The following is a 57,671-nucleotide window of genomic DNA, read 5'->3' as shown; positions in this document are numbered from 1 at the left end:
GAAGAAGAGCTCCGGCCACGCATGGGCGTCTCGGGAATCGACCTCGTACTCGGGCAGCGGGCCCTGGCCCGCGACGGACACGGAGGCGCCGGTGGAGCGGCCCGGGGCGTAGCCCACGGCGATTCTGCTGGGAATGCCCTCCAGCCTGGCCATCACGGCCATGGCCGAGGCGAAATGAATGCAGTAGCCGCTCTTCTGGGTCAGGAAGTCCGCCAGGACGGACAGGCCGTTGCCGTCGTAGCCGCCCTGCACGGGGGACTGCAGGGAATACGTGAACTGGAGTGAACGCAGGTACGTCTGGATGGCCATGGCGCGCGCATACGGCGTGGCGGCTCCGGCCGTCACAGTATCGGCCGTGGTGCGCACGATCTCCGGAACGTTCGAGGGCTGCCGGAGGAACAGATCGGGGATCCCGCCGGCCGGCTGTGAGGCCTCTGCCAGCAGCCCGGCGGTGAGTTGCGGGCTGACGGAGGTGACAACGTACTGCTGGTCGCGGGAATTTGTGTCGACCCCCTTGATGCTGAGCGTGGCCGGATCCCAGGCCCAGCGCCCTGTGAGCCCGCTGACCGACTCCGGCGCGTAGGGTGCGGGGAGGTAGGGACTCGTGAACTGCCCGGTGTTGACGGCGGTGACCACGCGAAGCTCCGTTGCGGCGCTCTCAAGCCCGGAGTCGATCCTGCCGGTACCCAGCCGCCGGGTGGACTCCCGGTCATCCGGTGCCCAGGTGTCGCCGTCGAAGTTATCCACTGTGACCGAGCGCAGGTATGGCGTCGTCGGCGCGTTCGTGGCAAACGTGATCCGGCCCTCGCCCGAGGGGCTGCGCAGGCTGCTGCCGAGGCTGATCATCGGATTCAGGCCGGTTGCGTTGCCGAACGGGTTCAGCCGCGAGCCCTGCGGAAACGTGCCCTGGTCGAAACCCGGGATGACCGGCTGCAGCAGCAACGTCAGGGTCAGCGCCATCCCGGCCGTGACCGCGCCGCGCCGGATTTGTCCCGGGTCCCGGGCGGTATCGGCGCCGGTGCGGGCATCCGGCGTGAACCAATGGCTGCAGCCCAGGATCAGCAGATAGCCGACGGCGGCCCCGAGGAACCCGAGCACGCCCACGCTCTGCGGCTTGACCATGGCCGGCACCACGAGGATGGCCAGGATCCCGAGTCCGCTCGTGGCCGGCAACGCCAGAGGGAACGCGAGGGCATCCACGAGGATCACCAGCAGCCCGAGCACGGCGCAGATGAGCATGACGATTCCGGCGTTGGGAGCCACCGGCGTGCTCTCGGCGAGCACGGTTTCGCCAGCCCGGCGGAGGAACCTTCCCAGGTAGTCCATGGTCTCGGCGGACGGGATGAACCCGGCAATGCTGTGCTGCCTGAAGAAGGTGAAGGTCAGGACCAGGATGAGCGCCGCCAGCCCGCCGGCGGCCACGAACCACGTCCGCGCTCGCAGTGACCGCAGTATCGCCATGCTGAAGGCGACGGCAAGGACGGTGGTGATCACCGGGGAGTACCAGGCCCACCCGCGCAGGACGCCGTTGAAGCCGAGGGCGGCACCCGCGACGGCCACCGCGACCGCGGTCCCCATCACCCAGGGCTGGGCGCCGGGTCCGGCCCTGCGGGACGCCGTGCCGGGGGACAGGACCGTCGGTTCTTCTGCGCCCGAGGGGCCGGCGTCGGATCCGGTGCGGCGCTGCGGTGCGAGGGTCATGGCCTGCCCCCTGCGCCGCGGCGGACGTCGGCGGCAGCGGCCATGGCCGGGTCCGTCTGGTCGAAGGCCGCCCATGCGTCGGGCAACGAACTCCGGGCCGATACCGCCACGGCCCGCCATCCGCCCAGCCGCAGCGCCTCCAGTGCCCCGGACACTTCGCCGGAGTCGTCTGCCTGGTCCGTGACCAGCAGCGCGAAGGCGTTCGCGCCGAACGCCGCCGCCGGGGACAGCGCCCGGGCCTCGGCGGGCGTCAGGCTGCCCAGGACGGCCAGGATCGGACCCCGCAGCCGGTGGGCGGAGAGCTTGTCCAGCAGGGCGTCACCGAAGGCCTGCGGCACGGACCCTGAGGCTTGCCCGGAGCGGGCTGCCTCCTGCCCGCGGACGGCGTTGGAACCCGCGGCGGCCCCCGCCGGGCCGGGGATGCCGCCGGGCTGCGGGCGGGGGCCGTGGGCGCGGTTGCGGTGCAGGTGGGTGTAGTGCGGGCCGGAGAGTTGGATGGCGGCCAGGCTTTCCGCGATGGACTGCAGTCCGGATGCTCCCGTGTACTCCTCGGCCTCGGGATCGGGAGCGGACGGCGACTGCCGGAAGGCGGGCGCGCCCGCGCTGTCCAGGAACCGCAGGGAGTAATTGCGGTCGGCAAGGTGCGCGCCGATCGACATTGCCGCTGTGACGGCCCATTCGAAGGCGTCGCAGGTCAGCAGCTCACGGCTGGACCCGTCGCTGCCTCCGGCGTGGCCGGAGTGGGGGCGGCCGGCCGCAGAAAAGCCGCCGTGACCCAACACTCCGTGCGGGTAGGCCGAGAGGCACTGGTCCAGGATGATGGTCGCCTCGGGGGTCGTGACGGATTCCTCCTGCCGCACCATGAGGGCCCCGTGGCGGGCGGTCGCAGCCCAGTGCACCCGGCGCATCGGATCCCCGTGACGGTATTCGCGGGTCATGACGTCGTCGTCGCTAGGATTGGCCCGGACCCGGGTGGCCGTAACACCGTCGTGTCCGCGGGCACCGGCGAGCCCCGTCGCGGGAAGCTCGACGGCGGCGGGCGTCACGGTGAGGAGGTCGCCGTCGTCGATTGCGTGGCGGTGGAAGGACAGGCCGAAGGGGTCGCTGAACTCTGCCGTGACGGGCCCGATCCGGAATTGGCCCCGCTTGGCCGAGCGAAGGTGGTATTCATAGCGGCTCGTGCCCCCGGCCGCCGTGCGGGCGGGGAAGCGGAAGGCTGGAGACTCGCCAAACCGGGCCGGCAGGTGTTCCTCCATGATCGCGTGGCCCGTTCCCGCCCCGCTCCGTGCCACGGCCAGCCGCACCGTGGCACGCGCGGACGTCTCGACCTGAGACGGACTGAACTCGCGGTAGACGCGAAACCTCGGCTTCAACACTCGGGTTCCGGCCAGCGACAGGAGCGGCAGGATCAGCAGCAGCACGGCCAGGGCCAGCAAATCCCGGCGCCCCATGATCTGCGCGGCCAGCAGGAAGATCGCACCCGCGCCGAGCAGGCCCCAGCCGCGGGTGCTGAAGATATGTCCCGGGAACCGATCCCTCCACGCCATGGCGGAACCGTTGCCTAGCGCGGATTCGGCTGTTGGGGCGGCGGCGCGGCCGCCATGGCCGAGGCCCTGTTCCGGCCGGGGCGTCCGGTTCCGGTGGCTGCCGCCGTCACCTCCGGGGTGACAGGGATTTTGCCGATGATGGCACGGATGACGCTTTGCGGCGTCTCGCCCGTGCTGGCGGCCTTGCGGTCGAGGATGATCCGGTGGGCGAGCACGGCCTCGGCGACGCTGATGATGTCGTCCGGCAGGACGAAGTCCCGGCCATCGAGTGCGGCCGTGGCCTTCGCCGCGCGCAGGAGCTGCAACATGGACCGGGGGCTGGCGCCAAGCCGGAGCAGACCGCTTTCACGCGTGGCCCGTCCCAGGGCCACCGTGTACTCCTTGATGGACCGGGACACGTAGACCTGCTGCACGGTGGCAATCATGGCGGCCACTTCCGCGGCGGTGACCACGGCCGTCACGTGGGCCAGCGGGGAGGACGCCTGATGGGTTTCCAGCATCTCCATCTCGGACTCCCGGTCCGGGTAGCCCATCGAGATCCGGGCCATGAAACGGTCCCGCTGCGCTTCGGGAAGCGGGTAGGTGCCCTCCATCTCAATGGGGTTCTGCGTCGCCACCACCATGAATGGCTCATCCAGGCGGTAGGACGTGCCGTCCACCGTGACCTGGTGCTCCTCCATGCACTCCAGCAGGGCGGACTGGGTTTTGGCGGAGGCGCGGTTGATTTCGTCCCCGATGACGATGTTCGCGAACACCGCGCCGTGCCGGAATTCGAAGGACCGGGTCGCCTGGTTGTAGATGGATACGCCCGTCACGTCGGACGGAAGCAGGTCCGGGGTGAACTGGATACGGCTGACGGAACAGTCGATGCTGCGGGCCAGGGTCTTGGCCAGGAGGGTCTTGCCGACTCCGGGGACGTCTTCCAGGAGCAGGTGGCCCTGGGCCAGGAGCACCGTGAGCGCCAGCTTTGCCGCTTCGGCCTTGCCGTCGATCACCGTATTGATGGCAGAGAGGATCCGGGTGCTGGCGGAGTGGAAGGCGCCGGCGTCCATGGCTGGGGGCGCCTGCGGCGAGGAGCGGTGTCCGGCTGGCGCTGCGTCAACGGCGTCGGCATCCACGGCGGGGCGGCCCGGGAAGCTCCGTCCGTCGGGGAGAGCGTCCTCTAGGGAAGTGCGCTGGTAATCCATCGGCAGCCTTTCAGCCCTGGTGGGTCCCGGAACGGACCGGCAACGGCCGCCGGGCCCCGCAGTGGGGTTCGCCTGTTTCCTTACGGTGAAATAACAGAGTACTTACAGACTACTAACACAACTGCCGGGCCTGACAGAGAGTTCCGGGTAATTCCGGGCGCCCGTTAGGGTGGAAGAATGCTCAATCTCCACACTCCCGTCCAGTTCCGGTCGCCCGGAAATGACGGCGCCGGACGCAGCGGCTATCCGCCTGCACCGGAACCGCTGCCCGTCCCGGTGATGGACAACCACACCCATCTGGACTTTCCCGACGCAGAGCTGTCGGTGAGCATCACGGACGCCCTCGACGCCGCGGCTGCCGTGGGCGTCCAGGGGGCGGTGCAGGTGGGGTGCGACCTCGAATCGTCACGGTTCACGGTCAAGGCCGTCGAGCTCGATGCGCGGCTCCTGGGCGCAGTCGCGCTCCACCCCAACGATGCGCCCGACTACGCCCGCCGCGGCGAACTGGACAGCGCCCTGGCCGAAATCGAGGCCCTGGCCGCCCACCCGCGGGTCCGGGCGATCGGTGAGACAGGGCTGGACTTCTTCCGGACCGAGGGGGAGGGCCTGGCCCACCAGCGCTATTCGTTCCGCCGCCACATCGACATCGCCAAACGGCTCGGACTGACGCTGCAGATCCACGACCGCGACGCCCACGACGACGTCGTCCAGGTGCTGCGCGAAGAAGGAGCGCCGGAGCGTGTGGTATTCCATTGTTTCTCCGGCGACGAGGAGCTCGCCAGGACGTGCAACGCGGAGGGCTGGTACATGTCCTTTGCCGGGACCGTGACCTTCAAGAACGCGTCCAACCTGCGGGCCGCCCTGGCCATCGCGGAGCCGACCCGGATCCTGGTCGAGACGGACGCGCCGTTCCTCACGCCGCACCCGCACCGCGGGCGCCCGAATGCGAGTTACATGGTTCCGTACACGGTTCGGGCGATGGCCGATGTGACTGGATCGGAGCTTTCCGGACTGTGCGCGCAGATCGCCGAAAATTCCGTGCGGGCATACGGATCCTGGGCCTAAAACGGTCACTTTCGGCCTCCGCCAAAGCATACTGGGTATGCACAAATTCTTGGCTGCTTTATAACGCTACGGTTACAGTGGTCAACTATTAGCCGGGGTCGGGGAAGGCCTACGGATAATTTCACTGAAGCAGGGCGTGCATCGTGGCAAACAAACCACATGTGCGCTCTCGTTTTGGGTGAGGCAGTGCACGCATCTTCCGTGACGCTCCGGACCCTGTCCGGAGCCGCCCCTGGCGCGCTCACGGCGGGTGGTCGCGTGCATTTATCCCCGTGCCCGGAAGGTCCAAGAGATTCGGGCAATCGTGGTCAAGTTCTTCACATCGGACGGCAAGATCAGCTTCGTCAAAGTTGGCTCCCAGCTCGTAGTTCTGGTGGCACTGGTGCTGGGCCTCGTGGCCTTCGTAGGCAACAACAAGACGATCACACTCAACGTGGACGGCAAGGTCAGCTCCGTCCAGACCTTCGGCGGAACCGTCGCCGAGGTCGTCAAGAGTGCCAAGGTTGAACTGGAGCCAGCCGACCGGGTGTCGCCTTCGGCGGACGCCCACGTGCAGGACGGATCAGTCATCAACGTCAACCTCGCCAAGGCCGTCAAGGTCAGCCTCGACGGCGCCGAACGGACCATCAACACCACATCACCCACCGTCGAGGGGCTCGTGACCGAACTCGGCGTGGCCAGCGCCTCTCAGGTGTCTGTGCCCAAGGACGCCCAGCTGGCTGTCTCCGGTTCCTTCGTTGCCATCTCGACGCCGAAGACAGTGAGCATCGTCGCGGACGGCAAGGCGGCCAAGACCACCACGACAGAGGCCACCGTGGCCAAGGTGCTCGAAGACGCCGGGCTGTCGCTCGGAGCCAGCGACCGCGTCTCCCAGCCCGGGAACGCGCCGGTGGTCAACGACATGGTCATCAAGGTCTCCCGCGTCGATGTCAGCAAGACGGCCAACACCACCGAGCCTGTCGCATTCGAAACACTCACCACCGAAAGCGCCGACATGTTCAAGGGTGACAAGACCGTCACCCAGGCCGGCGTCGCCGGTACCACCACCAAGAGCTTCAAGCTGGTCCTCGTAGACGGCCGCGAAGCCGCCCGGACCCTGGTCTCCGAGACCGTGAGTGCTCAGCCGGTCACTGAGAAGGTCACTGTGGGCACCAAGGAAAAGCCCCAGCCCGCAGCCAACACCGGTGCCGGCGCGCCCGCGATGATGAACCAGGGCATGTGGGACAAGATCGCGCAGTGCGAGTCCGGCGGCAACTGGTCCATCAACAGCGGCAACGGCTACTACGGCGGCCTGCAGTTCGACGTCCGGACCTGGCTCGGCGCCGGCGGCGGCGCCTACGCCCCCAACGCCGCTGCGGCCACCAAGGCCCAGCAGATCGACATCGCCAACCGCGTCTACGCGCAGCGCGGCCTTGGCCCCTGGGGCTGCGGCTGGGCCGCGTCCAGCTAAGACGCCCAGCTGGCATTCCCTGCCAGCACGCCCAGTCGGCTCGTGACTGCCCGCTGATGACCGCCCGCTCCCGCGGCGGCTGACCACGGCCGCGGTGAGACGCACAGGCCGGGTCCGGATCCCTCCGGGCCCGGCCTGTGGCGTACCGGCGCCGGGATAGGATACCTAGGTGACTGAACCGAGCCCCTCCGCCCCCGAAAGCCTGCCGTCAGCGGCGCCCGCACCGCTGATGGGCGCCACCGATATCCGCCGGCTGGCTGAGGAAATCGGCGTCCGGCCCACGAAGACCCTGGGCCAGAACTTTGTCATCGACGGCAATACCATCCGGCGCATCGTGGCCGCCGCGGACATCCGGGCCGATGAGACGGTCCTCGAAGTGGGGCCCGGTCTCGGGTCGCTGACCCTTGGCCTGCTGGACGCCGCCCGGACCGTGGTCGCCGTCGAAATCGATCCGGTCCTGGCCGGGCGGCTGCCAGCCACGGTGAACCAGTGGCGGCCGAACGCCGTCGGAAATTTCCACCTCGTCCTGGCCGATGCCATGAGGGTCACGGAACTGCCCGCGGAACCGACCGCGCTCGTGGCGAATCTTCCCTACAACGTCGCCGTTCCCGTGGTCCTGCACCTCCTGCAGCACTTCCCGAGCCTGCAGCACGGCCTCGTCATGGTCCAGGACGAGGTCGCCGACCGCCTCGCGGCGGGGCCCGGTTCCAAAACCTACGGCGTGCCCTCAGTCAAGGCCGCCTGGTACAGCAGCATGCGCAAGGCCGGCGTGATCGGCATGAACGTCTTCTGGCCGGCTCCCAAGATCCATTCCGGACTGGTTTCTTTCACGCGCCGCGAGCCCCCCGTCACGACTGCCACGAGGGAACAGGTCTTCGCCGTGATCGACGCCGCCTTCGCGCAGCGGCGCAAGACGCTTCGGGCGGCACTGGCCGGCTGGGCCGGCAGCGCCGCCGAGGCCGAACGATGCCTGCGGGCCGCCGGCGTCGACCCCTCCGCCCGCGGTGAAGTGATCGATATTGCTGCGTTCGCGAGGATCGCCGAAGCCCACGCGCAGCCGGAGTCCTGAGTTCCCGCTGAGTTCCTTTGGCGTCCTTTGTGAGTCGCTTGTGAGTCTCAGGGGAGCCGTCCGGGAGCCGTCCCGTGCTTGGAGCCGGGGCCGGGATGCCATAGCGTGGAGCCATGAACGCAGTGAGAGGGCGCTTTGCCGCGAGGACTGTCCGGGTCAAGGCTCCAGGCAAGGTCAATGTCTCACTGGACGTCGGACCCCTGCGGCCGGACGGCTACCATTCGGTGGCCAGCGTCTACCTGGCCGTCTCGCTCTACGAGGAAGTGGCCGCCACCAGCACCGATACCGGCGGGATCACCGTCAGCATCAGCGATGCGAGCACCCTGGACCTGGATGGCGTGGACATCCCGCTGGATCATCGCAACCTGGCCTACAAGGCGGCGGCGATTATGGCCGACGTCTCGGAGCACGCCACCGGGGTCCATCTGGAGATCACCAAACGCGTGCCCGTGGCCGGCGGCATGGGCGGCGGGTCCGCCGACGCCGCAGCCACCCTGCTGGCCTGCGACGCGTTGTGGAACAGCGGGCTGTCCCGCGATGAGCTGGCCCACCTGGCCGCCGAACTCGGCGCCGACGTCCCGTTCTCGCTTCTGGGCGGCACCGCCGTCGGGTTGGGACTGGGCGACGACCTCTCACCAGCCCTCGTCAAGGCCCAGACCGACTGGGTCCTGGTCGCGGCCGACTTCGGACTGTCCACCCCGGAGGTCTACCGGACCCTGGACCGGCTCCGCGCGGCGGAGGGCGTCACGGTGGAGGAGCCGGTCGCCGTCGACCCCGGCGTCCTCACGGCCCTGCGCAGCGGCGACGCCGACGCCCTGAGCCGCGTCCTGGTCAACGACCTCCAGCGCGCCTCGATCGAACTGGCTCCGGGCCTGCGCGACACGTTGGGGCGCGGCGAGGCATGCGGCGCGATCGCGGGAATCGTCTCGGGCTCCGGACCCACCGTCGCCTTCCTCGCGCACAGCCCCGCGGCCGCGGCCGGGCTCGCCGAAGACCTGCGCCACCATGGCCTGGATGCGATGGCGGTCCACGGCCCGGTGCACGGCGCCCGCATCATCTCCGATACGCTCCTTTAGGAGCTTTTGACGCACCGCATCTCATGACTTCACAGCAACACTTCACCGATACACCTAAGAAAGCAGTTCCCAGTGGCACACCTGCTCGGCGGCGAGAACCTCACGGTCTCGTATGCAACCCGCACCGTCCTCGACGGCGTAACCCTAGGCCTGGAAGAGGGCGACCGGATCGGCATGGTGGGCCGCAACGGCGACGGCAAGTCGACGCTCATGCGCCTGCTGGCCATGCGCGCCACCCCGGATTCGGGCCGGGTGACCAAGCGCAGTGAAGTCAATATCGGCTACCTGGACCAGAGCGACGTCCTCGACGGCGACCTCACCGTCGGTGCGGCCATTGTCGGCGACAAGGCGGACTATGAGTGGGCCCGCAATCCGCAGATCCGCGAGGTAATGGGCGGACTCGTGTCCGACGTCGACTGGCACGCCAACGTGCATGCTCTCTCCGGCGGCCAGAAGCGGCGGGTGGCCCTGGCCAAGTTGCTGATTGAGGACCACGACGTCATCATGCTCGACGAGCCCACCAACCATCTCGACGTCGAAGGCGTCGCCTGGTTGTCCCGGCACCTGAAGACCCGCTGGCGCCCCAACCAGGGCGCCTTCCTCGTGGTCACCCACGACCGCTGGTTCCTCGACGAAGTCTGCAACAAGACCTGGGAAATCCACGACGGCATCATGGATCCGTTCGAGGGCGGCTACGCCGCGTACGTCCTGGCCCGGGCCGAACGCGACCGCTCCGCCTCCGTCATGGAAGGCAAACGCCAGCAGCTGGTCAAGAAGGAACTCGCCTGGCTGCGCCGCGGCGCCCCGGCCCGCACCGCCAAGCCCAAGTTCCGGATCGAGGCCGCCAACGCCCTGATCGCCGACGTCCCCGAACCGCGCGACTCGATGGCGCTGAGCAAGATGGCCACCGCCCGGCTCGGCAAGGACGTCCTGGACCTGGAAAACGTGTCCCTCGACTTCCTCGGCGGCGAACCCGGGCAGAAGCTCTTCGACAACATCACCCTGCGCCTCGCCCCCGGCGAACGGCTGGGCCTGGTGGGCGTCAACGGCGCCGGCAAGACCACACTGCTTAAACTGCTCAATGGCGAGATTCAGCCCACCTCCGGCAAGGTCAAGCGCGGCAAGACCGTGGTCACCGCCGTCCTGACCCAGGAGGTCAAGGAGCTCGACGACGTCGCCGACCTGCGCGTCATCGAAGTGATCGAGCGGGAGAAGCGCTCCTTCAACGTCGGCGGCAAGGAATTCACCGCAGGCCAGCTCGTGGAGCAGCTCGGCTTCACCAACCAGAAGCAGTGGACCCCGGTCAAGGACCTCTCCGGTGGCGAACGCCGGCGTCTGCAGCTGCTGCGGCTCCTCGTGGGCGAACCCAACGTGCTCATGCTTGACGAGCCCACCAACGACCTCGACACCGACACCCTGGCCGCTGTCGAAGACGTCCTGGACGGCTGGCCCGGCACCCTTGTGGTGGTCAGCCACGACCGCTACCTGCTCGAACGCGTCACGGACCACCAGATGGCGCTCCTGGGCGACGGCAAGATCCGCGCCCTGCCGCGCGGCGTGGACCAGTACCTCGAGCTGCGCGAGTCGGCGCTGGCCGGCTCCACGATCACCGGCGGCGGGAACCCGGTCACGGCCGCCGGCGGGGGCTCCGGGACGGGCTCCGGTTCCGCGCCGGCTGCCGGCGGCGCCTCTGAGGCGGAGAAGCGCGATGCCCGCAAGGCCAAGAACCGGATCGACCGGCAGCTGGGCAAGCTCAAGCAGCAGGAAGACAAGATCCACGCCCAAATGACGGCCGGGGCCGGGGACGCCAGCAAGTTCGATGAGCTCGCCGGGCTCAACAAGAAACTCCAGGAGCTCGCCGGCGAACGCGAAGCCCTCGAACACGAATGGCTCGAAGCCCTCGAAGTGCTGGGGGAGTAGTCTCCTGACGGCCCGGGGGAGATGCCCAGTGTGTTGGTGCTCAGCGGGTTCCGGCACGGCTGGACATGCCCTTCGGCGCAGGCCAGGAATGGACATGTTCCCCGGTGTGCCCGGAACCCTCAGGACATGCCCCTTGATGTCAGCCAGGGCTGGGCATGTTCCCCGGTGTGCCCGGAACCCTCAGGACATGCCCCTTGATGTCAGCCAGGGCTGGGCATGTTCCCCGGTGTGCCCGGAACCCTCAGGACATGCCCCTTGATGTCAGCCAGGGCTGGGCATGTTCCCCGGTGTGCCCGGAACCCTCAGGACATGCCCCTTGGTGTAAGCAAGGAATGGACATATTGGCCTCATGCCCACTCCTCGGGGCAGGGGGAGGACATGTCCCATGGAGCAGTCGACGGCATCGGCGCATTTTCGGTGAAGTGCTGAGTTGTTTCGCAGCCGGCTTGAATTGGCCATGTCGCTAAATCCTGGCCACGCGGCTGGATAGGTTCTTTGTGAGGGCCAAGTCTGGTGCGAAGGCCAAGGCTGGTCATGTTCCCCAGTTTGCTCGGAACCCTCAGGACATGCCCCTTGATCCAGGCTAAGGCTGGACATGTTCCCTCGTGTGCTCGGAACCCTCAGGACATGCCCCTTGGTCCAGGCTAAGGCTGGACATGTTCCCTCGTGTGCTCGGAACCCTGAGGACATGCTCCTTGGTGCAGGCCAAGGATGGGCATGCCGGTGTTATGCCCATTTCTCAGGGCCAGGGCCAGGGCCAGGGCTGGGCATGTCCCGTGGCGGCCAGCGACCACGGGCGATCCCCGGACCTCAATCAAACGCCGGACCTCACTCCACCCCGCCCCTCACTCCTGGCTTCGGAGCTCCGGGTCCTTCTGCAGCCCGGTGAGCCCGTTCCAGGCCAGGTTTACCAGGTGGGCGGCAACTTCGCGTTTGTCCGGGGTGCGGCTGTCCTGCCACCACTGTCCGGTCATCGCGACCATTCCCACGAGCATCTGCGCATACATGGCCCCGTCCGCCGGGCTGAAACCGCGGCGGGCGAGTTCGTCCTCGAGGATGTGCTCCACGCGGGCCGTTACATGCGAGAGCAGGGTGGAGAAGGCGCCCTCCGGCTGGGACGGCGGGGCGTCGCGCATGAGGATGCGGAAGCCGTCCGTCCGGTCCTCGATGTAGGTCAGCAGGGCCAGGGCCGCCCGCTCCACAAGGACGCGTGGCTTGGCGTCCTCGGACAGGGCATCGTTGATCGAGGTCAGGAGGATGTGGAACTCGCCGTCCACCACCTGGGTGTAGAGGCCTTCCTTGGAGCCGAAGTGCTCATAGATCACCGGTTTGGAGACGCCCGCGGTGGCAGCGATTTCCTCGATGGTGGTGCCGTCCAGGCCGCGGAGCGCGAAAAGGCCCCGGCCGATGCCAATCAGCTGCGTGCGGCGCTGCGGGCCCGTCATACGGGGCCGGGGAACGTAGCCTGGCGCACGGACAGGCCTGCCGCTACCGCCGTCCGCCCCGCCGGATGGGCCTGCGCTCTTGCTCACAGCACCATCATGCCCTACCGCGAGCCCGTACCAGCCCACAGCCCACCGGACCATGCCGGCCCCGCCCCCGCCGAGCCACAGGCCCACTAGCCATGCCGCCCCCCGCCCCCGCCGAGCCACAGCCCCACCACGGCCCCACCTCCCACGCCGCACCGGCAGCACCGCCCGTGCTTCGGACCCTGAGTCGCACGAGCATCAACCTTCGTGGCAGAATTGGTTCTCGTGCCGCAGGTCAAGCCCGGGCACGGTCCGCTCTGGTGTAATGGCAGCACCCCGGCCTTTGGAGCCGTGGAGTATAGGTTCGAGTCCTATGGGCGGAACTGGCGAGACACACTGCGCAACCAAGCAAGGAGAGCCAACACGTGAGCCCCGAGAACACCGGCCCAGCCGCCGTGATCGTCCTAGCTGCAGGGGCCGGTACCCGGATGAAATCCCGTACGCCGAAGATTCTCCATGAGATCGGCGGCCGCTCGCTGGTGGGCCACGCCCTCAACGCCGCCCGCAGTGTCCACCCCCGCGACTTGGCCCTCGTGGTCCGGCATGAACGCGACCTCGTGGCCGCCCACGTCGCAGCCCTCGATCCGGACGCCCTGATCGTGGACCAGGATGACGTCCCCGGCACAGGCCGTGCGGTCGAGGCCGCACTGGAAGCCCTCGATGCCCTTCACCCCCAGGGACCGCTCAGCGGAACCGTGGTTGTGACCTACGGCGACGTTCCGCTGCTCACCGGCGGCCTGCTCGCCGAACTCGTCGCCACCCACGAATCCGAGGGCAATGCCGTCACGGTCCTCACTGCCGTCCTCGATGACGCGACCGGCTACGGACGGATCCTCCGCGCAGCGGACGGAACCGTCACGGGCATCCGCGAGCACAAGGACGCCACCGAGGCCGAACGCGGAATCCGCGAAATCAACTCCGGCATCTACGCCTTTGACGCCGCAGTGCTGCGCGACGCGCTGGTCCACGTCACCACCGACAACGCCCAGGGCGAGAAGTACCTCACCGACGTCCTGGCCCTGGCCCGAGCCGCAGGCGGCCGCGTCGCCGCCGTCGTCACCGAAGACCGCTGGCAGGTCGAAGGCGCCAACGACCGCGTCCAGCTCTCCGCTCTCGGCGCCGAACACAACCGCCGCACCGTCGAGGGCTGGATGCGCGCCGGCGTGACGGTCGTCGATCCCGCCACCACCTGGATCGACTCCACGGTGACGCTCGACGAGGACGTCCGCCTCCTGCCCAACACCCAGCTGCACGGTGCCACCACGGTGGCGCGCGACGCCGTCGTCGGCCCCGACACGACCCTCACCGATGTCATGGTGGGGGAGGGTGCCACGGTGATCCGCACCCACGGCTCCGGGTCCACGATCGGTGCACGCGCCAGCGTCGGCCCCTTCACCTACCTGCGCCCCGGCACCGTCCTGGGCGAAACCGGCAAAATCGGCGCGTTCTATGAGACCAAGAACGTCACGATCGGCCGCGGCTCGAAGCTCTCGCACCTCGGCTACGCCGGAGACGCGGAAATCGGCGAGGACACCAACATCGGCTGCGGCAACATCACCGCCAACTACGACGGCGAGAAGAAGCACCGCACGGTGATCGGCTCCGGCGTCCGGACCGGCTCCAACACGGTCTTCGTCGCTCCGGTCCGGGTGGGCGACGGCGCCTACAGCGGCGCTGGCGCGATCATCCGCCAGGACGTCCCGGCCGGCGCCCTTGCCCTCTCCATCGCCAGGCAGCGGAACTCGGAGGGCTGGGTTGCGGCCAACCGCCCCGGGTCCGTTTCCGCCGCACTGGCCCAGTCCGCCGCCGCGGTTGAAACAGCCGCCGCGGGCGCCGCCCCAACTTCCTCCACTACTCCGGCACCGACAGAAGAGGGCTAGCAATCATGAGCGAAATTACGGCACACGGCGAGAAGAAGCTGGTGCTGGCCGCGGGGCGCGCGCACCCTGAGCTGGCGAAAGAGATCGCCAAGGAGCTGGGCACCGAGCTGCTGCCGCTGGACGCCTATGACTTCGCCAACGGCGAGATCTACGTGCGCGCCGGCGAAAGCGTCCGCGGCACCGACGCCTTCGTGATCCAGGCCCACCCTGCCCCGCTGAACAACTGGCTCATGGAACAGCTGATCATGATCGATTCGCTCAAGCGGGCCTCCGCCAAGCGCATCACGGTCGTGTCCCCGTTCTACCCCTATGCCCGGCAGGACAAGAAGGGCCGCGGCCGCGAGCCCATCTCGGCACGCCTCGTTGCCGATCTGTACAAGACCGCCGGCGCCGACCGCATCATGAGCGTGGACCTGCACACCTCGCAGATCCAGGGCTTCTTCGACGGCCCTGTGGACCACCTCATGGCCATTCCGCTCCTGGCCGACTACATCCGCACCCGCGTCGGCTCGGACAAGGTTACGGTCGTTTCCCCGGACACCGGCCGTGTCCGCGTTGCCGAGCAGTGGGCCGAGCGCCTCGGCGGCGCGCCGCTGGCCTTCGTGCACAAGAGCCGCGACCTCACCGTGCCCAACCAGGCCGTCTCCAAGACCGTCGTGGGCCAGATCGAAGGCCGCACCTGTGTCCTGATCGATGACATGATTGACACCGGCGGAACCATCTCCGGCGCCGTCCAGGTGCTCAAGAACGCCGGCGCCAAGGATGTCATCATCGCCGCGACCCACGCCGTGTTCTCCGACCCGGCAGCCCGCCGGCTGTCCGAGTCCGGCGCCCGCGAGGTGGTGGTCACCAACACGCTGCCGATCACCGCGGACAAGCGCTTCCCGCAGCTGACAGTGCTGTCCATCGCGCCGCTGATCGCGCGCGCCATCCGTGAAGTGTTCGACGACGGCTCGGTCACCAGCCTGTTCGACGGCCAGGCCTAGGCCGGCCGGCGGCGGGCCCGGTTTCAGAAACCGGGCTTGCCGCTGGTAGCCTTGTACCGAAACCTTGGCGAGGGAGAGCGCCGGTCAACCGTATACACGGGGAGCCGGAGTGCTGGTCTCCGTTATCGACTGGGTCTGAATCTCCTTCTGAAGGTCAGCTGCACGGCAGCCCGGCGTTGAAGGTCGCAAACAGACCTCCGCCCTTGCTGAACACCGTTTAGTCCCACAGCTTGAAATCCCACGAGGAGATATCCATGTCTGAGCAGAAGCTCGCAGCAGAAGTACGCACCGAATTCGGCAAGGGCTTCGCCCGCCGTGCCCGCATGGCCAACCTGATCCCGGCCGTCATCTACGGCCACGGCGCAGAGCCGATCCACATCACCCTGCCGGCCAAGGCCACCACCCTGGCCGTCCGCAAGGCTAACGCCCTGCTGACCCTGGACATCGACGGCGAGCAGCACCTGGCCCTGGTCAAAGACATCCAGCGCAACCCGATCAAGCAGATCATCGAGCACCTCGACCTGCTGACCGTCCGCACCGGCGAAAAGGTCACCGTCGACGTCCCCGTCCACCTGACCGGCGAGCTGGCTCCGGGCAACGTGTACAACCAGGAAATGACCACCGTGTCCCTCGAGGCCGAGGCAACCCACCTGCCGACCGCCATCGAGGTCAGCATTGAGGGCCGCAGCGCCGGCGAGCACATCCACGCTTCCGACCTCGTTCTGCCGAAGGGCTCCGTCCTGCTGGCCGACGTCGAGGCTCTCGTCGTTCACATCTCCGAGGCCACCGAGGTCTCCGAGGAAGAGGCTTCGGCCGACACCACCGAAGGATCCTCGGTCGCCGCCGAGTAATTCCGGCGATTTCTCCGGCGGCCGGGTCCCTGAGGGGCCCGGCCGCCGTCGTGTCTGATGCCGTCGTATTCCGCGCCGGAGCCGGCACTCCCGCGTGACCCGTCCCACCCTGACCTGGCCCACCGAAGGACTGATCCATGACCGACACCTGGCTGATTGTAGGCCTTGGCAACCCCGGACCCGAGTACAGCCACAACCGCCACAACGTCGGCCAGATGGTCCTGGACGAACTCGCCTCGCGCGCCGGCGGCGGCTTCAAGTCCCACAAGGCCCGTGCCCAGGTCCTCGAAGGGCGCCTTGGCCTTGGCGGCCCCCGGATCGTGCTGGCCAAGCCGCTGTCATATATGAACGTCTCCGGCGGTCCGGTCTCGGCCCTGGCACAGTTCTACGGGATCGACCCCGCCCACGTCATTGCCGTCCATGACGAGATCGACATTCCCTTCGATACCGTGAAGCTGAAGCTCGGTGGCGGCGAAGGCGGCCACAACGGACTGCGGGACATCTCGAAGGCCCTGGCCACCAAGGACTACCTGCGCGTGCGGGTGGGCGTCGGGCGTCCGCCGGGCCGGATGGACACCGCGGACTTCGTCCTGCGTGACTTTTCCGCCCCGGAGAAGAAGGACCTGCCCTTCCTCATCGACACTGCGGCCGACGCCGTCGAAGTCCTGGTCAAGGACGGCCTGCCCGCCGCCCAGCAAAAATTCCACCCGGCCAAGGCCCCATAAATCAGGCTTAAACACGCACCAGGCCGGCCCTGTAGCAGGGGGCAGGCGGGCCGCGAGTATCCGAATAGTGGGTTTCCTTCCCAAGATTTCGGCATTCCAGCTATGATCTGTCTACTCTCATGTCGGGGGATAGGGATACGCTACTTCTAAGTGGGCAGTCTGGGGTTGCTGTCTACAAAGCGGTACGAAGGAAACTACATGTCGAGGGATTCGCTGGGCTGGGGGAATGTTTCCACTACATTGGCACCCGCCGAAGAAGAACATGCCGCCGGTCCGGTCGCGAGGCACGGATGGTCCGGTTTGGCGCGGAACGCCGACGCCGAGCGCGTCCGGACGGAACTGCTTGCGCAGGACCGGATGGGCGTTGTCATCACCGGCGACCGCGGCGTAGGCAAGACCCTCGTCGGCAGGACTGCCCTCGCGGGGTTCGGCCCCGAGGTGTACACCATCCAGCTCCGCAGCACAGGGCCGGGGTCGGCAACGCCGTACGGCTGCCTCGCCTTCACCCTGGCTCGGCTCCCGCAGAGCTCCCTTGGCTCGCCGACCGCCATCCTGCACGGCATTACGTCCCTGATCCGCGACGACGCCGCCGGCCGCCAGTGCGTGATCCTGCTGGACAACGCCGGAGCCCTCGACGAACTCAGTACCGGGGTCCTGCTGAACCTGCTGCAGACCCGCACCGCCCGGCTGATCGCCACGGCCCAGCGCACCACGGACCTACCGCCTGACTTCTACTGGCTCATCACCTCGGGCCAGCTTGCCGAGGTCCGGCTCGCCAACCTGACCGAGCTCGAAACGTTGGAGGTCCTGCAGTCAGCCCTGGGCCACCGGGTCTCGACGGCCCTGGCAAGCCAGCTGCACCAGTTAGTCGGCGGCAGCCCCACGCTCCTGCAGGCCGTCGTGTCTGAACAGATCGAACGCGGAAACCTTGTCCTGTCCGGATCGGTCTGGACCCTGGTCGATGAGGTCGTGCTCGACGGCCGGACGGCGCTGGAAGACATTGTCCGGGCCAGATACGCCAGGGAAACACCCGAAGCGCGGGAGGTCATCGACGTCCTCTCCTGCGCCCGGACGCTTCCCCTGTCACGGCTCGCCCGGATGTACAGCCCCGGTGTCATCGCCGACATGGAAGAGGCCGGCCAGATCGTCGTGGACCGCGCGGACCGGCACCTCGTCACCCTGGGCGACCGCTACCTCGGCGACATCGTCCGGAACTGGCTCAGCGTGGAGCGCCGACTGGAGCTACGGGACAAGGTCCCCGGACACCAGGAAGAGGAACTCGACGAACTCACCGTCGAGGACCTGCTCGCCTACGCGGCTTGGACCCACGACTGCCACGCCCAGCTCGCACCCGCCCACGCGCTGGCGGCCGCCAGAGCCGCCGTCAAGCTCTTTGACCCGAAGTTTGCCCTCAAATGCGCCGGGAGCCTCTCTCCCTCGGACCCTGAATGGGCCGAGGGGCAGCTCCAGAAATCGGCGGCCTACCTCCAGCTCGGGCTGCCCCTTCAGGCCATGTCAGCGCTGGACGATGTCTCTGAGCGGCAGGTCAACGACCTCGAGGCCGAGACCTTCGCCGAATTCATTGCGGCGAAAGCCGACTGCATGGCCTGGCTGGAAGACCGTTCCGGCAAGGTCCCCGAACTTCTGCGGCAGGCCCGGGTCCGGCTTCAGGACTTGAGCCTGGACGAGCCAGCCGCCAGCCCCGCCGCACTCTCGCGGGCCGTGCTGCGCCTGGATCTGTGCGAGTTCAACTACTTCTCGTTCATCGGGGATTTCGAGCCCATAATGGCCCGCCTCACGGCCGCGGCCACCACAGACGTCCCGGGCGCGGACCCCGTGCACCGGCTCCGCTCGGCCATCATCCTGATGGAAGCCTTGTCCATGACGGGCCGGGAACTCGACGCCAAGAAACTCGTGCGGGAAATCGGCGGGCAGCTGGGCGAGTGGTCCAACGTGCCGCGCATCCGCGAAAACTTCGCCTGGCGCTCCTACAACGTCCTGCTCCTGTCCGGCCTGTGGCGCCAGGCCATCGACATGCTCAAGGACGCGAGCGGCCGGGCCGGGCACGGGCTCCATTCCGGGAGCGCCGCCACTGACCTTGCGGTCGGTCTCGCGTACGTCTATGCCGGCCGTGGCTACATGGCGTTAGACCCGCTGTTGGCCGCAATCGCCCAGCTTGAGGTCCGGGCGAGCCTGCAGTCCCTGCGCCAGGCCTACGCCGCCACCGCCTTCGCGTACGCCCAGACCGGAAACGCGGTCCAGGCCACCATCTACCTGGACCGCGCCCGCTCGGCTGACGGACCGGCCCGCTTCGCCGTCAGCAGCTCGACGGAGTTCTGCATGGACATGGCCTCGCGGTGGCTCGGCGACCCGGAGGCCAAGGACCGGCTGGTCCGGTCCGCAGAGGCGCATTTCCGGAAAGGCCGCTACACCCTCGCCGGCATCTGCATGCTTGGGGCCACCGTCAACGGAACCGTCAAGGATTATCTCTACATGGAGGAAATCGCCGGGCTGAGGCAGGGTCCGCTGGCCGAACTGTCCCGCACGGTCGCCGTCGGTAGTCGGAAGAAGGATGCCGCAATCATGCTCCAAGCCGCCGAGCAGGCCGCGGCCCTGGAGTTGGACGCCGTCCAGGCCAGGTGCGCGGCGCTCGCGTTCGATTTCGCCAAGGGCGCCGGATTGACCGCCAGCGCCAACACCGCCTACAGCATGCTTGAGAGCCTCTCGGAGTCCGTACCGGCGCTGCCGATCATGCCCCGGAACAAAGGCCCGCTGCTCACGGAACGGGAGCGGCAGATCGCCACCCTTGCCGGGAACGGGGTTTCGAACAAGGACATCGCCCTTGAAGTGGGCATTTCCGTCAGAACAGTGGAGGGCCACCTGTACCAGGTGTTCACGAAGCTCGGCGTTTCTTCGCGAAGTGATCTGCTTGGACTCATCTAGGGGCACGGCGGGAGCCCCCGGCACCGAGGCGTCCCGCGCCTTGACTGGGAGGTCGGATGATTTGATGTCGGCCGTGGAGTCCCTTCAGGGCGGAAGCCATGTGGCGGTATTCGTTCTCGGCGAAAGCGGGATGGGCAAGTCCAGGCTCATCGAAGCTGTGGTCGCCGAGCTGGGCCCGGACGTGACGCCGGTGCGGATCCACGGCAGTGCGTCGCTGACGAAGGTGCCCTACGGTGTCCTCGGCCCCTTCATCGTCGAACTCCCGGTCCAGGATGCGACATCGCAGCTGGCCGTGCTGAGGACGCTGTGGTCGCACCTGGAAGAAGAGAAGCGCGCCACCCAGAAGCCCCTGCTGCTCATCGTCGACGACGCCCACGACCTCGATGAGGCGACGGCGGGAATCCTGGCCGAGCTGGCCGCGGCAGGCTGGGCGAAACTGCTGGTGGGCGCGGCCGCCCGGCCCGGACTTCCGGAGCCGCTCCTGCAGCTGTGGTTTGAAGGCATCGCCGAGCGGCATGACCTGCGGCCCCTCACCCTGGCTCAGACCACAGAAATGCTGGAGGGCGAGCTCGGCTCGCAGGTGCTGCCCAACGTCGCCGAGATCCTCTGGGAGGCCTCCGGCGGCAACCCGATGCTCCTCAACGGGCTCCTCGACGACGCCAAAAAGGACGGTACACTGCTGCGCCGCAACGGTGTCTGGTTGTTCACCCGGCACCTGAACAGCCACGGGGACCGGCTGACCGATGTCGTGCGCCGCCAGCTGCTGCTGCGCTCGCCGGAAGAGCGGCAGGCACTGAACCTGGTGGCCCTGGCCGAACCCGTGTCCCGTGAACTGATCGAGTCCGTGGCCGGGGAAGAGGCCGTGGGGTCGCTGATCGACAGCGAACTGATCCGTGTCACGGGCTCCGCCGGCGGCGAGCTGCGGCTGTGGCACACCGTGTACGGGGACACCCTGCGAAACCTGATCTCGCCCGCCAGGAGCCTCCAGCTGCGCCAGAGCCTGCTGCGCCGCATGGACAGCGAGCCGACGTCGGCCGAAGGACTGTTGCGCCACGTGAGCTGGTCGATCGAATGCGGCGCGGAGGTCGAGGACCGCCAGCTCCTGAGGGCCGCCGTCCTGGCCAGCCGGCTCTACGAGGACGATCTCGCCCGCAAGGCGGCCGCCCTCGTCAAAGACCCGGACCTGCAGATGGCCGCCCGCGCCGTGATAGCGCGGACCCGCTACAACGCCTCCGACTACGTTGCTGCCTGGGAAATCCTCGACGCCGATTTCGGCCAGGGCGGCAACCTCACCAGCCTGCTGACCGGATCCCTCCTGTGGGCCGCGGTGATGTGCGCACTGGGCTACGCGCCGGCCGAGATCATGCAACGGGCACAGGCGCTGCAGCCTGCCGGTGAACACCTGGCCGAGGCCCAGCCGGAGAACGCCGAAGCCATTCGCGCCGCCATAACGGAGCGCCTGGACACCATGGAAGCCATGGTCCTGGCACTGGCAGGCGAGTACCCGCAGACCTCTGCCGCAGCGGACGCGGCCGCCACCCGGCCGGCGGCCAACAACCTCGAGGCGGCGTTCCGGCTCTCCCTTGACGCGGAGCGGCTCCTGGCCACCGGCAAAGGACTGAGCGCCTTTGCCGTGATGTCGCAGGCAGTCGAGGCCGCCGGAGCCGACCACGATGAGCTGTACTTCCTCACGGATTTCCTGGTGGTCCGGTCGGCCGCCGCCGCGATCCAGGCCGGGGACTGGCAGGCCGCGGAAAACCTCCTGGCCGCCTTTGTCGCCGGGTCAGGGCCAAGCTTGATTTCCTTCGGCGGGGGAGTCCACGCGGCCCACGGCATCATCCTCCTGTACCAGGGCAAGGCCGCACAGGCGCTGAACACCCTCAGCGCCGCGCTCGAAGCGCTGCGGCTCACCGATCCCCAGCAGCTGTTCGCCCTCACTGCGGCCATGGCTTTCGCGGCGGCCGCCGAAGTCGGTGCCCAGACGAAAGCGGAGCTTTTCCTCGCCGACTTCGAGGCCGCCCCGTCGGCGTTGCCGCGGTACATGCACTCCCTGGCCATGATGGCCGTGGTCTATGGAAAAGCCCGGCTCGGGAACTACCCCGGCGCCATCGCCGAACTGAAGCGCCTCGGCCGCCCGCACCCGGAGATGAATACGGCCGGCCTCGAACTCGAGGCCCTGGCCCTTTGCCTGGCCTTAGGGGACACCGACTCGGCGCCCCGGCTGCTGGAACTGCAGGCCGGGCTCGAGGGCCCCCGGCCGGCCGCGATCTGCGCCTATGCCGCAGCCATCAGCACGGACAACGCCGCGGACCACCTGGAGGCCGCGAAAACCTGTGAGGCTGCGGAACTGTGGACCTTCGCTGCCCTTGCCTACGACGCGGCGGCGCACGCCTACCGGGCCGCGGGCGATACCCTCAGGGAGCGCATGGCGAACTCGCAGCGGAAGCGGTGCCTGGACCGGGCCGACGACCTTCCCGGTGAGGAAACGGCCAAGAACGACGACTCGCTGGGCATCCTCACCCGCCGGGAGCGCGACATTGTGGCGCTCGCAGTGCGCGGTCTGACTGACCGCCAGATCGCCGCCGAACTCCAGGTTTCTGTCCGGACGGTTGAGGGCCACCTCTACCGCAGCTACGCCAAGCTCAACGTCAAGGGCCGCGAACAGCTACCCGGAATTGGCGGTCGCTAAGCCCGGAGGCAGCCGCTTGTCCGGGACTCCGGGAGACTACGCTCAGGGACACGTGAGGCGGGCTTCCGACTACTTGGTTTGGACCCGGCAGCCTTGCGGCCGCAACTGAGTACAGCTACGTAGAGCCGGCCGAATACTCGCTGCGTAATCGAGTACTACTTACGCATACCGAAAATACGCGTAGTCAATACGGTGGAGGTATCACCGCTCAAAACTTTGATTGCGAAGGTCTCTCATATGTTCCAGCAAGACGCCGGCTTGCCAGCGGGCAGCGGCCAGACAGAAGCAATGTTTCCGGCGCAACGAAACGGCCACGGCCGGAACAAAGACAGACCCTTCACCCGCCAACAGCTCGTTGCCGACGTCGTTCAAACCCTGACGTCGGGTTCCGGGTGCGGCATAGTCCTCGTGGGCGACCACGGGGCCGGCAAATCCTTCATCGCCCAGCGCGCCATTGAGCAGCTCGGCGACGAGTACCTGGTGGTCCAGGTCAGGGGCAGCTCGATCTCCTCCAAACTTCCCTACGGTGCCCTGAGCGTCCTCCTGAACGACCTCGACGCCTCCCACCTCGAGCACCCCCTGATGGTGCTACGCGGGCTGACCCAGTTGCTGCACAACAAGTCCGAGGGGCGGCAAATCGTCCTTTTCGTGGACAACGCCCATGACCTCGACGAGCTCTCGAGCATGATGGTGGCCCAGCTGAGCGCAGGTGCCCATGTCACGCTGCTGGCGGCGTGCGTGGACATGCCTCACGTCGGCGGCGACATCATGGGCCTGTGGAAGGATGACCTGCTCCGGCGGGTGGACCTTGGCCCGTTTGACTTCGCCGAGACGGCCGCAACACTGCACCACGAATACGGCGGCCGGTTCTCCTTGACGGCCGCCCGGGCGCTCTGGAGCGCGAGCGGGGGCAACGCCCTGTTTCTCCACTCCCTGGCCCGCGAACAGATCAAGCTGGGCACAGTGGTCCGCCAGGACGGCGTATGGTTCCTGGGCAACGGCCCGATCGCCTTGACGGGCGAGATCCGGGACGTCGTGAAGGCCCGCCTGAACCGGCTCGGCACCGGCCAGCGCGACGTCTTCGAACTGCTGGCCCTTGCCGGGGCGGTCCCGCTGCAGACCCTCATGCTCATCGCCAACCCCCAGGATATGGACGCGCTCCAGGAGCGGACCCTGATCCGGGTGACCCATGACCATCCGCCGATGGTCAGCGTCGCCAACCCGGTGACGGCCGGAATCGTCGCGAGCGTTGTCCCGCCCGGACGCAGCGCCGAACTCCGCCGCCGGCTCACCGCCGTGCTCCAGGAGTCCGACGCCCTGGACGCCGGCGGCTCCACCGGCGTCGCCTGGGCGCTGGACTGCGGGGAGCAGGTGAGCCCGGAGGTCGCCCTGGCGGCGGCCCGCGCAGCCAACAGCGCGTCCGACCCCGCAGCCGCCCTGCGGTTCGTCCAGGAGATCGACGGCGGCGAGCCCGCCGTCCCGCTGGCCATCGAATCGGTGACTGCCCACATCTCGGTAAACAACGATGAGTCCGCACACCGGGTTCTGGAGTCGCTGGACAAAGAAGCCCGCGCGGAGCTTCCGCTGGCCGAATGGACGGCCCTGCAGCTGCTGCGGGCAGAGCTGGAAAAACGCAGCACTGCCCCGGGAACCGATCCCCGGGCACGGCTGCGGGAACTCGCGGAGCGGCTGGCTGCCGAGCCCCCGGAGCGGGGCTCCACCGTCAGCGCGGCGAGGGAGCAGCTGCGCCTGGCCGAGGCCGAGCTCGCCGCGTTCCAGGGACGCTATGCCGATGTCCTTGCCACGACCGACAGCATGGACACAGCGGACCTGGGCAGCGAGCCGCGGCTTGTGACCGCCAGCGTGCGCTGCGAGGCCCTGGCTGTCAGCGGCAACGTCGTGCAGGCGATGGTCCTGGGCAAGCAAATCCTGGCGGCCACCGCGAACGTGCGGCTCACGGACCGCGCGGTCCGTGAGATCCGCGGCAGGTTCCTGCTCCTGCTGCTGCTCTCGGCCAAGTTCAGGGAGGCATCCGCCTACCTCGAGGAGACGTATGGCGGCGGAGAGCCCCAGACCCGGCTCGGGGGGATGTTCGAGATCGGGCAGGGCGTCATTGACCTGCACTTGGGACATCTCGACGATGCCCTGTCCAGGCTTCAGGCGGGCAGGTGGCAGCTCCTGGCCCAGGACTCCGACGCCTTGGCGGGCCTGGCTACCGCGGTCTGTGCCTATGCCGCCGCCCTGCAGGGCGAGGAGGAAACGGCTGCCGTCCTGCTGGGCGACCTCGCCCAGCCCGGGACACCACCGGCGTGGCTGGTTGGTCGGCTCACCCGTTACTTCGAACTCTCGGCCCAGGCCGAGCTTGGGCAGAGGGCCATGTCCATCCGCGCCCTCACGGCCGAGGCAGACAGCGACACGGAATCCTCGGCCCTGGCCCCGGCGCTCCTGTTCCTGTCCGCGGCCGCCCGGCTGGGGGACCGCCAGATGGGCCAGAAGCTGGACAGCCTGAGCAGCCGGGTGACCGGACAATTCGCGGCCCTGTGCTCGCGGCTGGCCGAAGGCATGAGGGAGTCTGACAGTGAACAGTTACTGGGGGCGTCCAGGGACGCTGACGCATCCGGCAACGCGGTCTTCGCCAGGGACGCGGCCCGGAAAGCCGTCAGCTGCGCCAACGATGCCGGCAACCGGATCGCGCTGCGGATCGCCCAGCGGGCGCAGCAGTCGCTCGATGACAAATTCGGCAGTCCCAAGAACGGTCTGCATTCGCTCACCACCTCGACCCTGACGGCGAGGGAATGCGAAGTTGCGGTCCGCGCCGCTGCCGGCACGTCTAACCGCAAGATCGCGGAACAGATGCACGTATCGGTCCGCACGGTCGAGGGACACCTCTACCAGGTGTATTCGAAGCTGCATGTCGCCAGCCGATCGGAACTCAAAGATGTCATCTCAACTCCGGCAGACAGCTCCCGGCTCGGCTGACGCTGGCACGCTCCGGGCAGCTGCCCGGACGGCTGACGCCGGCACGCTCCGGGCAGCTTTCCCGGACAAGCAGAGGACGGCAGGAAGAACCGGCGATGGAAAGCCTGACTGAGACCGCCCCGCTGATCGAGCGATCGGCGCTGGTCAAGGACCTGGTGCGTTGCCTGCGCGACGACACCAGGTCAGGTGCGCTCGTGGTCGGCGGGGCAGGGACGGGCAAGACCGCCGTCGTTAAGGCCGTCATCCGCGAACTCGGTCCCCGCAGCCACATCATCCGGCTGACGGCCACCCCGGCTATGGCCGCCGTTCCCTTTGGCGCCCTGGCGCCGTACCTGTCCCGGCTTCCCGACCGTGAACTCGACTCCTATGCCGCTGTCGTGGAGGCGATGGCGGGCAGCCTGAAGTCGGAAGCGGAACGCCCTCTGTTCGTCGTCGACGACGCGCATTGCCTCGACCACGGGACTGTCCGTCAGCTGGCGCAGGCCGCGGCCACCGGCGCCGCAGGTATCCTGGTGGCATGCCGGCCCGGGCCGATGATCCCGGAAGAATTCCTGTCCTTGTGGGACGACGGAATCATTGCCAAATTCGATCTTGCCCCGCTCAGCCGGACCGGAACACACCAGCTGTGCGAACAGGTCCTGCGGGCCGACGTCTCCCCGTGGGTCAGCGCGCTGTTTCATGATGCGGCAGACGGGAACCCCCTCATGCTGATGTCCTTGATTCAGCATGCCCGTAGCAGCGGCGCACTGGGTTTCCGGCACGGCGTATGGTTCCTCCTGGCCAACCCGGACATGGCCCAGGTGCCCGCCGCCGATGTCGTTGACCGGCAGCTGCGCTCCATGACGCCGGAGGAGAAGACCGCAGCGACGATCGTTGCCCTGGCCGGACCGCTGTCCCTGGCCCAGATCCTGCGGATCAGCGGTCCGAAAGCCGTCGATGCGCTGGACACGGCAGGAATCATTGCTGTCTCAGCCGGGCACGACCGGCTGGTACGGCCCGCGAGCCCGATTGTCGGCGAGATCATCCGCCACCGGGTCCCGGCCGGCCGCAGTTCAGCCCTGCGCTCAAGCGTGCTGTCGTTTCCCTCGGCGCGGGCCGCCGTGCCGGGAGCGGCCCTGAACCGGTTGCGGTGGTCCCTGGACTGCGGCGTGGAGATCCCTCCTGTCCAGCTGCTGCACGCCGCCGTCGCCGCGAACACGGCCCTGGATCCCGTGACTGCCGCCCGGGCTGCCGGGGCCATCCGGGACGTCCGGTTCCTCTCCGAAGCACGCATCCAGCTGGCGTATTCGAACTTCATCCTCGGGCACCCGGAGGCCGCCGTGGCATCCCTGGAGTCCGCCCAGCCGCTACGCGCCGGACGGTCGTCCTATCTGGCGGCCCTGCTCGCGGCCCGGATCGGGTCCGCAACGCCGGCCCGGAGACTGCGCGCCGATGCGGGAAACCCGCCCCCGGGCTCTGTTCTGGCCCTTGAACCGCCGTTCTCTGTGGAACCGCCGTCCGTGGATTCCCTGGCGCTGCCGGCCGTGCCGTCGACGCAGCCTTCGATACTCGATCCGGAGGAACAGCTCCGGGACGGGGCCGCCGCCGCGGGACTGGCCGCGGAACTGATGAGCCGCACGTGGGACAGCCGCTTCCTGGGAGCCGGAACCGGGTTGCGCGAACTCATTGAATCGGCCGGCACCAATCCCGAAATCCGTGTCCCGGCAGTTTCCCGCCTCGCCGAACTCCTAACGGCTCAGGGGCGCCTGCGGACAGGGCTTCGCCTGGACGGCGAGGCATGGAACGGCGCCCGCAGCGCAAGCGTGGCGCTGCCCCTGGTGTATGAGGACCTTGTAGTACGCCACTGCCTGAACCTGATCCGGGCAGGGGACTGGGACGGACTGGGACAGGTCCTGGACGATTACGCGGCCCGCGAGCCCGGACGGCTGCTCTACAGCGGCGGCATGCTCCACCTCATGCGGGGGTATTCGAGGCTTCGCCAGGGCAGGATGCGCGAAAGTCTCGCCGAAGTGCGGCTGGGCGTGGAAGAACTCACCATAGCCGACCCCCTCAACCTCCTGCCCTTCGCCCATGCCGTCGCAGCCTACGCGGCTGCTGCCGTCGAACGCCACCGTGAGGCCGGCCAGCATTCGCTGGCCTACCGGCTGTCGGATTACCGGGAGCCGACAACCCTTCGCCTGCTGGCGGAGGCGTACTGCCTGGCGGCGGACCCCGGAGACGGGCCTGACGGGAACAGTGCCCGGGCTCTGGCCCAGCTGGCGGATGAGGCGCTGCGCGAGGGTCTGCGGGGCGTTGAAACCGATATCAGGCGTCTCGCGTTCCGCAGCGGCGACACCTCGGGAGCCGAAGCCCTCGCGCTCAGCAGCAGCGCGGTGGACGGCCCGGAGGCGCGCCTGCTGGAGTCCTATGCGCGAGCGGTTTCGGCCTGCGACGCTGCCGACCTCATTGGCATCAGCGACGACGCACTCAACGGCGGGCACGGGCTACTGGCCCTTGAAGCCGCCCAGCAGGCGGAGCGGATCCTGGCTGACGATCCGGACCGGTGGAGGCTTACCGCAGTCCAGCGCAGGGTCCATCACCGCCTCGTCGAGGCCGGGATGTCGGCGCAGCTGGAGCTTGTCCATAACGATCATGGCGCCGCGCTGACCCCCCGGGAGGCCGAAGTCCTGGAACTGGTGTCCGGCGGTGCCACGAACGGCGAGATCGCCACCGCCCTGTGCGTATCGCAGCGGACCGTGGAGGGTCACCTGTCCCGGATCTTCGCCAAGCTCGGCGTCGGCCGGCGCGCGGACCTCCTCGACCTCGGCACGCCTCACCCCTGACACTGCACTCCCTGGCTCCCGTCACCTCTGACCGGCCCGCTGACGCCCCGGACCGGCCCTCGTGAGGCCATGACGGTTTGCGGCGCCCTCCCGCACACCCCCTCCGGCACTTGCGCCCACACCTGGGACCCAGGCTGCGCGGGCGGCCGCGTACAGCACGGGTGGCCCGAGGTGCCGGCGGGAGTATCCCCAAGTAGTGCGGCCGCAAACGCGCCGACAGAAGTCGGGTAAACGCTACTCGTGTGTAGATCGGGTCCGGGCGATTGACTTAAGTCAGTCCCACGAACAACTCACAAAGGTCTCAAAATGAGGAACTTCAGGGCGGTAATCGACCGCGGGTATGACCTGCAGGAGAGTGTGGCCTCAAAATCCATCTTGCTTGCGGACGCAGCCACTGTCACCATTAGAGGTGGTCGTGCCATTACCTCCCTACACCGAACTCCTTCATTGGAATCGTACGGTGCCTTCACGGGCAGCCGTGCGCCAAGGTCGGAGCCGGCGGCGTCAGAGCCTTCTGAGACCGAGGCTCTCCCCCCAGCCGCCGCCGGCTCCCTTAACCGGTCTGCACCCGGGTCCGCGCCGTTGAGAAACGCGGACCCGGCATGAGTGCCGTCGATGAGCGCCGCCGGAGATACCGGTCACGGGGGAGCCGCCTGACGCGCCGGACCCAGCCGGTCCTGGCCTCGAGCGCCGGACCGCTCGGCCAGCCCTGGGCCACCGCCGACGCAGGCCGCAGCCAGAACGCTCCGGCCACGCTGGCGGACACGGAGCTGGTGGACTCGGGCAAGTCCTGGGCCAAACGCTACCGCCGCTGGCTCCGCATCACGGACGCCGCCATCGTCGCGATCGCCGTCGCCGCCGCCTACGCCTTCCACTTCGAGGAAGGCGAACCTGTCTTGTCCCGCGGCGGAGCGGGCGGGTCGTATCTTGCCGTCAGCATTGCCTTCGTCGTGGCCTGGGTCCTGGCGCTCGAAGTGCACCGCACCCGTGAGGAAACCGTCCTCGGCATCGGCTCCGAGGAATACAAGCGGGTCCTCGACGCCACCCTGGGCGTCTTCGGCGGGATCGCCATCATCGTGATCGTCGCCGGCATCGATGTGGTCCGCAGCCACTTTGCCCTCGCGCTTCCGGCCGGGGCCCTGCTGCTGCTGGTCAACCGGTGGCAGTGGCGCAGCTGGCTGAACCGCCAGAGACTCTTCGGCCACTACCTATCCAAGGTGATCGTCGTCGGGGAACCGTCGGACGTCGAGTACGTGATCCGGCAGTTCGGTAAGGTCTCCGGAGCCGCCTACGAGGTCGTGGGGGCAGCCCTGCCCGCCGGCTACACCGAAAGCCATGTGCAAATTTCCGCCCAGAGGGTTCCCGTCCTGTGCGACGTCGACTCGGTCGCGGAGAAGGTCGCCGAAACAGGCGCGAACGCCGTGGTGGTGGCGGGACGGCTCCAGGGCGGTACCCGGTCCATCCGGCAGCTGGGGTGGGCCCTGGAAGGCACCCGCGCCGGCCTCGTCCTGGCCTCGAGCCTGACCGACGTCGCCGGTCCCCGGATTCATTGGCGTCCCGTTGAGGGACTGCCCCTCATGCACGTGGAGCTGCCCCGGTTCACCGGCGGCAAGCACACGCTCAAACGGCTCGTGGACATCGTGGCATCCGCCGCGGCCCTCCTGATCCTCTCACCCCTGCTCGGCGCCCTGGCGTGGATCATTGTCCGCGACAGCAAGGGACCTGTGTTCTTCCGCCAGGAGCGGGTCGGCCGCAACGGCAAGCGGTTCAAGATGGTCAAATTCCGCTCCATGGTCACTACCGCCGAACAGGACCTAGCGGCACTGCGGGACCTTAACGAGGGAGCAGGACTGCTGTTCAAGCTCAAAAACGATCCCCGGATCACCACCTGCGGCCGATGGCTCCGGAAGTACTCGCTGGACGAGCTGCCGCAGTTCTGGAACGTCCTGAGGGGGGACATGAGCCTGGTCGGGCCACGGCCTCAGCTGCCCTGTGAAGTCGAGGGGTATGAGGGGGACGTGAGCCGGCGGCTGCTGATCAAACCGGGCATCACGGGTCTGTGGCAAATCAACGGCCGGTCCAATCTGGGCTGGGACGAGAGCGTCCGATGGGACCTCTACTACGTGGAGAACTGGTCTTTGACCGGCGACATCATGATCCTGTGGCGAACCTTCAGGGTCATTCTTCATCCGGTGGGGGCCTATTAGACGAACTCAACGCCGGTACTGGGCCGTTAACTGGGCCGTTAACCGGCGCCGATAACATACTGGTGACCGGCCGGGCACCCGTGGGTCCGGGACCATGCGCCGTGAAGTTAGTCTCATGATTCGAGCGAGCATGATCTCGCCGCAGCCCGGTTGTACACCAGCTTTTGGCTGCCACACACAGCACGCCGTGCGCATCTCTGTGCTGAAGAATTACGACGCCGGGCCTCCCGTTGAGTTCCGCGGCGTGCGGCTCCGCGCCGTGGCCGCGCAGGAAGGCTGCGGGAACGTGGGATAATTAGGTTTAATCTGTGTGACGTATTTCCTGCGGCCGGCTGCCCGGCCGGCCGGGGTGCGCCGCAGCGAACGCCGATCCAGGAGTCTCCGCCATGGTTGCCACCCCAGCCCACCTCCGCCGCTCTGCCGCCGCGCTCGGAAACGACGAGGTCCTGAGGATCCGCAACGACTTCCCGATCCTGCAGCAGCACGTCAACGGCAAACCGCTCGTCTACCTGGACTCCGGGGCCACCTCGCAGAACCCGCTCAGCGTGCTCGAGGCCGAGCAGGAGTTCTACGAGCAGCGGAACTCTGCGGTGCACCGCGGGGCACACCATCTTGCCGTCGAGGCCACCGAGGTGTTCGAAAACGCCCGGGAGACCGTGGCCGCCTTCATCGGCGCCGACTGGGACGAGCTCATCTGGACCTCCAACGCCACGGAGGGGCTGAATCTGCTCACGTATTCGTTCCTGAACGCGTCCCTGCCTGGCGCGGCCCCCGACGCAGCCCGGTTCGCGCTGGCCCCGGGCGACGAACTCGTGGTCACGGAGATGGAACACCACGCCAACCTGATTCCCTGGCAGGAGTTGGCGGTCCGGACCGGCGCCGTCCTGAGGTTCATCCCCATCGACGACGCCGGAGCCCTGGACCTGGAGGCCGCCGCCGGCATCATCGGCCCCCGCACCCGTGTCCTGGCGTTCACCCACGCCTCCAACGTCCTGGGCACCATCAACCCGGTGCCGGCCCTCGTCGCCCAGGCCCGGTCCGCGGGCGCGCTCGTGGTGCTCGACGCGTGCCAGTCCGCGCCGCACCTGCCCCTGGACGTCAAGGCGCTCGACGTCGACTTCGCGGTGTTCTCCGGGCACAAGATGCTCGCGCCCACTGGAATCGGGGCCCTCTACGGCCGCTCGGAGCTGCTCAACGCCATGCCGCCGTTCCTGACGGGCGGCTCCATGATCACCACCGTCACGATGGAACGGGCGGGCTTCCTGCCGAGCCCGCAGCGCTTCGAGGCCGGCACCCAGCGCATCTCGCAGGCCGTCGCCCTCGCCGCGGCGGTGAACTATCTCAGCGAAACCGGGATCGACCGCATCCATGCCTGGGAAGCGGAACTCGGCCAGCGGCTGGTGCAGGGCCTGGGCTCCATCCCCGGAATCCGGGTGCTGGGCCCCGCGGCGGGGGAGGAACGGATTGGCCTTGCCGCGTTCGACGTCGCCGGCGTCCACGCGCACGACGTCGGCCAGTTCCTGGACAGCCGGGGCATCGCCGTGCGGGTGGGACACCACTGCGCCCAGCCGCTGCACCGTCGGCTCGGATTGACGGCCACGACCCGGGCCAGCACCTACCTCTACAACACCACGGACGATGTAGACGCGTTCCTCAACGCGGTCGCCGATGTCCGTGCCTACTTCCAAGCCTAGGACGGACATCCATGAGTCTTGACCAGCTCTACCAGCAGATCATCCTGGAACACTCCAAGGCCCGTCACGGCAGCGGCCTGGCCGCGGCGGAGGCACCTGCCGGGGCCAGCAGCGGGCAGTCCCACCAGCTGAATCCGACGTGCGGCGACGAGATCACGGTCCGGGTATCCGTGGTCGGCGGGAAAGTCAGTGAGCTGCGCTGGGACGGGGATGGCTGCTCGATCTCGATGGCCTCGGCCTCCGTGCTGACGGACCTCGCCGAGGGCATGACCGTCGAGGAATTGCGCGCCGTGATTGACAGCTTCCGCGAGGTGCTGCGCTCGCGCGGCAAGGTGGCGGCCGACCCGGAGCTGCTGGGCGACGCCGCCGCATTCGAGGGCGTGTCCCGCTACGCCGCCCGGGTCAAGTGCGCCATGCTCTCCTGGGTGGCCGCGGAAGACGCCCTCGGCCAAGCACTGGCGGCCTGAGCTCAGGGCAACACGGCGTGTTCGTGGCGTGCCATGAACACGAGGGCCAGAAGGGCGCCGACCATGGCGCCGAAGGTGTTCGCGGCGACGTCCGCGACCGAGGGGAAGCGCGCGGGGAGGAAGGCGAGCCGGGAGAGCTCGATCAGCGCGGAGAGCAGGAAGCCGGCAGCAGCCCCGCCGTAATCGAACCAGAGCGGCACGCCCCACCGGTGCAGTTTCCGCAGTGAGCGCATCAGGAAATCGGACGCGTCCCGGTCCACGGGCGGCACGCCGGCGGAGGCAACCGCCGGCGTGCCGAATGCTAGCTGACCAGCGCGGCGATGCCGATTGCCGCCGTCGCGGCCCCCAGCACCATGGAGATGCTGACGAGGACCACATGGACGGTCAGGAAGCGCGTGGCCTTGCCGTTGGCGTCGCGGGCACGCGGGTCCTTCATGACGCGCCGCAGGAACTGCGGCCAGACGGCCAGGGACCAGACGCCGGAGACAATCAGGACGACGGCGAGGAACGCGGGCAGCTGCATGGTGCTAGTGGCTCTCGAGCCAGGCCTGGGCCTGCTGGGACTGCAGGTTCAGGGCCTTGCCGACCATCGGTTCTGCGGCATCGGCGATCTTGCCGCCAAGGAACGGCACCGAGGAGGTCACGTTGCCTTCGAGCTCGATCCGGGTGCTGCCGCCGTCGGACACGAGACGCTGGACAGCGTTCACGTCCAGGGGTGCGCCGGCGACCTTCAGCGAGATCTTGCTGTGCCGGGAACCGTCGGCGGCGGGCGCCTCCCAGGCTTCCAGCTGCGTCACCTTGAGGCTTTCGCCGACAAATTTCCGGGCGATGTCCGGCATCCGGGTGGTGGGGATGGTCCGTACGGTGGTGGTGCTGAACGCGCCGGCGGGATCTCCGTCGAGGGCGAAGGATTCCAGGGTGCCGCCAACGAGCTCGCTCGTGTGGCGCAGGAAGTCTTCATCGACGAAAACCGCGGTAACGCGGTCGACGCTGTGCGGAACGGTAGTGGATGCACTCAGGGCCATTGGGGGGTCCTCCGTGTTGTGGAAGTGGACGTTTCGGGCTCCAACATCCTACGTGGTGTGGCTGGCAGGCTCCGATTCGAGGCTTTCCAGATCACGGGCAGCGGCGGTGATGTTCCGTGACATCGCGGGAAAAATGACGCTGTGGAACGGCAGCACGGCGAGCCAGTAGAGGCGGCCGCTCAGGCCCTTGGGGAAGAAGATAGCGCGCTGGCGGTAACGGCTGCCGGTGCCCTCCGGCTCCACGGAGAGCTCGAGCCAGGCCCGGCCCGGGGCCCGCATTTCGGCCCGCAGCCGCAGGAGCCGGCCGCGGTCGATCCGCTCGACCCGCCACCAGTCGACCACTTCGCCCTCCGCCAGCAGGTGAGGGTGCCGGCGGCCGCGCAGCAGCCCCGCCCCGCCGGTGAGCTTGTCCAGCCAGCCGCGCACCTGCCAGGCCAGCGGCAGCGAATACCAGCCGTTCCGGCCGCCGATGCCTTCAATGACAGTCCACACGTGCCTGGGGTCGACATCGCTGTGGAAGCTGCGCTCGTCCAGGTACACCGTGTGGCCGGACCATTCCGGGTCGCTCGGCAGGGGATCGGCGTCGACGCCGGCGCTGGCCCACGTGGTTTCCACCTGGCCGTCGCGTTCCTTGCCCAGCGCGAGGGCGACCGCCTTGCGGTAGGGCGTCAGGCCGCCCTCCGGCACCGGGATGTAGGCATCGATGTCGTGCTCACGGGCGACGGCGTCGTGCTGGAGCGATTCGACGAGCGGCAGGGACATGGAGAGCGGGATCGGGGTGGTCAAGGCCACCCACATGCCGGCCAGCTTGGGCGCCGGCACCGGCAGCGCCAGCACCACCCGGTGCGGCAGGCCGGCCTCAGCGGCGTACTCCTTCATCATGCCCGCGTAGCTGAGCACCTGGCGGCAGCCGATATCGAACGTCCGGTTGATGGGTCCTTCCAGCGACGCCGCGGCCACGAGGTAGTACAGCACGTCCCGGACGGCGATCGCCTCGATCTTGTTGCGCACCCAGCTCGGCGCGGGCATCAGCGGGAGCGTCTCGGACAGGTGCCGGATCATTTCGAACGACGCCGAGCCGGATCCGATGACGACGCCGGCCTGGAAGACCACCGCGTCCACCGGGCTGTCCAGGAAGACTTTTCCCACCGCCTCACGGGAACGCATGTGGGTGGACAGCTCGGCGCCGGCCGGGTGCAGCCCGCCGAGGTACACAATCCGGTCCACCCCGGCTGCGGCGGCCGCCCGGGCCGCCGTCGCGGCCATCGCCTGTTCCTTGGCCTCAAAGCCGGCGCCGGCCGCCATGGAATGGACCAGATAGTACAAGACGTCGACGCCGTCGAGCGCCGCCCGCAGTGCCTCGCCGTCGTCGAGGCTGCTTTGGACCACTTCGACGTCGTTCAGCCACGGCACGCCGGCGATTTTGGCCGGTGTCCGGACCAGGACTTTGACCCGGTGCCCCGCGTCCAGAAGCCGGGGGACCAGGCGGCCGCCGATGTATCCGGTGGCCCCGGTGACGAGCACGGACTTGTTCATGGTGACTCCTTCTCATCCGGCAGGCTGGCGAGTGGCCTACCAAGCCATTCGGAGCGGGGGCCGCGGCGGATGGCCGCCGCCCGTCCCTTTCGCCAGCCTAGCCCCGTGTGACCATCCGATGGGGCCTTCCTGGGACCGGGGAGCGTCCGGGGACGGGCACAGCTCGCGGAGCCCGGGTGCGGCCGCCCCCGGGCTCCGCGGTAGGCTTGGAAGACCCGGGATTCTTGCGAATTTCGGCTATTCGTGTTGCCTGCATTTCCGTGATCACCTCAGGAGCAACAGCTATGAGCCTCAACGGCCCGTCTCTCACCGGCCTGCGCCGCGTCCTCGCCGAGGACCGCACCTACGCCCGCGTCCGGGCCGAGGCCTCCCGCGGATTCGCCGGCCGCAGCGAGGACTACCAGATCAGCGCCCCGGCCGGCCTCCGGGCGACGCTGCTCGCGGAAGTGGCCGACGGCATCGCGGCGGGTCCTGACGCAGGTGCCGGCCCGGCCCCGGTCGTCCTGGCCGTCACGGCCACGGGCCGGGAGGCCGAGGACCTGACGGAGGCACTGCGTGCCTACCTGCCGGCCGACGCCGTCGCCGAGTTCCCGAGCTGGGAAACCCTCCCGCACGAACGGCTTTCGCCGCGCTCGGACACGGTGGGCCGCCGGCTGTCCGTGCTCCGCCGCCTTGCCCACCCCGAAGCGGCCGGCGCCGGAGCGCTGCGCGTCGTCGTCGCCCCGGTCCGGGCCGTGGTCCAGCCGATCGTGGCAGGCCTGGGCGAACTGGTCCCCGTCACCTTGACCACCGGCCAGGAGGCCCCGTTCGGCGACGTCGTGAAGAGCCTCGCGGCGGCCGCCTACGCCCGGGTGGACATGGTCACCCGCCGCGGCGAATTCGCGGTGCGCGGCGGCATGCTGGACGTCTTCCCGCCCACCGAAGACCACCCGATCCGGGTCGAGTTCTTCGGCGACGAAGTCGAACAGATGCGCTGGTTCGCCGTCGCCGACCAGCGTTCCCTCTCCGCGCCGGGCGTCCACCATCCCACCGAGCTCCACGCCCCGCCCTGCCGCGAAATCCTCATCACGCCCTCGGTCATGTCCCGCGCGGCGACGCTGAAGTCCCAGCTGCCGGCCGCGGCGGACATGCTGGAAAAGATCGCCGGCGGCATCGCGGTCGAGGGCATGGAGTCGCTGGCGCCGGTACTGGTGGACGCCATGGTCCCGTTCCTGGACCAGCTCCCGTCCGGCTCCGTCGCCGTGGTGATCGAACCGGAAAAGGTCCGCACCCGGGCCCACGACCTCGCTGCCACGAACGAGGAATTCCTCGAGGCGGCCTGGGCCACGGCCTCCGACGGCGGGGCCGCACCCCTGGACCTGAGCTCCGCGGCCTCCGAGGCCCTGCATTCGGCCAGCTTCCGGTCGCTGACCGAGACCCGCACAGCGGCCCTGGCTCACGGTGTCTCGTGGTGGTCCATCACCTCCCTGGCCACGGACGAGGACCTGCTGCCCGACGTCGATGTCCTGAACCTGCATGCCCGCGAACCCCGCGGCTACCAGGGCGACGTGGCCGAAATGATGGACTTCATCGGCTCCCGCGTCCGGGACCAGTGGCGGATCGTGGTGGTCACCGAGGGCCCGGGCCCTGCCCAGCGGCTCGCCGAACTCTTCCATGACAACAACATCCCGTGCGCCCGGGTGGACAGGCTCGACGACGAGCCGCAGGCCGGCCTGATCGAGGTGACCACCGCCGCCGTCGGACGCGGCTTTGTCCTGGACCCGCTGAAGGTGGCGCTGCTGACGGAGGCGGACCTGCTGGGCCGGACGTCCGCCGGGTCCACGAAGGACATGCGGCGGATGCCCTCCAAACGGCGGAACGCCGTGGACCCGCTGCAGCTCGTGGCCGGGGACTTCGTGGTCCACGAACAGCACGGCATCGGCCGGTTCGTCGAGCTCATCCAGCGCAAGGTGGCTGGCGGGGGAGAAGGGGTGCGCGAATACCTGGTCCTCGAATACGCCCCCTCCAAGCGTGGCGCCCCCGGCGACCGGCTCTTCGTTCCCACCGACCAGCTGGACCAGGTCACCCGCTACGTCGGCGGGGACGCCCCCGCGCTGAGCAAGATGGGCGGCGCGGACTGGGCGAGCACCAAGTCCAAGGCCCGCAAGGCCGTCAAGGAAATCGCCGGCGAGCTCATCCGGCTGTACTCGGCCCGGATGGCCTCGCGCGGACACGCGTTCGCCCCGGACACCCCGTGGCAGCGCGAACTGGAGGAAGCATTCCCGTACGTGGAAACCCCGGACCAGCTGACCACCATCAACGAGGTCAAGGCCGACATGGAACGCGAGATCCCCATGGACCGGCTGATCTCCGGCGACGTCGGCTACGGCAAGACCGAGATCGCCGTGCGGGCCGCGTTCAAGGCGGTCCAGGACGGCAAGCAGGTGGCGGTGCTGGTTCCCACCACGCTGCTGGCCCAGCAGCACTACGAGACCTTCACCGAGCGGTTCTCCGGGTTCCCGCTCCGGGTCAAGCCGCTCTCCCGCTTCCAGGGCTCGAAAGAAGCCAAGGAGACCGCCGAAGGGGTCAAATCCGGCGCAGTGGATGTGGTCATCGGCACGCACCGGCTACTGTCCAAGGACTTCGCGTTCAAGGACCTGGGCCTGGTGATCGTGGACGAGGAACAGCGCTTCGGCGTCGAACACAAAGAGGCGCTGAAGAAGATGCGCACCAACGTGGATGTCCTGGCCATGAGTGCCACCCCGATTCCGCGGACCTTGGAGATGTCCCTGACCGGCATCCGCGAAACGTCCACCCTCGCTACGCCGCCGGAAGAACGCCACCCCGTGCTGACCTACGTGGGGCCCTACACGGACAAGCAGACCTCCGCGGCCATCCGCCGGGAACTCATGCGCGAAGGGCAGGTGTTCTTCGTCCACAACCGGGTCTCCACGATCGACAGCACCGCAGCCAAGATCCGCGAGCTGGTCCCGGAAGCCCGGGTGGAGGTCGCCCACGGCAAGATGTCCGAGAGCAGGCTCGAACAGATCATCGTGGATTTCTGGGAGAAGCGCTTCGATGTCCTGGTCTGCACCACCATCATCGAAACCGGGCTGGACATCTCCAACGCCAACACGCTGATTGTCGACGGCGCGGATAAGTACGGGCTCTCGCAGCTGCACCAGCTGCGCGGGCGTGTGGGCCGCGGCCGCGAACGGGCGTACGCCTACTTCCTGTACCCCTCGGAGAAACCCCTGGGCGAGGTGGCGCTGGAGCGGCTCAAGGCCGTCGCAACCCACAACGAGCTCGGCGCCGGCATGCAGCTGGCCATGAAGGACCTCGAAATCCGGGGCGCCGGCAACCTGCTCGGCGGCGAACAGTCCGGCCACATCCAGGGCGTCGGATTCGATCTGTACATCCGGCTCGTGGGCGAGGCCGTGGCCGAATACCGGGGCGAGGCCGAAGAGAAGGCCGCCGAGATGAAGATCGAACTGCCCGTCAACGCGCACCTGCCGCACGATTACGTGCCCGGCGAACGGCTGCGCCTGGAGGCATACCGCAAACTCGCCGGCGCCATCACGTACGAGGCGATGGACGAGGTCCTCGCCGAGCTCGTGGACCGCTACGGCGAACTGCCGCTGCCGGCGAAGAACCTGATCGACGTCGCCCGCTTCCGGGTGGGCGCCCGCGAAGCCGGACTGTCCGACGTCGCGCTGCAGGGCAACTTCATCAAGTTCTCCCCGGCCCAGCTGCCGGAGTCCAAGCTCATGCGGCTCACCCGGATGTACCCGGGCGCACAGGCGAAGCCTGCCCTGGACGCAGTGCTCATCCCCAAGCCCAAGACCGCGAGGATCGGCGGCCGGGACCTGCAGGACGCCGAAATCCTCGAATGGGCTAACGGTGTTATCCGCAACATCTTCACCGACGTCCCGCTGGCGGTGAAGTAAAGAATGATGGGAGGACACCACGCCGCGTCGGGAGCCGCGGCGTGGGTAGCTATTGCCTCGACCGGCCCCTACGCCCTGGGCTGGTACCCACTGGACCCCACCGGGATCGTGATCGGCGCCATGGCGACGGCGGGGACCGCGCTGGTCTGCGACTGGGACCACCGTGCCAGCACCGTGGCGCACGCCCTGCCGCCGCTGTCCAACCTGGTGGCGCGCGGCATCGAGAACGTCAGCGGCGGCCACCGGCAGGGCACGCATTCGGTACTGGGCGCGGCGTTCTTCGTGCTGCTGGCCACGATCGCCGGGCAGCTGCAGGTGCAGACCCGGTGGGGGCTGCTGTCCGTCGGGGCCGGGCTGCTGTGCATGTTCATGATCAACATCGCCGCGAAGGCCCTGAAGCTCTTTCCCAAGTACGGCTGGATCAGCAACTGGGTCTTCGCGCTGCTGATGGCGGGCCTGGTGACGTGGTTCGCGCCGCACCAGTGGACCTGGCTGCCGGTCTCGATGCTCACCGGCGTGCTGGTGCACATTGTGGGGGACATGATCACCACCGGGGGCGTGCCGCTGCTCTGGCCGCTGGTGATCAAGCCGCCGAAGGTGCTGCGGAAACTGCCGCTGCTCAAGAACGTCTGGAAAGCCAACGGGGCGTTCTCCATCCCGCTGCTGGGCCGGGCGGGCTCGCGAAGGGAATGGCTGGTCCTGATCCCGGTGAGCGGCTACGCGATGGTGGGGATGTTCGGTGCGGGACTGGCCGTGGCGAAGGCGCACTTCCCCGCGGCCCTGGCGCTGGGCACCGGACTGGTCAAAGGCCTGTTCGCGCTGGTGCAGGCAGCTTAAATGACTGAAGCTCCGGACATCCGGAGCTTCAGTCATTCAAGGATCGGGAAGGCCTAGTTTTCGCCCGCTGAATCCGAGCGGCCCAGCAGCGTCTGCGGGATCCAGAAGGCCAGGGCGAAGAGGACCAGGCAGACGGCCATCGGCCAGGGGTTGTCCAGAGTGAGGAAGGTCAGCGAGTAAATCGCCCCCAAGAAGAGGACCATCATCGGCACGAACAAGGCGATGCTGGATCCGAGGCTGTTCTCGACCCGCCGGGACTCGGTGTTGTTGCTGGACATTCGTTCCTCCTCGGCCCCTGGGGGCTCAAAACTGTGGGCACTGCCGGCGCGGATCAGTACGCGGACGAACCCTGTTCACCCGTGACGATCGCGATGCCGGAGCTGGCGCCAATACGTGTTGCACCTGCAGCAATCATAGCCTGTGCATCAGCCAGGGATCGCACGCCGCCGGAGGCCTTGACGCCAAGGTCCGGGCCCACGGTGCGGCGCATCAGGGCGACGTCCCCGGCCGTGGCCCCGCCGCCGTTGAAACCGGTGGAGGTCTTCACGAAGTCCGCCCCGGCCGCAACCGCAGCCTCGCAGGCGAGCACCTTCTGCTCATCGCTCAGCAGCGCCGTTTCGATGATGACCTTCAGGATGGCGCCGCCCTCGTGGACGGCCTCCGCGACTGCGGCGATGTCATCCACCAGCGCGCCCTTGTCATTGGCGCGGGCCGCGGCGATGTTGATGACCATGTCCACTTCTTCGGCACCGTCCAGGACGGCGCCGCGGGCCTCGAACGCCTTGACGTCGCTCGGGGTGGCGCCCAGCGGGAAACCGACCACGGAGCAGGTCAGCACGCCGGAACCCTTGAGCGCGGTCTTCACCGTCTTGACCCACACCGGGTTCACGCAGACCGACTTGAAACGGTACTCGGCCGCCTCGGCGCAGACCTTGAGGATCTCGGCCTCGCTGGCCTCCGGCTTGAGCAGGGTGTGGTCGATGTAGGAGGCAATGCCGGGCGTGCCCTCGGCGGCGGGTTCGTAGCTCATGGTGGTCCCTTTCCTGGCGGGCCTGGGACGCGGCGGTCCTTTACCCGGGCCTTGTGGGCCTGTGGGCCCTGTCGGCGCCGCATGGCTCGCGGCTTATCAGGTGACCATCTTGCCATAGGACCGGCCCGGCGGATGTGCCCGCCGGGCCGGTCCCTTACGATCAGGCAGCCGCCGCGAGCGGGCTTCCCATGGTGGCCTGCAGGAGCTGGGAGGCGCACACAGATGCGGCGGAGCCGGACGCCACGAGCAGTCCCAGCCGGACGCCGTCGTAAACCGCGGCGTCCCCGATTGCCCAGACGCCGGGCACGGAGGTGCGGAAGTCCTGGCCGATGACAATTCCGCCACCGGGTGCGGTGGCGAGTCCTGCCGTGGCGGCCAGTTCGTCCCGGGCGATGCGCTCCTCGGCCAGGACCACGAGGTCACCGTTCATGCTGGAGCCGTCCTCGAACACGATGCCGGATGCTGGCAGGACCGACCCGGCGAGGGTGGGAACGACGGCGGCGGGCCGGACAGTGGTGCGGACGGGACGGACGCCGCGGGACCGGAGCACGGCCTCGGCCTGGCCGGCGGCGGAGCCAGTGCCGACCAGGATGCCCAGGGGGCGCCGGCCCAGGACCCGGGTGACGTCCTTGACGGCCTCGCCCAGCCGGGCGGCGTCGTCGATCGTGGAGTAGCTCAGGCACCGGGCGGCGCCTTCCACGGGTGCCTCGGCCGGGGCGGACCCGGTGGCGATGACGAGTTCGTCGTAGCTGAATTCCATGCCGTCGGCGGTGGTCACGAGGCGGTTCCCGGCGTCGATGTAGCTGGCCGGCTGGCCCAAGCGGACGGACACCTGCGGCAGGACGGCGAGCTCCAGCAGTTCCTCTGGCGCGTCATCGCGGTTGCTGAGCACCGTGATGGCACCGGCAAACGGGGTCCGGGTGAGCTGGCGGACCAGGGCCAGGGCGGCCGGACCGGCGCCGGCGATGACGATCCTGGGCCGGGCGGCCGTGTTGGATGTCGTCTGAGAGGCGGCGGTGGATACAACGGCTGCCTTCGAGGAAGACGTGCCGGAAGTGGGAGACAATGCCGGAGCGGACATGTGCTGGCCCTTTCGCTGGGGTGGCCATCGTGTGGCCGGTGTGCTTGATGAACCCCAGCCTAGGCGCCCGATTTTTCCGGGGTGTTTCCCGGGTGTTGCCTCTTCTGCCCTGTCCGTTCGCCAGTATTTACCGGCCGGTAATGCCGTGCGTCACACCCCGGCGGCGAGCGCTCCGCAGAGACGCTTTCGCCGCCAGCATTAGACCCGGATCCGGTAGCCGCGCTTCACCACGGTTTCGACCAGACGGGTGTCCGGCAGCGCCGACCGCAGCCTGCTGACGGTCATGTCCAGGGCGTGCACGGAGCCGCGCAGTTCCAGCAGCTCCGAGAGCGCTTCGCGGGACAGCACGGCCCCGCCGGCGCCGATCAGCGCGCGCAGCAGCAGCAAAGGCGCGGGCGCCATGTCGACAGGTTCGCCGTTGATCCGCAGCGAGCGGCCGCGCAGCTCCACGCTGCCGGAGACGGTGTCCAGCCGGCGGACGTGGTTGAGGGCGAGGTGCTCGCACACCAGCCGGATCAGGGCGCCCATCCGGAACCGTTCCGGGATCAGCGGTTGCAGGCCAGCGTCGATCAGCGGCTGCGCGGTGATGGGACCGACGACGGCGGTTGCCACAGTGGTCTTCAGGCTCTCCACGAGCTGCTTGTAGACGCCCATCTCGTGCGCCGTGCTCCACATCGCATCCACGGCGGGGGCGCTCGTAAAGGTCAGGACATCCAGGTTGCCGCTGCACGCGGCCTCGATGAGCTTCGGCAGGCGGTCGGCGCCGTCGGGTTTGACCCAGCGGTACGGGGTGACCGTCAGGACGGTGGCGCCGGACATGCGGAGGCGCTCGAGCTGGCGGACGTCGGTGTAGCCGTGCAGCTGTACCGCGACGGTTTTGCCCCGCACGCCCTCGGCAAGGAGCATGTCCACCAGTGTGGACGTGGTTTCGTCGCTGCTGATCCCGACGTCGGCGAGCCCGGCCGCACGGACGGCGCCGCGCGCCTTGGGTCCGCGGACGAACATGCGGGTGGCGGAGAGGGTTTCCAGCAGCTGTTCGCCAATGCCGAAGGTGTCCGCCGCCTCGCACCAGCGGCGCATGCCGTAGGCGGTGGTGGCGATGCAGAGGTCGGGCCGGGCGGCGATGATCGCCCGGGTGTCCTCGACCAGGCTCTGGTCCTCCCGGACCGGGGCGATCTTCAGCGCCGGGGCGTGGAGCACCTCGGCACCGCGGCGCTCCAGGGCCTCGATGAGGTCCTGGGAGCGGCGGTGCGAGGTGACGCCGATCCGGAAGCCGTCCAGCGGAAGGTCCTTCTCGGACCCGTCCTCGGCGATGGCGTTCAGTGCGGTCATGAAAATCCCTACGCTTCCATCAGTGAGGCGGCCAGGCGGTCGAGCTCTGCCGCGGCCTCGGCGCAGCCCCGGTTGGCCTCGGCCACCCGGACGACGTCACCGATCACCAGGACGGCCGGGTTGCTGCAGCCGGAGGCCGCGGAGGTGATGGTGCCCAGCTCGGCGATCGTGGTGCGCTGGCCGGGGCGGTAGCCGCGCTCGACGACGGCCATCGGCATGTCGGACCGCATTCCGGCCCGGCGGAGCCCGGCGGCGAGGTGGTGCAGGGTGCCGATGCCCATCAGGACCACAATGGTGCCGCCGAGCCCGGCGAGGTGCGTGAGCTCGTTCTCGGTCAGCGGGGCGTGGCCCGACACCACGGTGAACATGTGGCTGACTTCGCGGTGAGTGACGGGGATGCCGGCGGCGGCCGGCACCGAGATGGCGCTCGTGACCCCGGAGACCACGCGGACCGGAACACCGGCAGCGACGCAGGAGGCGACTTCCTCGCCGCCGCGGCCGAAGACATAGGGATCCCCGCCCTTGAGTCGGACCACATTGTTGCCGGCCAGCGCGCTTTCCACCATGAGCTTTTCGATGTCGGCCTGGCTGACCTTGTGATGGCCAGGTTTCTTGCCCACGTCCACGAGGTCCGCGGACGTCAGTGACGGCAGCTCCTGGTAGGGGGCGAGCCGGTCGTAGAACACGACGTCGGCATCGCGCAGCGCCGCCACGGCGGCGACGGTCAGCAGTTCGGGGGTTCCGGGGCCGCCGCCCACCAGCGTGACGTGTCCCGCCGGGCCGGCAGCCGGCTCGGCCGCGACCGGAATGCCCGCGGCACGGCAGCGGTCCAGGAGGGTCTCCCAGCCGGGCTGGCCGTCGTCGACCGCTGCCACCAGGAACGGGCGCTCGGGCAGCGGACCGTCGTAGCCGGCACCCTGCGGGGTGCTGAGGCGGTACACGACGGCGCCGGCGGCCTCATAGCGCCGCACGGCCTGGCGCGCGGCCTGCTCGGAGCCGGTGACGAGGACTTCGCGTCCGGTGAGATCAATGCTGAGCTGCATGGCTATACCTCGTTCTCATCAAGCTGTCCCGGGGTGGTGGCACGGACCGGAATGGACGCGCCGATCAGCACTGGTCGCTGTTCGGCTTGCGCCTTCTCCTCTGCCGTGGCGGGGCGCATCTGGCCGCGCTCGTCGGGGACGAAGGTGATGGAATCGTCCTTCTGGTCGGGGGCGTTGACGAAGGAGCGGAAGCGGCGCAGGCGCTCGGGGTCCTTCAGGGTGTCGGCCCATTCGTCGACGTAGGTGTCAACGTGCTTGGCCATGGCGGCCTCGAGGTCTTCGGCGATGCCCAGGGTGTCGTGCACCACCACGTCCTCCACGTGCTTGATACCGCCGTCGAGCTCTTCCTGCCAGCGCGCGGTGCGCTGCAGGCGGTCGGCGGTGCGGATGTAGTACATGAAGTAGCGGTCGATGTACTTGATCAGGGTTTCGTCATCGAGGTCCTTGGCGAGCAGCTGGGCGTGTGCCGGCGTGGCGCCGCCGTTGCCGCCGACATACAAATTCCAGCCATCCGCGGTCGCGATGACGCCGACATCCTTGCCGCGGGCCTCGGCACATTCGCGGGCGCAGCCGGAGACACCCATCTTCAGCTTGTGCGGGCTGCGGAGGCCCCGGTAACGCAGTTCAAGCTGGATGGCCATGGCCACCGAGTCCTGGACCCCGAAGCGGCACCAGGTGGAGCCGACACACGACTTCACGGTGCGCAGGCTCTTGCCGTAGGCCTGGCCGGATTCGAAGCCGGCGTCCACCAGTTCCTTCCAGATTTCCGGGAGCTGCTCCAGCCGGGCGCCGAACATGTCGATCCGCTGGCCGCCGGTGATCTTGGTGTAGAGGCCGTATTTGTCGGCGACGGCGGCGATCACGCCGAGCTTCTTCGGGGTGATCTCGCCGCCGGCGATGCGGGGGACCACCGAGTACGTGCCATCCTTCTGCATATTGGCCAGGGCGCGGTCGTTGGTGTCCTGCAGGGTGCCCCGGCCCGCGTCCAGGACGTAGGCGCTGTTCTGGCTGGCCAGGATGTTGGCGATGGTCGGCTTGCAGATGTCGCAGCCCGCGCCGGTGCCGTACTTGGCCATGATCTCCTCGAAGGAGGTCAGTTCCAGGACGCGGATGGCGTCGAAGAGTTCCTGGCGGGACAGCTCGATGTGCTCGCACAGCGCCTTCGAGACCTCGACGCCGGACTTCGTGAGTTCGCTTTCCAGCAGCTTCTTGAGCATCGGCACGCAGGAACCGCAGCTCGTCCCGGCGCGAGTGCAGCCCTTCAGCTCGCCGAGTTCCTGGACGGGTGCGTTACCGTCGCAGGCACCGCAGCCGTTGACGGTGTCCCGGATGGTTCCGGCCGTCACGTTGTTGCAGGAACACAGAATGGCGTCGTCCGGCAGCTCGGTCTCCGGGGCCTCGCCCCCGCCGGCCGCGGTGAGGTAGGCGCCGGGCTCGGCGGACAGCTCGCGTCCCAGCATGGGGCGCAGGGACGTGTAAGGGGCGGCGTCCCCGACGAAGATGCCGCCGAGCAGTGTCTTGGCGTCGTCCGTCGTGACGATCTTCTGGTAGACGCCGCGGGCCGGGTCGGCATAGACGATTTCGAGGGCGTGCTCCGTGCGGGCGAAGGCGTCGCCGAAGCTCGCCACGTCGACGCCGGAGAGCTTGAGCTTGGTGGCTGTGTCGAAGCCGGGGAAGGTTGCGTCGCCGCCGTGCAGCCGGTCCGCGACGATTTCGGCCATGGTGTTGGCCGGGGCCACGAGGCCCAGGCACATGCCGCCGAAGTTGGCGACCTCGCCGATCGCCCAGATGCCGGGAACTTCCGTGGAGCAGTCGTCGGAGATGACGACGCCGCCGCGCTGGCCGAGCTGGAACTGCTGCGCTTCGCCCTCCGCGGCGCGGAACAGCTCGTCGCGGGGCCGCACGCCGATCGCGACGATCACGATGTCGGCGTCGATGATCCGGCCGTCGGCCATGAGGACGCCGGTGACCTGGCCGTCGTCGTCGGAGAGGACTTCGGAGGGGAACACGCCGCCGTGGACGGTGAAGCCCTTGGCCTCGATGAGCCGGCCGAGCGCCTGCCCGGCGCCCTCGTCCAGCTGGGTGTTCATGAGCCACGGGGAGCCGTTGATGACGATCGGCGTGGCGCCGAGCTGTTCGGTGCCGGCCGCCGATTCGAGGCCCAGCAGGCCGCCGCCGATGGTGACCGCGTTGACCTTGCGCCCGAGCTTCTCGGTGAGGTCCGCGATCGCCTTGTTGATGGACCAGACGTCCTCGAGGGTGCGGTACACGTGGGTGAGGTCGGCGCCCGGGATGGGCAGGCGGGCCGCGTCCGAGCCCGTCGCGACGACGAGCTCGTCATAGGGGTAGACGGTTCCCGCCGCGGTGGTGACCGTCTTGCCGGCGGCGTCAATGCTGATGACGCGCTCGCCGGTCTTGAGGTTGAGGGCCGCGTGGTCCCACATGGACGCGCTGCCCAGGGTGAGGTCGACGTCGCTGTCCGTGAGTGCCTTGCTCAGTGCGACGCGGTCGTAGGGGAGGTGGGCTTCCTCGGTGAGGACTGTTACGTGCCAGCCGTCGAGTCCGCGGGCGTGCATGGCATCGGCGAAACGGTGCGCCGCGGGGCCGCCGCCGGCCACCACAATACGGCGCGGGGCGGCGCTGGCAGCGCCCTGGTTCGGGTGGCTTGAGGGGTGTCCGGTCACGGTGGGCCTTTCGCATGAGCCGCAGACGGTGCTCTGCAGCTTGTCGTTCCAGACTAGGCAAGGGGAATTTCGCTTCAGTTTCCCTTATGTTTCGTGATCTTAACTTCTGCATCACGAATGGATTTCCGGCCGGGTGAGCTCTCTTTTACGCGTTGGACACATCGGGCGCGCCCGGATGAAACACCGCGGGCCTAGCTTGTATATATGGCCGCAGCAGCGGTTGAGCCCGTAAGGGATGTATCAGAGAGGGGCCGGGATGACCGCCGTACTTGAAACCGCACTACACGACCTTGAGGGTCAGACCGAAGAGCAGGATGTTGTGTCCGTGGCCGGCTGGCAACGGGTATGCGCCGTGGCGGACCTGGAACCCGCGTGGGGCGAGGCCGCCTTGATTTCGGGGCGCCAGGTTGCAATGTTCCGGACCGTGTCCGGTGAGGTTTTCGCCGTCGCCAACGAGGATCCGGCCACCGGGGCGAATGTCATGGCACGCGGCATCACGGGCTCACGCGGGGACCGCCCGACGGTGGCTTCGCCGTTGCACAAGGAGGTCTACGACCTCGCTACCGGCGAGTGCCTCGGCAGCCCGGAACTGCGCATCGCAACCTTCGGTACCCGGATTGTGGGCGGGTACATTGAGGTTGAGCTCTAGAGGGCCAGAGCTCTAGAGGCCCAGCGCCTCGCGGACGTCCGCCAGGACGCCGTCCAGCGCGGCGCGGGCCTCGTTCCGCGCCGCCGGCAGTTCGGCGGCTGCGCCGACGCTGCGGATGACTTCGAGGTAGCACTTGAGCTTCGGTTCCGTGCCGCTGGGCCGGATGATGACGCGGCTGAGGTCCTTTGTCAGGTACAGCAGGCCCTCGGTGGGCGGCAGGTGCTCGCTGCCCGAGGCCAGGTCCGTGACGGACTCGACGCCTGAGCCGCCGAACGATTCCGGCGGGCTGACGCGCAGCCGGTTCATCATGGCGTCCAGCAGGCCAAGGTCCGCCACGCGGATGCTCAGCTGGTCGCTCGCGTGGAGCCCGTGCACCAGATAAAGCTCGTCCAGGGTATCGAAGATGGTCTTGCCCCCGGCCTTTGCCGCCGCCGCGAGTTCGGCGATCAGCACGGCGGCCGAAATTCCGTCCTTGTCGCGCACCAGCGACGGGGCAACGCAGTAGCCCAGGGCTTCCTCGTAGCCGTAGACCAGCCCGGGGACGCGGGCGATCCACTTGAAGCCGGTCAGGGTTTCCTCGTGGGCGTAGCCTGCCGCTGCCGCGATCCGTGCCAGCAGCCGGGAGGACACGATCGAGTTGGCGAACACCCCGGCCGGTGCGATGCCGGCGGCGGCTTGCCGCGCCACGACATGGGCCCCCAGCAGGGCGCCGACCTCATCGCCGCGCAACATGCGCCACGCGCCGGTGGCTGGGTCCTTCGCTGCCACAGCCGCCCGGTCGGCGTCGGGGTCGTTGGCGATCACGATGTCCGCGTCCACGCGCGCCGCCGTCTCCAAAGCCAGGTCAAGGGCTCCGGGCTCTTCCGGGTTGGGGAAGTTCACCGTGGGGAAGTCCGGGTCCGGCCGCGCCTGTTCCGTGACGAGCGTGACGTCGGTGAAGCCGGCGGCGTTCAGCACGGCCACCGCCGTTTCCCCGCCCACGCCGTGCATGGGGGTCAGGACGATCTTCAGACCGCGGGCCGGGAAGTGCTCCGGGGCCGCAAGGGCCGCGACGGCGGCCTCGTAGTCGGCGGCTATGGAGGGCTGCAGCACGGTCCAGCCGTCCGCGGCCAGGGCGATGGAATCCAGGGCGCCGACGGCGTCGATCTTCGCCGCAATCAGGGCATCGTAGGGCGCCACGATCTGAGCGCCGCGGCCGCTGTCCCCGACCGCGTGACGGCCAAGATACACCTTGTACCCGTTGTCCTGCGGCGGGTTGTGGCTGGCGGTGACCATGACGCCGCCGTCGCAGTCCAGCGCCCGCACCGCGTAGGCGAGCAGCGGGGTGGGCAGGGCGGCCGGCATGAGGAAGGTGTCGACTCCGGCCGCGGTGAGGATCGCCGCGGTCTCTTCGGCGAAGATATCCGAGTTGTAGCGGGCGTCGAAGCCGACGACGGCGCGCGGCCGGGTGCCGGGAGAGGCCTGCCCGACGGCGCTGGTGAGGAAGGCCGTGAAGCCCGCCGCGGCGCGGCGCACTACCACCCGGTTCATCCGGTTCGGGCCGGGGCCAAGGGCCGCCCGGAGGCCGGCGGTGCCAAACTGCAAGGTGCCGCTGAAACTGTCGGCCAGTTCCTGGCGGGCCGCCGCGACGCCTTCATCGGCGAGGCGGACCAGCTCAGTCAGGGCGGCGGCAGTGGCGGGGTCCGGGTCCTGGTCGGCCCAGTCGCGGGCGTCGCTCAGGAGTCGGGCGAGTTCGGCATCAGAAGACGTCATAGGAACCAAACTATCGCCAATCGTGTGCGTTTCCTCCCCTGACAATCGGGAGTTGGGGTTTCAGTTGCATCACGCCCGGCGCGGAGAGCAGGCGGGGACGGCCGGGTCCGGCCGGCCCGGGCGCGCCTGCAATGGCCCTTGACACCCAAATTTCCGGACACGTAACGTCTGGAATATGAAGATGGGCCGTGGAGTGGAGTGGGCGGTGCACAGTTGCGTCAACATGGCATGGACACCGCCGGGCGAGCCCGTGAACAGTGCACGCCTCGCCGAGTTCTATAAGCTCCCCGCCGCCTACCTGAATAAACAGTTCCAGTCGCTGGTCCGGGCCGGGGTGCTGGATTCGGTCTCCGGCCCCCGCGGCGGATTCCTGCTGGCACGCCGACCGGAAAACATCACCGTGCTGGACATCGTCCTGGCCCTGGAGGGCGCCGAGCCGGCTTTCCGGTGTGAAGCGATCCTGGGGAACGTCCCGGAGCCGGTCCTGCAGGAGAACTTCGCGCGGACGTGCCTCATTTCCCAGACCATGCGCCAGGCCGAACTCGCCTGGCGGCAGGCGCTGGCGCGGCAGAGTATCGCCGGGATAGCGGACTCGATGGAGCGCCGGTTCCCGGCGGACAAGGTGAAGGTCCTGGACTATCTGGCGGCGGGGTAGCCGCGGCAGGCGGTGCGGGACAGTGGAGAGGCACGGTCCGCCACCGGAACCGGGCACCCAACACACTGGTCAGAGTTTGGCGATGATCTCCGCGAGCAGCTTCGAAATGCGCGGTCCGGCGGCCTGGCCGGCCTCAAGGACTTCCTCGTGGCTCAGGGGCGCGGGGCTGATCCCGGCGGCGAGGTTGGTCACGAGCGAGATCCCGAAGACCTCCATGCCCGCGTGACGGCCGGCAATGGCCTCAAGCGCCGTGGACATGCCGACCAGGGACGCGCCGATCCGCTTGGCGTACTGCACCTCGGCGGGGGTTTCGTAGTGCGGTCCCGTGAACTGTGCGTACACGCCCTCCTCCAGCGAGGGGTCAACCTCGCGGGCCAGGCCGCGGATCCGGGACGAGTACAGGTCCGTCAGGTCCACGAACGTGGCGCCTTCCAGCGGTGAGGTGGCGGTGAGGTTGATGTGGTCGCTGATCAGCACGGGCGTGCCGGGCGCCCAGTCCTCGTTCAGGCCGCCGCAGCCGTTGGTGAGCACCAGGGTCTTGCAGCCGGTGGCCGCCGCGGTGCGCACGCCGTGAACCACGGAGCGGACGCCCTTGCCCTCGTAGTAGTGCGTCCGCGCGCCCAGGACAAGCGCCCGCTTGCCCTCCTTGGTCAGCACCGAGCGGATGGTGCCCACGTGCCCCTCCACCGACGGTGCGGTGAAACCCGGGATTTCGCTGGCCGACAGGGTGGCGGTGGTCTCGCCGATCAGTTCGGCGGCGTCGCCCCAGCCCGATCCGAGGACCAGCGCGACGTCATGGGAATCGACACCCGTCTCTTCGGCGATGTAGGCGGCGGCGTCTCGCGCGGCGTCGAAAGGGTCCGCGTTCAGGAATTCTGTATAGCTCACTGGTACAAGCTATCGCGTGCCGGGCCCGCTGCCCAGCACCCGCGCCGCCCGGGCGCCATAGCGGGCGGCCGCACCCGCGGCGCTCCGGATTCTTGGTGGCTCCGGTTCGGATGGTGGACAATGGTTGATTGTGACTACGCATCCTGACTTCAGCTCACCCCGTATTGCAATTCTCGGCGGAGGGCCTGGCGGCTACGAAGCCGCCATGGTCGCCGCCTCGCTGGGGGCGCAGGTCACCATCATCGAACGTGCGGGACTCGGCGGATCCGCGGTGCTGACCGACGTCGTTCCTTCCAAGACCCTCATTGCGACGGCGGACCTGATGACCCGCGTCGGCGAGGCCGGCGAGCTCGGCGTTAAGTTCGACCTCGACGGCGGCGACTGCAGCCCGACGATGCGCGCTGACCTCAAGCACATCAACGACCGCCTGCTGCGGCTGGCCCGGAAGCAGTCGGAGGACATCCAGTCCGGGCTGGAACACCAGAACGTCCGCATCCTGATCGGTTCCGGCCGGCTGCTGGACAACCACACCATCGAGGTCCTGACCGCCGACGGCACCGAAACAGTGGAAGCCGACACCATCCTGCTCGCGGTCGGAGCCCACCCGCGCGAGCTGCCCACCGCCCGTCCGGACGGTGAGCGCATCCTGAACTGGGCCCAGATCTACAACATGGACGAACTCCCCGAAGAACTCATCGTGGTGGGTTCGGGTGTGACGGGCGCGGAGTTTGCCTCGGCCTACAACGGGCTGGGCTCCAAGGTCACCCTGATTTCCAGCCGCGACCGGGTGCTGCCGGGCTCGGATACCGACGCCGCCGAGGTACTTGAGGGCGTCTTCGAACGCCGCGGCCTCAAGGTGCTCTCCCGCGCCCGCGCCGAGACCGTCGAACGCACGGACGACGGCGTCGTGGTCACTCTCGGCGACGGTTCGAAGGTGACCGGCAGCCATTGCCTCGTCTGCGTCGGCTCCATCCCGAACACGGCCGGCATCGGCCTGGAGGAAGCCGGCGTCGCGCTCACCGAGAGCGGCCACATCAAGGTCGACGGCGTCTCGCGCACCACGGCGCCGAACATCTACGCCGCCGGTGACTGCACCGGCGTCCTCGCGCTGGCGTCCGTGGCCGCCATGCAGGGACGCATCGCGATCGCGCACTTCCTGGGCGACAGCGTCATGCCGCTCAAGCTGCACCAGGTGGCGTCCAACATTTTCACCTCGCCCGAGATCGCGAACGTGGGCGTCTCCGAGGCCGAGATCGACTCCGGCAAGTACCAGGCCGACGTCGTCAAGCTGTCCCTGCGCAGCAACGCCCGCGCCAAGATGCGCAACCACCGCGACGGCTTCGTCAAGATCTTCGCCCGCAAGGGGTCCGGCACCGTGATCGGCGGGGTCGTCGTAGGCCCGAACGCCTCGGAGCTCATCTTCGCGATCTCCCTTGCGGTCACCCAGAAACTGCACGTCGACGACGTCGCCAGCACCTTCACCGTGTACCCGTCGCTGAGCGGCTCCATCTCCGAAGCGGCGCGCCGGCTCCACGTTCACATGTAGCAAAACGGAGGCCGTAGCCATGCAAAGTCCTCGCACCGTTGTTGAGTCCGCGGAACAGAACCCCGGGCTGCCCTCCGGCCCTGAAGAACGGTTTGCCGGCTACGGCGTGATGGGCGTTCCTTTCAGCTCCGGCTACATCCTGGCCCTGCGGCATTTTCCTGCCTCCTCCGTCGGCCCGGGCTACAACTCGGTCTGGATCCGCGATCCTGCCGGTGTCTGCACGATGCACAGCACCACCAACCCCGGGTCCTCATGCCCCCGCTACTTCGGCAGCGCCCTCGGATCGGCGTCGACGGGCGGGATCTCCATCCGGTGGCGTGACGACTACTCTTTCTGCGTGGAAGTCGGAGACGAGGTGGACCTGCGCTGGGACGTGACACTGGCTGCAACGCCCATCACCCGGCTCATGTCGGCGGTGGCCGGGTCGGTCCCGGAGCAACTGTGGCGCAACCGGACGTTCCTGCGCGCCATGGGGGCTGTCGCCGGCCCGGTGCTCGGGGTTGGGCACATCGGGCTGACGGGCAAGGTGCCTAACGGCCAGACGTTCGGGGCGCGCCCGCGGCAGATGTGGTTTGTCCGCGAGAGCGAAGCGCACCTACAGGGGCATAATCTGGGGCAGGCTTCAGCACTGCCCGTCCAGGACAGGCTCGGGGACTTCTGGATCCCGCAGCGGGGCATCTTCATGATCGGCTCGTCAGTGTTCGAGCCGTTCGACCCCGCCACGCACCTCGCCGCGGAGCACTGAATCTTTCTCCTTTAGAAGGGGTACGGTGCGATATCCGGCCGAACGGTCAGCCACTGGATTTCCGTGAAGGACTCCATGTTGGCGTGATGCCCGCCGATCCGCGAGCCGTTGCCCGAATTCTTGACCCCGCCGAAGGGCGAGTTGGCCTCGTCGGATACGGTCTGTTCGTTGATGTGGACCTTGCCGGAGTCGAGTCGGTCGGCGATCGTCATGGCCATGCCGACGTCGCCGAGAATCCCGATGGAGAGCCCGTATTCGTTGTCGTTGGCCAGGGCCACGGCCTCGTCCAGGGTGGAGAACTTCATCACCGGCGCCACGGGGCCGAAGATTTCGTCCTTCCACGCCGGGCTGGCGAGATCGAGGTCCGCGAGCACGGTGGGCCGGTAGAAGCGGCCGTCGTGGCTGCCGCCGGCGGCCAGCCGCGCGCCGCCCTGCACCGCATCCTGGACGATCGTGTCCACGCGGTGAAGCTGCTTCTCATCGATCACCGGGCCCAGCGCCACCGTTCCGCTCTTAGGATCGCCCACCGGCAAATGGCTGGCCTTCTCGGCAAGGGCGCTGACGTAGTCCTCATAGATGTCCTCGTGCACGATGTGCCGGCCGGACGCCATGCAGATCTGGCCCTGGTGCATGAAGGAGCCAAACGCAGCGGCTGAGACCGCCTTGGGGAGGTCGACGCCGGGCAGCACGATCATCGCGTTGTTCCCGCCGAGTTCCAGATGGGCGCGCTTGAGCAGCCGGCCGGCGGCTTCGCCCACCTTGCGTCCTGCCGCCGTCGACCCCGTGAAGGCGATGACGCGGACCTCGGGCGCCTCGACCACGGCCGCGCCGATCTCGGCACCGCCCGGCAGCAGCGACAGCAGGCCGGGCGGAAGGCCGGCTTCCTCGAACACCCGGACCAGGGTGACGCCGCCGCAGACCGTCGTGCGCGGGTCAGGCTTGAGCAGCACGGCGTTGCCGAGGGCCAAGGCCGGGGCGACGGCACGGATCGAGAGGATGAGCGGGAAGTTGAACGGCGCGATCACCGAGACGACACCGACCGGGCGTCGCCGGGCGAAGGACCAGCGGTTCTCGTTCGAGGTCAGCACGTCGCCGGCCGGGAGCGAGGGCAGCGCCGAGGCGTCGTAGCATTCGTTGGCCGCGATGTGGGTTTCCAGCCCGGCCTTGGGCGGGATGCCCCCCGATTCGCGGACGATCCAGTCCCCGATTTCCGCGGCGTGTTCCTCCCAGAGCTGTCCCGCGCGGCGCAGCACCGCGGCGCGGTCCTCCGGGTTCCGGGCGGCCCAGTCCTTCTGCGCTGTCGCGGCGACGGCAGCGGCTTCGCGGACATCCTCCACTGAGGCCACGCCATAGTGGCCCAGCGTCTCGCCGGTTGCGGGTTCGACGGCGTCGCCGATCCCGCCACGGCCTGGCCGCCAGCCGTTGAGGTGGATCTTGCCCTCCCAGAGGGCGGAGTCGAGCAGGGACACGTCCTGTCCTTTCGTCGTGGGGTCATGCTTCTGGACCGGCCGGTCGAATCCGAACCGGACCGTGCCTTCGTCCATCACACGTCGGCGGGCCGCTGCCGTCAAGGGTTCTGGCCTCAAGGGTTGTGGCGTCAGGAGCGCCGTCGCCAAGAGTGCGTGTGCGCCAGGCCCCGGGGGACCTTCGGCCGTGTCGCGACGCGGCCCGGCGCTGACACCATGGAACATGGCCAACATCTATATCCCGTACGGGACCGTTGAAGGACAGACAGCACAGATCGCCGATTACATGGCCGAACTGATCCGGGCGCACGGGCACCGGGCAGAGACGGCGGACCTCAAACATTCCGGTGACGCCCTTCCGGGCGGCTACGACGGCGTGATCGTGGCGGCTTCGGTTCACATGGGCAAGCACGAGGGGCACGTCAAGGACTTCGTCAAGAAGAACCGCGCCGAGCTCGAACGGTTGCCCTCCGCCCTGGTTTCGGTGAGCCTGGCCGCCCACGGGGACGAGGAGAATGCGGAGAGCTACGTGGCGACGTTCGAGGAGGACACGGGCTGGCGGCCCTCGCACGTCGGATTGTTCGCCGGCGCGCTGCTCTACAGCCACTACGGGTTCATCAAGAAGCACATGATGAAGAAGATCGCCAGCGACAAGGGCTCCCCGGACACGGACACCACCCGTGACTACGTCTACACGGAGTGGGACGGCGTCCAGCGCTTCACGGAGGACTACCTGGCGTGGCTGGCCAAGCTGGGCAGTCAGAAGTAGGACTTTGTTAAAGCGTAGTGCTCAGGAGCGGGCGTAGGGCGGAACCGCGTCGCCGGGCGCGAAGGGCCTGAACCACCGATCGAATGCAAGACTACCGGCGTCGGCACGGTCCTGGCTGTCGGCGTCGTCGTCGGGGTAGAGCGCGTCGCTGTCCGCGTCCTCCAGGAGAACTTCCTCGACGGCGGCCCGCCAGTCCTCCGGAAGGTCCAGTTCGTAGATGTCCTCGGTGATTTCAGCCTGGTCGAGGAGGCAGCGGACGGCGAGCTCGGCGGCGAGGCAGCCCGGCGCGGTCCAGCCCCGGACCAGGGATGCGGTGACATCCGCGGCGACGACGATGAATTTCTGGGTGAACTTCGCGTCGTAGCTGCCCGCGAACTGCGCCGGCAGCGAGGACAGGACCGAGGTCCCGGCGATATCGGCCGGCGTGACAACGTCCAGGGTGCCGAGCGTTCCGAGATCGCGGAACAGCTGGTCAATGAGGATGCTCGACGAATTCCACAGGAGTCCGGCCAGCAGGCGGGTCTGGCGCACGGCTTTCTGACGGTCCTCCGGCGGGACGGCGGCCATTTCCTCCAGGTCTTCGGGATCGAACTGGAGCCGCTGTTCGGCCGTCATGTCGTCCGGGTGCGGATCGAGTCCGAGCAGCTCCAGGCTCAGCCCGGTGAGTTTCCCGGCGTCGGCCAGCAGTTCTTCGGTGATGTCGTCGTCGTCGGCGCTCATGTCCCCGATGCTACCTGCCGTTCGTTCCGGGCCCGATTCGCGTTACGCGGCAGGGGTTTGCCGGGTGCTAGGTGGCAGCTGCCTGGGGACGCTCTGACGTCGAGCTTCCGTGCGTCATCCGGACCGCGGCAAGGTAGCTGATTCCCGTGATCAGGGGGACCACGCTGGCCGCGGTGAGCGATGCCAGCGGCCCGGACCGTGCGATGAGCGTGATCAGGAGCGGCAGCACGCCCAGGGCTACGAGCAGCCAGCCGGCCAGCGCGGTGCGTTTCAGGCCGAGGACGGCGGCCGGGAATGCCAGCGCGACGACGCTGACGGCTATGACAGGTCCGTTGTCACTGAGGAAGCTGCGCAGGGCCGCCGGGTCGAAGGCGAGCCAGATGCAGGCCGCGATGAAGGCGGAGGACAGGGCGAGCAGCAGGGGAGAGGTCACCGCCGGCCAGAACCACGCCGCTGCCGCGAGGATGAGCATTGGCACCGCCCAGGCGAGCGTTATCAGCGTTCCCGCCGTTCCGCCGGGATCCTGCATGGCGTCGCCACCGATGAAGATTCCCGCGAGGACCGTGAACACGGCCATGACGGCCGCCCCGGTCCGTGTCAGTGCCGTGGCGCGCCGCTGTGGATCCTTTTCACGTGCAAACACAACACCCATCACGACGGCGACCACAACAATCGCGCCGAGCGCCAAAATGACCGGAACGTTCATGGGATGCCTCCTGCAGACGAACGGGGCTTACGTCCATTGGATTCCTGCGCCAGCGGCTGTGCCAAGGGGAGAAAGGCCCGCTTCGCTGGGGGCCGGTTGCTCCGGACTGGTCGCACTGAAGGCGATGCTTCCCCGCCAGCTCCTAGATGAGTGAGTCCGAATTGGGCGTGCGCCGCGTGGACGCTGTTAATTGAAGGTGGAGGGTGTTAAACCCTGTTTGTGAAGACAGATCTAAACACCCTCCTGACCACACTTTACGTCGATTTGGATGATCATGTCCTGCCGGGCCTGGGCTGGTCCCGCGCCCGGATCCGGGGCCGAAAACCAGCCTTGAGCGACGCGGAACTGCTCTGCCTGGCCGCGGCGCAGCATCTGCTGGGCATCCCTTCGGAACGCAAATGGATCCGCTACGCTCACAAGCACCTGGCCGGCATGTTCCCGAACCTGCCCGGGCAATCCGGGTGGGGCAAGCGCCTGCGCAACCAGTCCGGACT

Annotated in this window: 42 protein-coding genes, 1 tRNA gene and 1 pseudogene (1 of these 44 running past the window's edge); 25 read left to right on the top strand and 19 right to left on the bottom strand. The window is 68.4% G+C overall.

Features of this window, described 5'->3' with window-relative positions:
* The 3 genes in view from BLR03_RS05870 to BLR03_RS05860 are tightly spaced (at most 14 nt apart) and all read right to left on the bottom strand, a layout consistent with a single transcriptional unit that may run on beyond the window.
* Positions 1-1,701, bottom strand: partial view of a transglutaminase TgpA family protein gene (locus BLR03_RS05870; RefSeq protein ID WP_091250717.1) — the 5' portion only. Its footprint begins 885 nt before the window's first position; the window shows 1,701 of its 2,586 coding nt (coding positions 1-1,701); its start codon is at positions 1,699-1,701; its stop codon lies off the left edge, out of view.
* A complete protein-coding gene (locus tag BLR03_RS05865) occupies positions 1,698-3,248 on the bottom strand; it encodes a DUF58 domain-containing protein (RefSeq protein WP_091250715.1) in 1,551 nt (516 codons plus the stop codon). The genes BLR03_RS05870 and BLR03_RS05865 overlap by 4 nt, the downstream gene beginning before the upstream one ends.
* Before the next feature lie 14 nt (positions 3,249-3,262).
* Positions 3,263-4,435, bottom strand: a complete 1,173-nt coding sequence (locus tag BLR03_RS05860) for an AAA family ATPase (RefSeq protein WP_091250713.1) — start codon at positions 4,433-4,435, stop codon at positions 3,263-3,265.
* Between the two features lie 177 nt (positions 4,436-4,612).
* Between BLR03_RS05860 and BLR03_RS05855 the strand changes: the two genes are divergently transcribed.
* The 5 genes from BLR03_RS05855 to BLR03_RS05835 all read left to right on the top strand — a co-directional run bounded on the left by BLR03_RS05855 (position 4,613) and on the right by BLR03_RS05835 (position 11,015).
* Positions 4,613-5,500: a TatD family hydrolase gene (locus BLR03_RS05855; protein WP_091250710.1), complete on the top strand. Its 888-nt coding sequence runs from the start codon at positions 4,613-4,615 to the stop codon at positions 5,498-5,500.
* 304 nt (positions 5,501-5,804) lie between these two features.
* Positions 5,805-6,950 (top strand): ubiquitin-like domain-containing protein, encoded by a 1,146-nt coding sequence (locus BLR03_RS05850; protein ID WP_091250707.1) that lies wholly within the window; start codon positions 5,805-5,807, stop codon positions 6,948-6,950.
* Between the two features lie 229 nt (positions 6,951-7,179).
* Entirely contained in the window at positions 7,180-8,019 is an 840-nt protein-coding gene (rsmA, locus tag BLR03_RS05845) for a 16S rRNA (adenine(1518)-N(6)/adenine(1519)-N(6))-dimethyltransferase RsmA (RefSeq protein ID WP_091250984.1), read from the top strand.
* Positions 8,020-8,132: 113 nt separating this feature from the next.
* On the top strand, positions 8,133-9,095 hold the full coding sequence (locus tag BLR03_RS05840; protein ID WP_091250705.1) for a 4-(cytidine 5'-diphospho)-2-C-methyl-D-erythritol kinase: 963 nt from the start codon (positions 8,133-8,135) through the stop codon (positions 9,093-9,095).
* A gap of 72 nt (positions 9,096-9,167) precedes the next feature.
* On the top strand, positions 9,168-11,015 hold the full coding sequence (locus BLR03_RS05835; RefSeq protein WP_091250703.1) for an ABC-F family ATP-binding cassette domain-containing protein: 1,848 nt from the start codon (positions 9,168-9,170) through the stop codon (positions 11,013-11,015).
* Between the two features lie 845 nt (positions 11,016-11,860).
* Here BLR03_RS05835 and BLR03_RS05830 read toward each other — a convergent pair.
* On the bottom strand, positions 11,861-12,460 hold the full coding sequence (locus BLR03_RS05830; protein ID WP_091250702.1) for a TetR/AcrR family transcriptional regulator: 600 nt from the start codon (positions 12,458-12,460) through the stop codon (positions 11,861-11,863).
* Between the two features lie 335 nt (positions 12,461-12,795).
* Between BLR03_RS05830 and BLR03_RS05825 the strand changes: the two genes are divergently transcribed.
* From BLR03_RS05825 to sufU, 12 genes are all read left to right on the top strand, one after another.
* Positions 12,796-12,867 (top strand) — tRNA-Gln (locus BLR03_RS05825).
* Positions 12,868-12,909: 42 nt separating this feature from the next.
* A complete protein-coding gene (gene glmU / locus BLR03_RS05820) occupies positions 12,910-14,424 on the top strand; it encodes a bifunctional UDP-N-acetylglucosamine diphosphorylase/glucosamine-1-phosphate N-acetyltransferase GlmU (RefSeq protein ID WP_091250699.1) in 1,515 nt (504 codons plus the stop codon).
* 5 nt (positions 14,425-14,429) lie between these two features.
* Positions 14,430-15,410, top strand: coding sequence for a ribose-phosphate diphosphokinase (locus BLR03_RS05815; protein WP_018774662.1), 981 nt, complete (start codon positions 14,430-14,432; stop codon positions 15,408-15,410).
* A 254-nt stretch (positions 15,411-15,664) separates the two neighbouring features.
* Complete coding sequence (locus tag BLR03_RS05810; RefSeq protein ID WP_091250696.1) at positions 15,665-16,261, top strand: 50S ribosomal protein L25/general stress protein Ctc; 597 nt, start codon at positions 15,665-15,667, stop codon at positions 16,259-16,261.
* Between the two features lie 137 nt (positions 16,262-16,398).
* Positions 16,399-16,986, top strand: a complete 588-nt coding sequence (gene pth, locus BLR03_RS05805) for an aminoacyl-tRNA hydrolase (protein WP_091250692.1) — start codon at positions 16,399-16,401, stop codon at positions 16,984-16,986.
* Positions 16,987-17,184: 198 nt separating this feature from the next.
* Positions 17,185-19,929, top strand: a complete 2,745-nt coding sequence (locus BLR03_RS05800) for a LuxR C-terminal-related transcriptional regulator (RefSeq protein ID WP_091250688.1) — start codon at positions 17,185-17,187, stop codon at positions 19,927-19,929.
* On the top strand, positions 19,907-22,618 hold the full coding sequence (locus BLR03_RS05795; RefSeq protein WP_368086942.1) for a LuxR C-terminal-related transcriptional regulator: 2,712 nt from the start codon (positions 19,907-19,909) through the stop codon (positions 22,616-22,618). Before BLR03_RS05800 ends, BLR03_RS05795 begins: the two co-directional genes overlap by 23 nt.
* A gap of 288 nt (positions 22,619-22,906) precedes the next feature.
* Positions 22,907-25,597, top strand: coding sequence for a helix-turn-helix transcriptional regulator (locus BLR03_RS05790; RefSeq protein WP_091250682.1), 2,691 nt, complete (start codon positions 22,907-22,909; stop codon positions 25,595-25,597).
* A gap of 95 nt (positions 25,598-25,692) precedes the next feature.
* Positions 25,693-28,419 (top strand): LuxR C-terminal-related transcriptional regulator, encoded by a 2,727-nt coding sequence (locus BLR03_RS05785; protein ID WP_091250679.1) that lies wholly within the window; start codon positions 25,693-25,695, stop codon positions 28,417-28,419.
* A gap of 602 nt (positions 28,420-29,021) precedes the next feature.
* Positions 29,022-30,626, top strand: a complete 1,605-nt coding sequence (locus BLR03_RS05780) for a sugar transferase (RefSeq protein ID WP_091250676.1) — start codon at positions 29,022-29,024, stop codon at positions 30,624-30,626.
* A gap of 386 nt (positions 30,627-31,012) precedes the next feature.
* Entirely contained in the window at positions 31,013-32,320 is a 1,308-nt protein-coding gene (locus BLR03_RS05775) for a SufS family cysteine desulfurase (protein WP_091250673.1), read from the top strand.
* A gap of 11 nt (positions 32,321-32,331) precedes the next feature.
* Positions 32,332-32,787, top strand: a complete 456-nt coding sequence (sufU, locus tag BLR03_RS05770) for a Fe-S cluster assembly sulfur transfer protein SufU (protein ID WP_091250670.1) — start codon at positions 32,332-32,334, stop codon at positions 32,785-32,787.
* A gap of 2 nt (positions 32,788-32,789) precedes the next feature.
* Here sufU and BLR03_RS05765 read toward each other — a convergent pair whose 3' ends face one another.
* From BLR03_RS05765 to BLR03_RS05750, 4 genes are read right to left on the bottom strand one after another with little or no spacing between them, the layout of a single operon-like run.
* A complete protein-coding gene (locus BLR03_RS05765) occupies positions 32,790-33,047 on the bottom strand; it encodes a VanZ family protein (protein WP_254788191.1) in 258 nt (85 codons plus the stop codon).
* Between the two features lie 41 nt (positions 33,048-33,088).
* Positions 33,089-33,310: an SCO4848 family membrane protein gene (locus BLR03_RS05760; RefSeq protein ID WP_091250668.1), complete on the bottom strand. Its 222-nt coding sequence runs from the start codon at positions 33,308-33,310 to the stop codon at positions 33,089-33,091.
* 4 nt (positions 33,311-33,314) lie between these two features.
* Entirely contained in the window at positions 33,315-33,812 is a 498-nt protein-coding gene (locus BLR03_RS05755; protein WP_091250664.1) for a DUF2505 domain-containing protein, read from the bottom strand.
* Positions 33,813-33,860: 48 nt separating this feature from the next.
* Positions 33,861-35,348 carry an SDR family oxidoreductase gene (locus BLR03_RS05750; RefSeq protein WP_091250662.1) on the bottom strand — a complete coding sequence of 496 codons (1,488 nt, stop codon included), beginning with the start codon at positions 35,346-35,348 and terminating at the stop codon, positions 33,861-33,863.
* A gap of 284 nt (positions 35,349-35,632) precedes the next feature.
* Here BLR03_RS05750 and mfd point away from each other — a divergent pair, with 284 nt between their 5' ends.
* A complete protein-coding gene (mfd, locus tag BLR03_RS05745; RefSeq protein WP_091250659.1) occupies positions 35,633-39,274 on the top strand; it encodes a transcription-repair coupling factor in 3,642 nt (1,213 codons plus the stop codon).
* A gap of 3 nt (positions 39,275-39,277) precedes the next feature.
* Positions 39,278-40,111, top strand: coding sequence for a metal-dependent hydrolase (locus tag BLR03_RS05740; RefSeq protein ID WP_175460420.1), 834 nt, complete (start codon positions 39,278-39,280; stop codon positions 40,109-40,111).
* Positions 40,112-40,164: 53 nt separating this feature from the next.
* Here the strand turns inward: BLR03_RS05740 and BLR03_RS05735 are convergent, their stop codons facing one another.
* The 6 genes from BLR03_RS05735 to nirB form a co-directional block, all read right to left on the bottom strand.
* Positions 40,165-40,389, bottom strand: a complete 225-nt coding sequence (locus BLR03_RS05735) for a hypothetical protein (protein ID WP_091250653.1) — start codon at positions 40,387-40,389, stop codon at positions 40,165-40,167.
* A gap of 53 nt (positions 40,390-40,442) precedes the next feature.
* Positions 40,443-41,141, bottom strand: coding sequence for a deoxyribose-phosphate aldolase (gene deoC / locus BLR03_RS05730; RefSeq protein ID WP_091250651.1), 699 nt, complete (start codon positions 41,139-41,141; stop codon positions 40,443-40,445).
* Between the two features lie 160 nt (positions 41,142-41,301).
* Positions 41,302-42,222 carry an FAD-dependent oxidoreductase gene (locus BLR03_RS05725; RefSeq protein WP_091250649.1) on the bottom strand — a complete coding sequence of 307 codons (921 nt, stop codon included), beginning with the start codon at positions 42,220-42,222 and terminating at the stop codon, positions 41,302-41,304.
* Positions 42,223-42,420: 198 nt separating this feature from the next.
* Positions 42,421-43,554, bottom strand: coding sequence for a uroporphyrinogen-III synthase (locus BLR03_RS05720; protein WP_091250647.1), 1,134 nt, complete (start codon positions 43,552-43,554; stop codon positions 42,421-42,423).
* Between the two features lie 8 nt (positions 43,555-43,562).
* Positions 43,563-44,597, bottom strand: coding sequence for a uroporphyrinogen-III C-methyltransferase (gene cobA / locus BLR03_RS05715; RefSeq protein ID WP_091250645.1), 1,035 nt, complete (start codon positions 44,595-44,597; stop codon positions 43,563-43,565).
* Between the two features lie 2 nt (positions 44,598-44,599).
* A complete protein-coding gene (nirB, locus tag BLR03_RS05710; protein ID WP_091250643.1) occupies positions 44,600-47,281 on the bottom strand; it encodes a nitrite reductase large subunit NirB in 2,682 nt (893 codons plus the stop codon).
* A gap of 256 nt (positions 47,282-47,537) precedes the next feature.
* Between nirB and nirD the strand changes: the two genes are divergently transcribed.
* Positions 47,538-47,930, top strand: a complete 393-nt coding sequence (gene nirD / locus BLR03_RS05705) for a nitrite reductase small subunit NirD (RefSeq protein WP_091250640.1) — start codon at positions 47,538-47,540, stop codon at positions 47,928-47,930.
* Positions 47,931-47,942: 12 nt separating this feature from the next.
* On the opposite strand, the gene BLR03_RS05700 is transcribed toward nirD, so the two are convergent.
* Positions 47,943-49,682, bottom strand: a complete 1,740-nt coding sequence (locus BLR03_RS05700; protein ID WP_091250637.1) for a phospho-sugar mutase — start codon at positions 49,680-49,682, stop codon at positions 47,943-47,945.
* Between the two features lie 175 nt (positions 49,683-49,857).
* Here BLR03_RS05700 and BLR03_RS05695 point away from each other — a divergent pair, with 175 nt between their 5' ends.
* On the top strand, positions 49,858-50,337 hold the full coding sequence (locus BLR03_RS05695; RefSeq protein WP_091250635.1) for an RrF2 family transcriptional regulator: 480 nt from the start codon (positions 49,858-49,860) through the stop codon (positions 50,335-50,337).
* 69 nt (positions 50,338-50,406) lie between these two features.
* Here BLR03_RS05695 and BLR03_RS05690 read toward each other — a convergent pair whose 3' ends face one another.
* Complete coding sequence (locus BLR03_RS05690; protein WP_091250632.1) at positions 50,407-51,225, bottom strand: purine-nucleoside phosphorylase; 819 nt, start codon at positions 51,223-51,225, stop codon at positions 50,407-50,409.
* A 130-nt stretch (positions 51,226-51,355) separates the two neighbouring features.
* Between BLR03_RS05690 and BLR03_RS05685 the strand changes: the two genes are divergently transcribed.
* Both BLR03_RS05685 and BLR03_RS05680 read left to right on the top strand, forming a co-directional pair.
* Positions 51,356-52,771 carry an NAD(P)H-quinone dehydrogenase gene (locus BLR03_RS05685; protein WP_091250981.1) on the top strand — a complete coding sequence of 472 codons (1,416 nt, stop codon included), beginning with the start codon at positions 51,356-51,358 and terminating at the stop codon, positions 52,769-52,771.
* 19 nt (positions 52,772-52,790) lie between these two features.
* On the top strand, positions 52,791-53,516 hold the full coding sequence (locus tag BLR03_RS05680; protein WP_091250629.1) for a hypothetical protein: 726 nt from the start codon (positions 52,791-52,793) through the stop codon (positions 53,514-53,516).
* Between the two features lie 11 nt (positions 53,517-53,527).
* Here the strand turns inward: BLR03_RS05680 and BLR03_RS05675 are convergent, their stop codons facing one another.
* Positions 53,528-54,985 carry a benzaldehyde dehydrogenase gene (locus tag BLR03_RS05675; RefSeq protein ID WP_091250979.1) on the bottom strand — a complete coding sequence of 486 codons (1,458 nt, stop codon included), beginning with the start codon at positions 54,983-54,985 and terminating at the stop codon, positions 53,528-53,530.
* 220 nt (positions 54,986-55,205) lie between these two features.
* Here BLR03_RS05675 and BLR03_RS05670 point away from each other — a divergent pair, with 220 nt between their 5' ends.
* A complete protein-coding gene (locus BLR03_RS05670) occupies positions 55,206-55,751 on the top strand; it encodes a flavodoxin domain-containing protein (RefSeq protein WP_091250628.1) in 546 nt (181 codons plus the stop codon).
* Between the two features lie 21 nt (positions 55,752-55,772).
* Here BLR03_RS05670 and BLR03_RS05665 read toward each other — a convergent pair whose 3' ends face one another.
* Complete coding sequence (locus tag BLR03_RS05665; protein ID WP_091250626.1) at positions 55,773-56,471, bottom strand: hypothetical protein; 699 nt, start codon at positions 56,469-56,471, stop codon at positions 55,773-55,775.
* A gap of 67 nt (positions 56,472-56,538) precedes the next feature.
* Positions 56,539-57,177, bottom strand: a complete 639-nt coding sequence (locus tag BLR03_RS05660; RefSeq protein ID WP_091250624.1) for a hypothetical protein — start codon at positions 57,175-57,177, stop codon at positions 56,539-56,541.
* Between the two features lie 219 nt (positions 57,178-57,396).
* On the opposite strand from BLR03_RS05660, the pseudogene BLR03_RS05655 reads away from it, so the two are divergent.
* Positions 57,397-57,671, top strand: a pseudogene (locus BLR03_RS05655) (IS982 family transposase); the annotation flags it as partial.

It is taken from the genome of Arthrobacter sp. ok909 (assembly GCF_900104405.1).
Lineage (GTDB): Bacteria > Actinomycetota > Actinomycetes > Actinomycetales > Micrococcaceae > Arthrobacter > Arthrobacter humicola.
This window is presented reverse-complemented; position numbering and strand designations above follow the sequence as displayed.

Bases quoted from the DNA above. Each gene is read 5' to 3' on its own strand.
- BLR03_RS05865 (WP_091250715.1), bottom strand. From the start codon at position 3,248: ATGGCGTGGAGGGATCGGTTCCCGGGACATATCTTCAGCACCCGCGGC.
- BLR03_RS05860 (WP_091250713.1), bottom strand. From the start codon at position 4,435: ATGGATTACCAGCGCACTTCCCTAGAGGACGCTCTCCCCGACGGACGG.
- BLR03_RS05855 (WP_091250710.1), top strand. From the start codon at position 4,613: ATGCTCAATCTCCACACTCCCGTCCAGTTCCGGTCGCCCGGAAATGAC.
- rsmA (WP_091250984.1), top strand. From the start codon at position 7,180: ATGGGCGCCACCGATATCCGCCGGCTGGCTGAGGAAATCGGCGTCCGG.
- BLR03_RS05840 (WP_091250705.1), top strand. From the start codon at position 8,133: ATGAACGCAGTGAGAGGGCGCTTTGCCGCGAGGACTGTCCGGGTCAAG.
- BLR03_RS05830 (WP_091250702.1), bottom strand. From the start codon at position 12,460: ATGACGGGCCCGCAGCGCCGCACGCAGCTGATTGGCATCGGCCGGGGC.
- BLR03_RS05815 (WP_018774662.1), top strand. From the start codon at position 14,430: ATGAGCGAAATTACGGCACACGGCGAGAAGAAGCTGGTGCTGGCCGCG.
- BLR03_RS05810 (WP_091250696.1), top strand. From the start codon at position 15,665: ATGTCTGAGCAGAAGCTCGCAGCAGAAGTACGCACCGAATTCGGCAAG.
- pth (WP_091250692.1), top strand. From the start codon at position 16,399: ATGACCGACACCTGGCTGATTGTAGGCCTTGGCAACCCCGGACCCGAG.
- BLR03_RS05800 (WP_091250688.1), top strand. From the start codon at position 17,185: ATGTCGAGGGATTCGCTGGGCTGGGGGAATGTTTCCACTACATTGGCA.
- BLR03_RS05790 (WP_091250682.1), top strand. From the start codon at position 22,907: ATGTTTCCGGCGCAACGAAACGGCCACGGCCGGAACAAAGACAGACCC.
- BLR03_RS05785 (WP_091250679.1), top strand. From the start codon at position 25,693: ATGGAAAGCCTGACTGAGACCGCCCCGCTGATCGAGCGATCGGCGCTG.
- BLR03_RS05780 (WP_091250676.1), top strand. From the start codon at position 29,022: ATGAGTGCCGTCGATGAGCGCCGCCGGAGATACCGGTCACGGGGGAGC.
- BLR03_RS05775 (WP_091250673.1), top strand. From the start codon at position 31,013: ATGGTTGCCACCCCAGCCCACCTCCGCCGCTCTGCCGCCGCGCTCGGA.
- sufU (WP_091250670.1), top strand. From the start codon at position 32,332: ATGAGTCTTGACCAGCTCTACCAGCAGATCATCCTGGAACACTCCAAG.
- BLR03_RS05760 (WP_091250668.1), bottom strand. From the start codon at position 33,310: ATGCAGCTGCCCGCGTTCCTCGCCGTCGTCCTGATTGTCTCCGGCGTC.
- BLR03_RS05755 (WP_091250664.1), bottom strand. From the start codon at position 33,812: ATGGCCCTGAGTGCATCCACTACCGTTCCGCACAGCGTCGACCGCGTT.
- BLR03_RS05750 (WP_091250662.1), bottom strand. From the start codon at position 35,348: ATGAACAAGTCCGTGCTCGTCACCGGGGCCACCGGATACATCGGCGGC.
- mfd (WP_091250659.1), top strand. From the start codon at position 35,633: ATGAGCCTCAACGGCCCGTCTCTCACCGGCCTGCGCCGCGTCCTCGCC.
- BLR03_RS05740 (WP_175460420.1), top strand. From the start codon at position 39,278: ATGATGGGAGGACACCACGCCGCGTCGGGAGCCGCGGCGTGGGTAGCT.
- BLR03_RS05735 (WP_091250653.1), bottom strand. From the start codon at position 40,389: ATGTCCAGCAACAACACCGAGTCCCGGCGGGTCGAGAACAGCCTCGGA.
- deoC (WP_091250651.1), bottom strand. From the start codon at position 41,141: ATGAGCTACGAACCCGCCGCCGAGGGCACGCCCGGCATTGCCTCCTAC.
- BLR03_RS05725 (WP_091250649.1), bottom strand. From the start codon at position 42,222: ATGTCCGCTCCGGCATTGTCTCCCACTTCCGGCACGTCTTCCTCGAAG.
- BLR03_RS05720 (WP_091250647.1), bottom strand. From the start codon at position 43,554: ATGACCGCACTGAACGCCATCGCCGAGGACGGGTCCGAGAAGGACCTT.
- cobA (WP_091250645.1), bottom strand. From the start codon at position 44,597: ATGCAGCTCAGCATTGATCTCACCGGACGCGAAGTCCTCGTCACCGGC.
- nirD (WP_091250640.1), top strand. From the start codon at position 47,538: ATGACCGCCGTACTTGAAACCGCACTACACGACCTTGAGGGTCAGACC.
- BLR03_RS05700 (WP_091250637.1), bottom strand. From the start codon at position 49,682: ATGACGTCTTCTGATGCCGAACTCGCCCGACTCCTGAGCGACGCCCGC.
- BLR03_RS05695 (WP_091250635.1), top strand. From the start codon at position 49,858: ATGAAGATGGGCCGTGGAGTGGAGTGGGCGGTGCACAGTTGCGTCAAC.
- BLR03_RS05680 (WP_091250629.1), top strand. From the start codon at position 52,791: ATGCAAAGTCCTCGCACCGTTGTTGAGTCCGCGGAACAGAACCCCGGG.
- BLR03_RS05670 (WP_091250628.1), top strand. From the start codon at position 55,206: ATGGCCAACATCTATATCCCGTACGGGACCGTTGAAGGACAGACAGCA.
- BLR03_RS05665 (WP_091250626.1), bottom strand. From the start codon at position 56,471: ATGAGCGCCGACGACGACGACATCACCGAAGAACTGCTGGCCGACGCC.
- BLR03_RS05660 (WP_091250624.1), bottom strand. From the start codon at position 57,177: ATGAACGTTCCGGTCATTTTGGCGCTCGGCGCGATTGTTGTGGTCGCC.